36 protein-coding genes and 1 pseudogene are annotated in these 43,780 nt (G+C 36.5%); 29 read left to right on the top strand and 8 right to left on the bottom strand.

Features of this window, described 5'->3' with window-relative positions; translation table 11 throughout:
- The 17 genes and pseudogenes from BLQ56_RS24130 to BLQ56_RS16875 form a co-directional block, all read left to right on the top strand.
- A partial coding sequence (locus BLQ56_RS24130; protein WP_139163120.1) for an LPXTG cell wall anchor domain-containing protein occupies positions 1-171 on the top strand: 171 nt, incomplete at its 5' end.
- A 256-nt stretch (positions 172-427) separates the two neighbouring features.
- Complete coding sequence (locus tag BLQ56_RS16940; RefSeq protein WP_204381089.1) at positions 428-1,447, top strand: ABC transporter substrate-binding protein; 1,020 nt, start codon at positions 428-430, stop codon at positions 1,445-1,447.
- A gap of 97 nt (positions 1,448-1,544) precedes the next feature.
- Entirely contained in the window at positions 1,545-3,068 is a 1,524-nt protein-coding gene (locus tag BLQ56_RS16935) for a sugar ABC transporter ATP-binding protein (RefSeq protein ID WP_090857048.1), read from the top strand.
- Positions 3,065-4,090, top strand: a complete 1,026-nt coding sequence (locus BLQ56_RS16930; RefSeq protein ID WP_090857046.1) for an ABC transporter permease — start codon at positions 3,065-3,067, stop codon at positions 4,088-4,090. Before BLQ56_RS16935 ends, BLQ56_RS16930 begins: the two co-directional genes overlap by 4 nt.
- Positions 4,087-5,076: a galactofuranose ABC transporter, permease protein YjfF gene (gene yjfF, locus BLQ56_RS16925; RefSeq protein WP_090857043.1), complete on the top strand. Its 990-nt coding sequence runs from the start codon at positions 4,087-4,089 to the stop codon at positions 5,074-5,076. The genes BLQ56_RS16930 and yjfF overlap by 4 nt, the downstream gene beginning before the upstream one ends.
- Positions 5,077-5,361: 285 nt before the next feature.
- Entirely contained in the window at positions 5,362-11,895 is a 6,534-nt protein-coding gene (locus BLQ56_RS16920; protein ID WP_090857040.1) for an immunoglobulin-like domain-containing protein, read from the top strand.
- A gap of 230 nt (positions 11,896-12,125) precedes the next feature.
- Entirely contained in the window at positions 12,126-13,550 is a 1,425-nt protein-coding gene (locus BLQ56_RS16915) for a PTS mannitol transporter subunit IIBC (RefSeq protein ID WP_090857037.1), read from the top strand.
- Positions 13,551-14,000: 450 nt separating this feature from the next.
- On the top strand, positions 14,001-16,100 hold the full coding sequence (locus tag BLQ56_RS16910; protein ID WP_090857033.1) for a BglG family transcription antiterminator: 2,100 nt from the start codon (positions 14,001-14,003) through the stop codon (positions 16,098-16,100).
- A 13-nt stretch (positions 16,101-16,113) separates the two neighbouring features.
- The gene (locus BLQ56_RS16905; RefSeq protein WP_090857030.1) at positions 16,114-16,551 is read left to right on the top strand and encodes a PTS mannitol transporter subunit IIA; all 438 of its coding nucleotides are present in this window, start codon (positions 16,114-16,116) and stop codon (positions 16,549-16,551) included.
- The gene (locus BLQ56_RS16900; protein ID WP_090857028.1) at positions 16,552-17,697 is read left to right on the top strand and encodes a mannitol-1-phosphate 5-dehydrogenase; all 1,146 of its coding nucleotides are present in this window, start codon (positions 16,552-16,554) and stop codon (positions 17,695-17,697) included.
- Between the two features lie 369 nt (positions 17,698-18,066).
- Positions 18,067-18,405, top strand: a pseudogene (locus BLQ56_RS23230) (transposase); the annotation flags it as partial.
- A 503-nt stretch (positions 18,406-18,908) separates the two neighbouring features.
- Positions 18,909-20,006, top strand: coding sequence for a Fe(3+) ABC transporter substrate-binding protein (locus tag BLQ56_RS16895; RefSeq protein ID WP_090857025.1), 1,098 nt, complete (start codon positions 18,909-18,911; stop codon positions 20,004-20,006).
- A 144-nt stretch (positions 20,007-20,150) separates the two neighbouring features.
- Complete coding sequence (locus BLQ56_RS16890; protein WP_090857022.1) at positions 20,151-21,794, top strand: ABC transporter permease; 1,644 nt, start codon at positions 20,151-20,153, stop codon at positions 21,792-21,794.
- Positions 21,795-22,493, top strand: coding sequence for an ABC transporter ATP-binding protein (locus tag BLQ56_RS16885; RefSeq protein ID WP_090857019.1), 699 nt, complete (start codon positions 21,795-21,797; stop codon positions 22,491-22,493).
- Positions 22,494-22,611: 118 nt separating this feature from the next.
- A complete protein-coding gene (locus tag BLQ56_RS16880; protein WP_090857016.1) occupies positions 22,612-23,796 on the top strand; it encodes a trans-sulfuration enzyme family protein in 1,185 nt (394 codons plus the stop codon).
- Between the two features lie 34 nt (positions 23,797-23,830).
- Positions 23,831-23,977: a hypothetical protein gene (locus BLQ56_RS23640; protein ID WP_175490360.1), complete on the top strand. Its 147-nt coding sequence runs from the start codon at positions 23,831-23,833 to the stop codon at positions 23,975-23,977.
- A 149-nt stretch (positions 23,978-24,126) separates the two neighbouring features.
- Positions 24,127-24,726 carry a nuclease-related domain-containing protein gene (locus BLQ56_RS16875; RefSeq protein WP_090857012.1) on the top strand — a complete coding sequence of 200 codons (600 nt, stop codon included), beginning with the start codon at positions 24,127-24,129 and terminating at the stop codon, positions 24,724-24,726.
- A gap of 412 nt (positions 24,727-25,138) precedes the next feature.
- Here BLQ56_RS16875 and BLQ56_RS16870 read toward each other — a convergent pair whose 3' ends face one another.
- From BLQ56_RS16870 to BLQ56_RS16840, 7 genes are all read right to left on the bottom strand, one after another.
- A complete protein-coding gene (locus BLQ56_RS16870) occupies positions 25,139-26,425 on the bottom strand; it encodes a homocysteine synthase (protein ID WP_090857010.1) in 1,287 nt (428 codons plus the stop codon).
- Between the two features lie 204 nt (positions 26,426-26,629).
- Positions 26,630-26,836 (bottom strand): DUF1657 domain-containing protein, encoded by a 207-nt coding sequence (locus BLQ56_RS16865; RefSeq protein ID WP_090857006.1) that lies wholly within the window; start codon positions 26,834-26,836, stop codon positions 26,630-26,632.
- Positions 26,837-26,858: 22 nt separating this feature from the next.
- Positions 26,859-27,866, bottom strand: a complete 1,008-nt coding sequence (gene spoVAD / locus BLQ56_RS16860) for a stage V sporulation protein AD (protein ID WP_090857003.1) — start codon at positions 27,864-27,866, stop codon at positions 26,859-26,861.
- The gene (gene spoVAC / locus BLQ56_RS16855; protein ID WP_090857000.1) at positions 27,867-28,346 is read right to left on the bottom strand and encodes a stage V sporulation protein AC; all 480 of its coding nucleotides are present in this window, start codon (positions 28,344-28,346) and stop codon (positions 27,867-27,869) included.
- An 89-nt stretch (positions 28,347-28,435) separates the two neighbouring features.
- On the bottom strand, positions 28,436-28,642 hold the full coding sequence (locus tag BLQ56_RS16850; RefSeq protein ID WP_090856997.1) for a DUF1657 domain-containing protein: 207 nt from the start codon (positions 28,640-28,642) through the stop codon (positions 28,436-28,438).
- A gap of 93 nt (positions 28,643-28,735) precedes the next feature.
- A complete protein-coding gene (locus BLQ56_RS16845) occupies positions 28,736-29,596 on the bottom strand; it encodes a DUF421 domain-containing protein (protein WP_090856994.1) in 861 nt (286 codons plus the stop codon).
- 64 nt (positions 29,597-29,660) lie between these two features.
- Positions 29,661-29,960: a hypothetical protein gene (locus BLQ56_RS16840; RefSeq protein WP_090856991.1), complete on the bottom strand. Its 300-nt coding sequence runs from the start codon at positions 29,958-29,960 to the stop codon at positions 29,661-29,663.
- Between the two features lie 195 nt (positions 29,961-30,155).
- Between BLQ56_RS16840 and BLQ56_RS16835 the strand changes: the two genes are divergently transcribed.
- From BLQ56_RS16835 to BLQ56_RS16790, 10 genes are all read left to right on the top strand, one after another.
- Positions 30,156-31,265 carry a cysteine desulfurase family protein gene (locus tag BLQ56_RS16835; protein WP_090856988.1) on the top strand — a complete coding sequence of 370 codons (1,110 nt, stop codon included), beginning with the start codon at positions 30,156-30,158 and terminating at the stop codon, positions 31,263-31,265.
- A 127-nt stretch (positions 31,266-31,392) separates the two neighbouring features.
- On the top strand, positions 31,393-32,394 hold the full coding sequence (locus BLQ56_RS16830; RefSeq protein WP_090856985.1) for a glycosyltransferase family 4 protein: 1,002 nt from the start codon (positions 31,393-31,395) through the stop codon (positions 32,392-32,394).
- A gap of 66 nt (positions 32,395-32,460) precedes the next feature.
- Positions 32,461-33,510 carry a selenide, water dikinase SelD gene (selD, locus tag BLQ56_RS16825; RefSeq protein WP_090856982.1) on the top strand — a complete coding sequence of 350 codons (1,050 nt, stop codon included), beginning with the start codon at positions 32,461-32,463 and terminating at the stop codon, positions 33,508-33,510.
- A gap of 45 nt (positions 33,511-33,555) precedes the next feature.
- Positions 33,556-34,470, top strand: a complete 915-nt coding sequence (phnD, locus tag BLQ56_RS16820) for a phosphate/phosphite/phosphonate ABC transporter substrate-binding protein (RefSeq protein ID WP_090856979.1) — start codon at positions 33,556-33,558, stop codon at positions 34,468-34,470.
- Positions 34,471-34,481: 11 nt separating this feature from the next.
- A complete protein-coding gene (phnE, locus tag BLQ56_RS16815; RefSeq protein WP_238457305.1) occupies positions 34,482-35,237 on the top strand; it encodes a phosphonate ABC transporter, permease protein PhnE in 756 nt (251 codons plus the stop codon).
- A 40-nt stretch (positions 35,238-35,277) separates the two neighbouring features.
- On the top strand, positions 35,278-36,045 hold the full coding sequence (gene phnC / locus BLQ56_RS16810) for a phosphonate ABC transporter ATP-binding protein (RefSeq protein WP_090856972.1): 768 nt from the start codon (positions 35,278-35,280) through the stop codon (positions 36,043-36,045).
- Between the two features lie 107 nt (positions 36,046-36,152).
- A complete protein-coding gene (locus tag BLQ56_RS16805) occupies positions 36,153-36,707 on the top strand; it encodes a polysaccharide deacetylase family protein (protein WP_090856969.1) in 555 nt (184 codons plus the stop codon).
- Between the two features lie 112 nt (positions 36,708-36,819).
- Positions 36,820-37,806 carry an LLM class flavin-dependent oxidoreductase gene (locus tag BLQ56_RS16800; protein ID WP_090856967.1) on the top strand — a complete coding sequence of 329 codons (987 nt, stop codon included), beginning with the start codon at positions 36,820-36,822 and terminating at the stop codon, positions 37,804-37,806.
- Positions 37,807-37,828: 22 nt separating this feature from the next.
- Positions 37,829-38,593, top strand: coding sequence for a type I 3-dehydroquinate dehydratase (gene aroD, locus BLQ56_RS16795; RefSeq protein ID WP_090856964.1), 765 nt, complete (start codon positions 37,829-37,831; stop codon positions 38,591-38,593).
- A 438-nt stretch (positions 38,594-39,031) separates the two neighbouring features.
- Entirely contained in the window at positions 39,032-40,252 is a 1,221-nt protein-coding gene (locus BLQ56_RS16790; protein WP_238457304.1) for a coiled-coil domain-containing protein, read from the top strand.
- Between the two features lie 73 nt (positions 40,253-40,325).
- Here the strand turns inward: BLQ56_RS16790 and BLQ56_RS16785 are convergent, their stop codons facing one another.
- Positions 40,326-40,727 carry a secondary thiamine-phosphate synthase enzyme YjbQ gene (locus tag BLQ56_RS16785; RefSeq protein WP_090856962.1) on the bottom strand — a complete coding sequence of 134 codons (402 nt, stop codon included), beginning with the start codon at positions 40,725-40,727 and terminating at the stop codon, positions 40,326-40,328.
- Positions 40,728-41,003: 276 nt separating this feature from the next.
- Between BLQ56_RS16785 and BLQ56_RS16780 the strand changes: the two genes are divergently transcribed.
- Both BLQ56_RS16780 and BLQ56_RS16775 read left to right on the top strand, forming a co-directional pair.
- Positions 41,004-42,425 carry a DHA2 family efflux MFS transporter permease subunit gene (locus BLQ56_RS16780; RefSeq protein ID WP_386756475.1) on the top strand — a complete coding sequence of 474 codons (1,422 nt, stop codon included), beginning with the start codon at positions 41,004-41,006 and terminating at the stop codon, positions 42,423-42,425.
- A 111-nt stretch (positions 42,426-42,536) separates the two neighbouring features.
- The gene (locus tag BLQ56_RS16775) at positions 42,537-43,463 is read left to right on the top strand and encodes a dipeptidase (protein ID WP_090856957.1); all 927 of its coding nucleotides are present in this window, start codon (positions 42,537-42,539) and stop codon (positions 43,461-43,463) included.
- Positions 43,464-43,780 lie beyond the last annotated feature (317 nt).

The raw sequence follows: 43,780 nt of genomic DNA, 5'->3' as shown, positions 1-43,780 counted from the left end.
GGAGGAGACAATGGAACACCGGGAGGAGACAATAAATCCCCCGGCAAAGGGAATGAACTACCAGAAACAGCTACAAATCTATTTAACTATTTAATGGTCGGTCTGATGTTATTAGTAATAGGTGGAGTTTCTTTAACGGTCGGAAGGATGAGGAAGTTTAACTTGAAATAACAACCTTTAAGAGGATCTAGCTCCCAATTTTAAAATTGGGAGCTAGATTTTTAATTAATGTAAAGAGTTTAGAAGCGAAAAAGATTTCCACTTTTTTTTAGAAAAAAGTCTAGTTTTTGGAAATTGTTATATAATTGCAAAATATATTACATTTTTTTCGAAAGTTATTCCATTCACTCAAAACTGAAAACGCTTTAAAATAAAGATATACCAATTTATAGTAAAAATAGAATTGGAAAATAGGGAGGTTCATTTTATGCGAAAACTATTTAAAGGAAAAACAATCTTATTTCTGGTAATGTCACTTATGCTCTTATTAGCTGCATGTAGTTCGTCAGGCACTGGAGGGGAAACAAGCGAGCCTAAGGACTCTTCAGGAGATTCTAAATCAGGTGATAAGTTAGTCATCGGTTTCTCTCAAGTTGGTGCAGAAAGTGAATGGAGAACAGCAAATACAAAGTCTATGCAAGAAGCAATTAAGGCAGCAGGACATGAATTAAAATTTTCTGACGCACAACAAAAACAAGAAAATCAAATTAAAGCGATTCGTTCATTTATTGCACAAAAGGTAGATGCAATCGTATTCTCTCCAGTTGTTGAAACTGGTTTTGAAACCGTTTTGAAAGAAGCGAAAGATGCAGGGATTCCAGTATTCCTATCAGACAGAGCAGTTGATATTGAAGATGATTCACTTTGGGTAACATTCCTAGGATCAGACTTCGTTGAAGAAGGTAGAAAAGCAGCAAAGTGGTTAGTAGAGGAAACGGCGGATGTTGAAGGCGACATTAATATTGTTGAGCTACAAGGTACAGTAGGATCAGCTCCAGCGATAGACCGTAAAGAAGGATTCGAAGAAATCATTGCAGATCATCCAAACATGAAGATTGTTAAATCGCAAACAGGTGACTTTACTCGTGCAAAAGGAAAAGAAGTCATGGAAGCATTCCTAAAGTCAGATGGAGAAAACATTGATGTACTCTATGCACATAACGATGACATGGCAATCGGTGCCATCCAAGCAATTGAAGAGTATGGTTTAAAACCAGCTGAAGACATTACTATTATTGGGGTAGACGCTGTAAAAGGTGCATTTGAAGCAATGGCAGCAGGGAAGATGAATGTAACAGTTGAATGTAATCCAATGTTCGGTCCACAAATGGTCGATCTAATTGAAGCATATCTAGCTGGAGAAGAAATTCCTAAGCGTGTAGCTGTAGAGGAAAGCATGTATACAATGGATCAAGCTGAAGAGCTTCTTCCAACTCGTGAGTATTAATTATAGAAATATTAATAAAAATCACTAGTAATCAAGCTATATACTAGTGATTTTTCTCTAAGTATAGGGTGAAAAAAGCTCGCTAGGAGGAATCGATGTGCATAGTAATACTCCAATATTAGCCATGGATGGAATAACAAAGGAGTTCCCGGGAGTAAAGGCATTATCAGACGTTCATTTGAAATTATACCCAGGTGAGGTTCATGCGTTAATGGGTGAGAATGGAGCAGGAAAGTCGACATTAATTAAAGTGTTAACAGGAGTTTACTCTATTGACGAGGGAAATGTGACATTTGAAGGTAAAACAATTCGAGTGACAAGCCCCCAGGATGCTCAAGACTTAGGTATTAGTACAGTGTACCAAGAAGTCAATCTTTGTACGAATTTATCAGTGGTTGAAAATATATTTATTGGTCGAGAAATCATGAAACGTGGACGTATCGATTGGAAGGAAATGAATAGACAAGCAAAGGAACTACTTAAAACGAGATTGAATTTGGACATTGATGTGACAAAACAATTGTCCTCTTATTCTGTTGCAGTACAACAAATGATTGCTATTGCACGTGCATTAAATGTCTCGGCGAAAGTATTAATACTAGATGAACCTACGTCAAGTCTTGATCAAAATGAAGTTCAGCAATTATTTAATGTCATGCGTAATTTAAAGCAAGAGGGATTGGCGATTGTATTTGTTAGTCACTTTCTTGATCAAATCTATGAAATAACGGATCGTTTAACTGTTCTACGTAATGGAAAGTGGATTGGTGAATACATGACGAAGAACATTGAACGACTTGATCTAGTTTCTAAGATGATGGGGAAGGAATTAAATGAGCTAAAAAGTAACGCTAATAAAGAAGGAGTCAAAGTAAAAGAGGAAAAGGAAGTTTTTTTACAAGGGAAAAATGTATCTAAAAAAGGGAAAATTGAACCCTTTGATATTCAAATAAATAAGGGTGAAATTGTTGGTCTAGCAGGGCTACTCGGCTCAGGAAGAACAGAGTTAGCGAGATTGTTATTCGGTGCAGATAAGGCTGATACAGGTGAAATGATGATAAATGGGAGTAAGAAACAACTCCATTCACCACGACAAGCGATAGCTAATAAGATTGCATTCTGCTCTGAGAATAGAAAAACAGAAGGGATTATTGCTGACCTTACTATTCGCGAAAATATGATTCTAGCTATGCAAGGGGTACAAGGGTGGTTTAAGTATATCCCCAAGAAAAGACAAGTCGAATTAGCAGATGAGTATATTAAACTACTAAATATTAATCCTCCAAACCCAGAACAGTTAATAAAAAATCTAAGTGGTGGTAACCAACAAAAAGTAATGTTAGCAAGGTGGTTAATCACAAATCCTGATTTCCTCATTTTAGATGAACCAACAAGAGGAATTGATATAGGTGCAAAAACTGAAATACAGAAATTAATGATCAAATTGAGTGAAGAAGGAATGTCAATCTTATTCGTATCTTCCGAATTAGAAGAAGTACTGCGGACATGTCGAAAAATTGCTGTATTAAGAGACCACAAAAAGGTCTCAGAATTTGATAACGATTACCAAATTTCACAACAAGACATCATGAAAGTTATGGCTGGGGGAAATGTAGGATGATGAAATCAAAATTGTTTTGGCCGTTAATCGTTTTATTAATCATATTACTCATCAACCTAATCTTTGATAGCAGCTTCTTCAACATAGAGGTTAGGAATGGGCGTTTTACTGGAAGCCTTGTAGATATTCTTAATAGAGGAGCTCCATTGTTATTAGTTTCAATAGGGATGACACTTGTTATTGCAACAAAAGGAGTCGATCTTGGTGTAGGTTCTGTCATTGCAATGGCTGGAGCAGTTGGAGCTATGGCTGTAAGCGGTGCTAGTGGAGACGGTTTAACACCACTATTTCTGGCAATTGCTCTTGTATTAGGCGTTTCAGTCTTAACGGGTGTTTGGAACGGTGTTCTTGTTTCAAGGATTGGTGTCCAACCGATTGTTGCAACATTAATCCTTATGGTTGCAGGACGTGGGATTGCACAGTTAATTACTGACGGGCAGATCATGACCGTATACTATGATCCTTTTAAATTTATCGGTGGTGGATATCTATTAATGCTACCATTTTCGATTTTTATCGTAGCAGCAGTATTGGCTATCGCAGGATTTTTAACTAGAAAAACAGCCCTTGGTTTATTTATAGAATCTGTCGGAACAAATCCAGAGGCAAGTCGATTATCTGGTTTAAACTCAAAAAATATTATTTTAATGGTTTATATGTTTTCCGGGCTATGTGCTGGAATTGCTGGTTTAATTTTAAGTTCCAATGTGGCGAGTGCAGATGGTAATAATGCTGGTTTATGGTATGAACTCGATGCAATCTTAGCAGTTGTTATCGGGGGAACATCATTGAATGGTGGAAGGTTTTACTTGATGGGAACAGTAATAGGGGCGTTAATTATTCAAAGTTTAACAACTACAATCTATTCAATTGGTATTGCACCAGAAATTAACCTTGTCGTTAAAGCAATCGTTGTATTAATTGTTTGTCTCTTACAGTCTCCAGAATTCAGGAAGAGATTATTTGGTGGATTATCAGTGAAAAAGTCTGAAAAGAAAAGTGAGGGTGTGACGATATCATGAAAATCTTACAGATAGACTCTAAACGACTCCCTCTTATTGCAACAATCGCATTATTTATAACAATGTTTGTTTTTGGGTCATTAAGGTATACAGGATTTTTCTCCCCTCAAGTATTTTTAAACCTGTTTGTTGATAATGCATTTTTAATTGTAGTTGCGGTGGGGATGACGTTTGTTATTTTATCAGGAGGAATCGATCTCTCTGTTGGCTCTGTTATTGCATTAACAAGTATGGTAGCTGCTAGTTTAACAATGAACGCTGAACTTTCACCATGGCTTGTCATTCCAATCAGTTTACTTGTGGGAACAGTACTTGGATTTGGTATGGGTTGTCTTATACATTTCTTTAACTTACAGCCATTTATTGTGACGCTTGCTGGAATGTTTCTTGCTAGAGGCTTAAGTTATGTAATCAGTGTTGAGACCATCTCAATTAACAGTGATTTCTTTAACTTTATGGCTAGTACACGAATTCCAATTGGGGGAGGAAGTTTCATTTCAATAAGTGTTATTGTTGCATTAGTCGTAGTGTTAGCAGCTATATTCATTGCTCATTATAGCAAATTTGGCCGTAATGTGTATGCAATTGGTGGAAATGAACAATCAGCTATTCTCATGGGATTACCAGTTGGAAGAACCAAAATCATGATTTATACAATTAGTGGTTTTTGTGCATCTCTTGCTGGGTTAATTTTCACTTTTTATATGCTATCAGGCTATGGTTTACATGCGAATGGTTTAGAGCTTGATACGATCGCAGCAGTTGTAATTGGAGGTACTCTACTTACTGGAGGATCTGGGTATGTTGCTGGTAGTGTAGTTGGTGTACTAATTTTAGGAGTAATCCAAACGGTTATTGTCTTTGAAGGGACATTAAGTTCATGGTGGACAAAAATCGCTATAGGAGCTTTATTACTATTGTTTATCGTGTTACAAAGAGTAATTGTAACTAGGAGTAAAACAAATCAAGAGACGGTATCACATTAAAAATGATCCTACTAGAAAATAAGGTGTCTCAATCGAGTGATCTGACTAACTAAGAACAACACCCTAGTGCTAAGTTGTTGTGTTTTTTCGTCAGTCTCATTGTGACATCTTTTTTTTGGATTCTTTAATTGCTATGTTTCAGAGTTACTATTTTACTCAATCACTCTATCAAAACAATGTGCAATATATTCGAAACAATATCCATTTAATAAAGAATGGTAGCGCTTTATAATTTAAGTTGAAGAAAAATATGTTAAATCTGTTAAATTTAGTAAAGGGGGTTCAATGTTATTTAAGCGGTTACAAAAATTAGAAGATAGAATTTCAGTGAATGAAAAGGTAGGAGGAGAGTTGAAAGTGAAAAGGAAGAAAAAAATGTCGGTTTTCTTATTAACTCTATTATTCTTTAACACTCTTTCAGGATTCTTTCCACAATCTCTATTGGCGGAAGAACAACAGTCTTCAACTCCTGAATTGATTCTTCATTATGACATGAAATCAAATGTGGAAAATGGAGACAAAATCATGATGAAGGACGTATCTGGGAGTAATGTGACTTTTGATGGGGAATTTAAAAATCCAGAAAATGGCCAATTAATTCATAATGATGAAGTTGGGTATGTTTCTTTTAACGGAGGAAGTTCAACATCAAAAAGTGGCTATATAGAAATTCCTAAGAGCAATAGTGGTGACGATTTATTAAGTGGAGTTAAAGATGTTACTATATCAGCTCTTGTTAATTGGACTAATGATGGGCAAAATCGCTGGATCTTTGGACTTGGAACGGTGACTGATGATGCAGAGTATGGAAATAAATACTTCTTTATTACACCCCGCCATGGATCAGGAGATGTTGCAGCATCAGGGATTTCGCAAGAAGGTTGGAGGAATGAATCACTTGTAAAAAGTACAGCTGCAATGAGAGCCAATGAATGGGAAGTCGCAACCGTTGTATTTTCAGAAACATCAGATACGATTACGCTCTATGTGAATGGAAAAAAGGTGGCATCAGGTTCTGCTGGTGGAAAGAAATTAGAGCAAATTATTGACCCATCAGCAAGTTTTTCTGGTTTTATCGGTAAATCTATTTTTAAAAATGATCCTTTCTTTAAAGGGCTAGTAAGTGATTACCGTGTGTATAATGGAGCAATGTCAGATTCACAGGTTGGCGATTTATTTACTGAAACCTCTGGTAAAATTACTAAAATCAATCAACTTGTTATAAATGATTCTGTAGATTCATTAGACCTTATTCAGTATTTAGATAAAGCTGATAAGGATTTGGATCATGTAACCAAAAATATTGCACTACCAATGAAAGGTAAGCATGGAGTAGATATTTCATGGACATCAAGCAATCCGGTTGTTATCTCAAATGACGGAAAAGTAACACGTCCTAACTTATCAGAATCTGATGCTGAAGTGGAGTTAACAGCAACCTTATCGTATAAGGGATATACAGTGGAGAAAAAATTTAATGTAACTGTTTTAATGGAGTTTTCAGATCAGAATAAGGTAGAGTTTGATAAATCAAAATTAAGCTTAAGTAATATTAATAATGTGAAAGGTAATATAACTTTACCTGTAATAGGTGAGCATGGTAGCTCAATCACTTGGGAATCATCAAACACTGACATTATTAAAGGATCTAGCCAAGCAACAGAAGATGTTAACAAGCTTGGATGGGTGACGAGACCAAAAGTTGATACAAATGTAAAATTAACAGCAACTTTATCTAATGGAAGTGCTAAAACAACAAAAGAATTTAACTTAACTGTCAAAAAAGACCCAGGTAAATTAGATTATGAGGCCTATTTCTTTTCTTATTTCACGGGTGAATACGAAGGTGGAGAGGAAATATCTTTCGCTACAGCTGAAGATCCATTAAACTGGCGTGCTTTGAATAATGGTCAATCAGTTATTCAATCAAAAATGGGTGAAAAAGGACTAAGAGATCCATTTATCATTCGTGCTCCTGAAGGTGATAAATTTTATATGCTGGCTACAGATTTAAAAATGGGTGCTAGCACGAATTTTGACCAAGCTCAAATTACTGGAAGTCATTACATGATGATATGGGAGTCTGAAGATCTTGTTAACTGGAGTGAACAACGAATGGTGGAAGTAGCTCCTAAGACTGGTGGAAATACTTGGGCACCAGAAGCAATTTATGATAAAAATACAGGTCAATACGTTGTTTTTTGGGCTTCTTCAATGAAGAATTCTGAAACATACGGTAATTATCCTAATGGAAGACCTGCAGGACAGTACAATGTTATGTATTATGCTACAACTAGAGATTTCATTACATTTTCAGAACCTAAAGTGTTTATTGATGAGGGCTTCCCTACAATTGATACAAGCTTTGTTGAGGATAACGGTACATTTTATAGATTTACAAAGTCTGAAGTGAATTATCGAGTGTATTACGAAAAAGCAACAGATATTTTATTTGATAAAGATGGTATTAAGGAGAATGGTTTCCAATTTGATGTCATCTCTGGAACAAAAGATGGAAACAGAGGTTTGATTGGTCATCAAGGAAATAATGAAGGACAGACAATCTTTAAAGATATCCATGAGGAAAAGTGGTATATGTTCTTAGATTCATGGCCGTATCATGTGAGATGGTCAAGTGATTTAGAAGATGGAACACAATTTGTAAATAACTTATTGCCATCAACTGAATATGCATTACCACCTGGACCACGTCATGGTACTGTTATTCCAATTACTCGTGCAGAGTATGATGCCCTTCAAACAAAGTATGGCATGACTGCATCAGAAACTTCTGAGGAACCGGTCGTTCATTACTCATTTGACCCAGAGAATATTGATGGGACAACGGTAAAGGATCTTTCAGATAATGGATTTGATGCAAAATTAATTGGTGGATCTCAAATTAATACTGAAGATACAGTTGGCAAATCTACAGGAGCTGTAGAATTAGATGGAACTGGATATGTAGAGCTGCCTGAAAATCTGATTAAAGATCTTAACCTAGAAAGCATGACAATGTCTACATGGGTAAATGTTCAGCAAAACCAGGCTAATCAAAGAATATTTGACTTTTCTTCTAACACAGGAAGAATTACTAACCGAAATACGATGTACTTGAGTACACAAGGTGATTCAGGAAACCTAGAATTTGCAATCGTTACACCTTTCACTGAAAAGTTCGGAAATCAAAGTACATTATTAGCAAGTTCTTACAAATATGCACTGAGGGCTCCAGTCATTTCTACTGCTAAATGGCACCACGTTGCAATGACAATCGAAGGTTTTGATGCTGTTCTTTATGTAGATGGAAAAGAAGTGTCAAGAAGTTCAACTTATAATGTTGAGCCAAGAATGCTGTTAGAAACATCGATGAACTATTTAGGTAAGTCTAGTAATGAGAACCATAGCCTTTTTAAAGGGAAATTTGATGATTTTAGAATTTATAACCGTGCACTGGATGCAGAAGAGGTTGCAAGCTTAGCTGATGAGGATACAACAGTCCCTCCAGTTGATCAGCCAGAAGGTATTAAATTAATACTGGACTATGAAATGAATAACATAGACGGTACGAAAGTAGTCGATAATACTGGCAATTTTGAAGGAAAGCTTGTAAACCCCCAAAATGCTCAGGTTATTAATGGAGAAGAGGTGGGTGTTATAAACTTTAAGGGGGGTTCTTCAAGCTCTTATATTGAAATGCCTCAAGGTGTTTTAAATGGTTTAGAAAGTGTGACCGTTTCATCCTTAGTTAATTGGAATGGCAAAAATGAAGCTGAATGGATTTTTGGTCTAGGTCAGGACAATAATAAATATTTATATGCCACTCCAAAACGTAATTCAGGTGATCGCTCTGCTCGACTAGGCTTGGGAGTAACAAGTTGGAGAGATGAAGCGGGAGCAAATGCAACAACTGGTGCATTAAAGGCTAATGAATGGAAATTAGTTACATCAGTTGTATCTGCAAAGGATCAAACTTTAAGATTGTTTATTGATGGTGTTGAGGTTTCTAGTGTATCTACAAATGGATATACATTAGAACAAATAAACAATGTTAATGGCAGAAGTGGATTTATCGGTAAATCTTTCTATACTGAAGACCCATATTTCGGTGGAATGATTGCTGATTTTGAGGTTTATGATGGAGCATTAACAAGCTCGGAAATAACTAAATTGAAAGAAAAAGCTGACGAGAAAATCGCAAATATGGAGGATTTACTTCTTCAAAATGCAATGAAACAATTAAACTACGAAACAATTATTAAGCAGAATGAGAACAAAGACAATATACTGACAGATTTATCATTGCCTAAGACAGGAGCTTCTGGTACAACAATTTCTTGGGAATCAGATAATCAAGATATCATTACAAACGAAGGGAAAGTAATTAGACCTTCATATGAAGATGGTGACAAGGAAGTAACACTCACCGCTACTGTTTCTGACGGTAGAAACAATGCAACAAAGGAGTTTAAGGTTATCGTTCTAAAAAAGCCACATCATTTAGAAGCAGTAAAATTAGATGCACAAGATTTAAAGGTATATAACATAAATGATGTTCGTGGACATCTAACATTACCAGATAAAGGACTAAATGGCTCTAAGATTACATGGAAATCGAGTGACTCTTCCATCATTTCTATAACAGGAGAAGTTAACCGTCCTGCCCATGGTGAGGGTAATCAAAAGATTACTTTAACGGCCATAGTGTCTTTAGGTGATGAAACGGTTACCAAACCATTCCAAGCAAATGTTAAAGAAATGCCGAAGCAAGAAAAGTATGAAGGCTATGTATTTAGCTATTTTACTGGTGAAGGAACTTCAAATGGAGAACAAATCTACTTCTCATTAAGTGAAGGAAACGATCCATTAAAATGGCAAGAATTAAACAATGGTAACCCAGCAATTACTTCTACTTTAGGGGAGAAAGGGTTAAGAGATCCATTTATTATTCGTTCTCCTGAAGGGGATAAGTTCTACATGATCGCAACAGATTTAAAAATTAACGGAAGTTGGAATTGGGACCGGGCGCAAAGAAGTGGTAGCAGATCCATTATGGTCTGGGAATCAAATGACTTAGTTAATTGGTCTGAGCAAAGAATGGCAGAAGTTGCACCGCCGGAAGCAGGAAATACATGGGCACCTGAAATTTTCTATGATGACACAACAGGCGAATATATTGTTTTCTGGGCTTCTAAGCTATATGACAACGAGGAACATACAGGCTCAACCTATAACAAAATGATGTATAGTAAAACACGAGATTTTTATACATTTACAGAACCTAAAGTATATATAGATGCTGGATACTCAGTCATTGATACAACCATGATTCAAAATGATGGAAAAGTATATCGATTATCAAAGGATGAAAGAAATAATACAACTTCTTCACCAAATGGCAAATTTATTTTCCAAGAAGTCGGGGATTCAGTTCTAGATCCTAACTTCCAATTAATTAAAGAAGGAATTGGAAAAGGTTCTATAAGTGCAGGAGAAGGACCAACGATTTTTAAATCGAATACGGAAGAAAAATGGTATATGTTTATTGATGAATTTGGTGGTAGAGGTTATGTACCATTTGAAACAACTGATTTAGATTCAGGTGAGTGGGTAATGTCTGAAAACTACGATTTACCAGCACACCCTCGTCATGGAACCGTTATACCGGTTACAAAGTCTGAGCATGAGGCATTGCTTACAAACGTACCAGCTGTCAAAGTGCCAGTAACAGAACAAAAGGTAACAAGTGTCACTCTAGACAAAGAAACAATGGAGTTAATTGAAGGAAAAGAAGGTCAACTAAATGCGACAGTAACACCTGAAGATGCAGTTAATAAAGAAACTATCTGGTCTACTAGTAATGAAGAAGTAGTAAAAGTAGATAGGACAGGGAAATTAACAGCAATTAAAGAAGGCCGTGCAACAATTAGTGTTAGTACAGTTGATGGTGGGTATATGGCATTTAGTGAAGTTGTGGTTAAAAAGGCTACTGACAGCGAGACTCCAATTAAAGACATTGAAGTTACACTAGGAGAGAAAGTAGAAGTTTCTCCACTTTCAACTGTAATAATTAAAAATACAGGAACAAAAATCAAGTTACCTTCAGACTTACCTGTTGGAACAAAGTTATCTGTTGAAAAAGCAGAACCAGGTCATGCATCAAATCAGGGGCTTAAGGTTGCAGGTGATTTATATTCATTTACATTCACATTCCCTGCTGGTAGTGAGAATTATACAGGCAATTACCAGCTAATCATGGGGTTTGCTGGAAATGAATTTAGCAAAGATAAGGTAGCAATCTATTACCTTAATGAAAAAACTAACAAATGGGAGCACCGTGGTGGAGTGGTTAATGAACAAGATCAAACAATCACATTAAATGTTCCGCACTTCTCAACATATGGTGTATTTGTTCAAGGTGAAGTTCCAGGAGATGACAATGGAAATCCAGGAGACGGTAGTGGCACTCCAGGAGATGGCAATGGAAATCCAGGAAACGATAATGGCGCTCCAGGAGATGGAAATGGAAATCCAGGAAACGATAATGGTGCTCCAGGAGATGGAAATGGAAATCCAGGAAACGATAACGGTACACCAGGAGATAGCAACGGTAATCCAGGAAAAGGTAATGGCGCTCCAGGAAACGACAAAGACAAACCAGGTGAAGGTAAGAAAACTCCAGGTTCGAAACAAAATAAGGATAGAGAATTGCCAAATACAGCAACCAATCTATATAACTATCTAATATTAGGAACGATTTTATTGGCTATAGGTGGAGTGAGTTTGCAAATAATTAATAGAAAAAAGAAAAGAATATAGTATTCTAATTCATAAATAGCTTGTAGACTACTCATGTCTACAAGCTATTTGTGTTTGGTTATAGAACACCATTGTAAGTATGTATAATCTTCAATTCAATTATGACAACATAGTGAATGACAAAATACCCTTTTCTTTAAATTGAAAACGCTTTTACTGGAGCTTATGATTAAGTTGTAAGAAAGAGACATTCATACAAATTATTTTTTCATACTGAAAGGGGAATATATATGTCAAACACAACAGAGGGATCTAAGCCGGACTTCCGTGTAAAGATTCAAAGATTTGGTAGTTATTTAAGTGGTATGATCATGCCAAATATCGGAGCCTTCATTGCATGGGGACTTATTACAGCGTTATTCATTCCAACAGGTTGGTGGCCAAATGAGGAGTTAGCAAAACTTGTTGGCCCAATGATTACGTATCTTCTTCCATTATTAATCGGTTATACCGGTGGTAATATGATCTATGGTGGCCGTGGAGGAGTCGTTGGTGCGACTGCTACAATGGGGGTTATCGTTGGAACAGATATTCCTATGTTCCTCGGAGCGATGATTATGGGACCATTATCTGGTTACTTGATCAAGAAGGTTGATGCAGTAATTCAACCTAGAGTACGTCAAGGATTTGAGATGTTAGTAAATAACTTCTCAGCAGGTATTTTAGCGGGTATCTTAACGCTTATAGCTTTTTGGACGATTGGACCTGTAGTTGAAGGGTTGAACAATGTTTTAGCAGCTGGGGTAGAAGCGATCGTAAATGCTGGTTTACTTCCTTTAGCAAATATTTTCATCGAACCAGCCAAAGTACTATTCTTGAATAACGCAATTAACCATGGGATTTTAAGCCCACTTGGTGCAAAAGAAGCAGCAGACGCTGGGAAGTCAATTCTATTCTTATTAGAATCAAATCCTGGACCAGGTTTAGGAATCTTGTTAGCATTCATGGTTTTTGGAAAAGGGACAGCAAGACAAACTTCACCAGGGGCAGCTGTAATTCACTTCTTTGGTGGAATTCATGAAATCTACTTCCCGTATATCTTAATGAAACCACTATTAATTTTAGCAGCAATCGCAGGTGGAGTAAGTGGAGTATTCACATTCACAATCTTTAATGTTGGTCTAGTTGCACCACCATCACCAGGAAGTATCTTTGCTCTTATGGCAATGACACCTAAAGGTGGAGGTCATATCGGAGTATTATTAGGTGTTCTTGTGGCAGCAGCAGTATCATTTGCAGTTGCAGCGCTTATTTTAAAAACAGGTAAACAAGAAGAAGAAACAGATATCGCTGGTGCAGCAGCAAAAATGGAAGCAATGAAAGGGAAGAAAAGCTCTGTTGCTGGTTCATTTGAAGCAAGAGCAGCAGGATTTGATCCTAAATATGTAAACAAAATTATCTTTGCTTGTGACGCTGGTATGGGTTCCAGTGCAATGGGTGCTTCAATTCTTAAGAATAAAGCGAAAAAGGCAGGCTTAGAAATCGATATTACAAACACATCGATTAACAATATTCCTAGTGATGCTGACATTGTAATTACACACAAAGATTTAACATCACGTGCAAAAGAAAAGCTTCCAACTGCACATCATATTTCTGTTGATAATTTCTTAAACAGTCCAAAATATGATGAGCTAATCGATAGCTTACAATAATACTTCATGGTGGGCTGACTCTAGATGGGTCAGCCCATTTTGAGTATCTGCTTGAAAATGCGTAGTTTTTAAACTTCCATTCTCTACGAACTACTCCCGGGATGCCGCGGGGCGGTCCGGAAGCCTCCTCGTCGCTTTTAGCTCCTGCGGGGTCTCCCGTATACCGCATATCCCGCAGGAGTTGAGTAGTTCTCGGCTCATTTCAGTACTTAGTGAGCAAGATAGTTTTACGGAAAATGGCTTCCCATGATTGTCTTTTAAGGAAAGTATGAAACACGAAGTAATTAAATAATGGCAACAACCATCATGACGAAATTGTAACTTTCTTTTATTGAGATAGACTTTGTAAGGGTTTATCATAAATAGTGTAGAAAGACATTTTCATATTTGTCATCAACTTTGCTCATAATATGACTAGATGATGGAGCCATTAAAAGTGGAGTGGATATTATGTATATTTCTGCTAGGGAACGAAAGATATTAGAGCTTTTACTGGCAAGAGATGAAGAGTCAACAGTAAAGGATTTAGCTGACGAGTTACAGGTTAGTTCCCGGACAGTTCACCGTGATTTAAAAGGGGTAGAAGAAATACTAAAGGAATACGATCTTGGACTAAATAAAAAGTCCGGAATTGGTATTCAAATCGTAGGAAATAAAGAGGTTAAAGAAACCTTAAAACTTTTCTTATTTAACCTGTCTCATAATGAATACACACCAGAAGAAAGACAAACGATCATCTTATCAGAACTACTAGATTCGACTGAACCGGTAAAGTTAATGTCGTTAGCTAACGATTTAAATGTCACAATAGCTACCATTAGTAATGACTTAAATAAAGTTGAAGAACGTTTAGCTATGTTCGATCTTCACCTCTTAAGAAAACGAGGTTACGGGGTTGAAATAACTGGTTCTGAATCAGCGAAAAGAAAAGCAATGAGCAAACATATTATTGAAAATATTGACGAATTTGAATTAATCTCGATGATAAAAGAAACCATTCAAAAAAAGTCAACACAAGCAATCGATACGATTACAGATCGGCTACTAGGATTGGTTGACAAAAAGAAGCTTCTTATTATTGAGAGGCAGATTGATCACATAAAAAATGATCTCCCATATTCAATAGCTGATAGTGCCTATATTGGTCTTGTCGTTCATTTAGCACTAGCAATTGAACGGATTCAACAAGGCGAGGATATCAATTTTGATTCTGATTACTTAGAAACCTTAAAAGAAAGTAAGGAATTTAAAGTAGCCGAAAAAATTGTGGCTGGCTTGGAAGAAATCTTTAGAATTAAGATTTCACATGGTGAAATTGGTTATATTACGATGCATTTACTGGGTGCTAAACACCGGAACGATCATGATGATCTATTGGAGGATACAAGTCTTCAAATAGGGTTGGTGGCACAAAAGTTAATCCGATTTGTCAGCAGTGAGATTGATATAGACTTAACAGGAAACCTCTCTCTCTTCCAGGGACTAGTTGCACATTTAAGACCAGCTTTATATCGATTAAAGCAAAATATGGGGATTTCAAATCCACTTCTTTCTAGAATTGAACAAGATTATCAAGAAATGTTTTCTGTGATCGAAAAAGGCGTAGTAGAAATATTTCCTGAGTTTTCTGTGCCGAAAGAAGAAATTGGCTACTTAGTAATGCACTTTGCCTCAAGCCTATTAAATAGAGAAGAGGTAAAAGAACTAAAAACCTTGGTTGTATGTTCAAGTGGAATTGGTTCTTCTAAAATGCTTTCAACAAAACTCGAACAAGAAATCTCTGGAATCAAGACTGTTAACGCTTCATTATTTGATCTAGATAGTATTGATGTAGATAAATTTGACGCAATTATTTCTACGATTCCACTTAGAAATTTTAGAAAAGAACATCTAGTTGTGAGTCCATTGTTATCGGGGACGGAAGTTGATAAAGTTAAGCGCTTTTTGTTAGATAAACAGCATAAGGTGGACAAATCCACCACAAAAGTTAAAAGCCATAAGGGGCAAATTGAGAGTGGAGAATTCATTCAAAAGATGTCCATAGTGAAAAACTATTCATCAGCTATCTATCAAATCTTAAGTGGTTTCACTTTCTCAATCGAGCAAGAACGTTCTCAAATCCAGGGAATCTTAGAAAAAGCTTGCGAATCTTTACTATCTCAAAATGTAATTTATGACGCAAAAAAAGTGTTGGCAGACCTACTAAAGAGGGAAGAAGTTGGTGGGTTAGGTATCCCCGGTACTTCACTTGCTTTATACCATACTAGAAGCGAAAGTGTTCAAGCACCAAGCTTCACAGTGACTAGAATGAAAAATCCACTTGAATTAAAGGGGATGGATGGATCAAACGTAGAGATTAGTACGATTCTTCTGATGCTTTCACCGATGAATACGAATGAGGAAACATTAGAGATTTTAAGTGGAATTAGTTCTCTTATCATTAGAGATGAAAACTGTACTGAACAATTCCAGTCAGGTGATGAGCAATCTATTTTAAATATAATCACAAAAGAACTGAAGTCCATTTATGAAAATTCAACAACAAATTAAGGAGTGTTCTAAAATGTCAAAAGAAATTTTATCAACAAAAAATATTGTATTAAATGCAAGTTTTAACACGAAAGAGGAAGCAATCAGAAGTACGGGTCAAATATTGGTAGACAATGGTTATGTAGAGCCAGCGTACATTGAGAAAATGCTAGAGCGTGAAGAATTAACATCAACATTCATGGGTAATTTTGTCGCGATTCCTCATGGAACAGAGGATGCAAAAAAAGAAGTTCTTTCATCAGGTTTATCTGTTATTCAAGTACCAGGTGGTGTTGACTTTGGTGGGGGAAACGTTGCAAAAGTACTAATTGGTATTGCGGGTAAGGATGGAGAACATTTGGATATTCTATCACAAATTGCAATTGTTTGTTCAGAAGAAGAAAATATCGAAAAGATCGTTCAAGCTAAAACAGCTGAAGAGATTTTAAGTCTGTTTGAAGAGGTGAATTAAATGTTAGCTGTTCATTTTGGGGCTGGAAATATTGGAAGAGGGTTTATTGGTAGCTTATTATCAAAAGCAGGCTATGAAGTGTGCTTTGTTGACGTAAATGCGGAAGTCGTCAACTTATTAAATGAGAAGAAAGAGTATCGGGTAGTTTTGGCAGATGAAAACAGTCAGGAAGAAACAGTTAAAAATGTAAGAGCGATCAATAGTATCCAACAACCAGAAGAGGTTTTAGATGCAATTGCCTCTGCTGACCTAGTCACAACTGCGGTCGGACCAAACATTCTACCTATTATTGCTGATTCAATTGCAAAAGGATTAAGAAGAAGAGTCGAACAAACAGATCAGCCATTAAATATTATTGCTTGTGAAAATATGATTGGTGGAAGTGCATTTTTAAAGGAAAAGGTTTATGAAAAGCTTTCTGAAGCTGAAAAAAAGCAATTTGATGATCAGTTTGCATTCCCAAATGCAGCGGTGGATCGTATTGTACCAAATCAAACAAATGAAGATAAATTGATGGTATCTGTTGAACCCTTCTATGAGTGGGTGGTGGATCGTTCAAAGCTAATAGGCGAAGTTCCAACGATTAATGGTGTAACGTTCGTAGAAGATTTAGCACCATTTATTGAAAGAAAGTTATTCACAGTAAATACTGGGCATGCTGCTGCTGCTTATTTAGGCTACCAAGCTGGTCTAGAAACAATTAAAGATGCAATGGAGCATGAGGAAGTATTACAAGCTGTCAAGGATACACTTAGGGAAACTGGAACAGTATTAGTGCGTAAATATAGCTTTGATTATGATGAGCATATGAAATATGTTAATAAAATCATAGGACGTTTTACCAATCCTTTTATTAATGATGAAATCCCTAGAGTTGCTAGAGGTCCACTTCGTAAATTAGGTCAAAAGGATCGATTGATAAGCCCTGCGTCACAGTATTATGAGTTTGTTGAAGGTCAACCTGTCAATCTAGCAAAAGTGATTGCCGCTGCGCTTAAATATGATTTCCCACAAGATGATGAGGCAGTTGCATTACAAGCTAAAATAACCGAATTAGGGTTTGAGAAAACAATTTATGATGTTTGTGGACTAGAAGAATGTCATCCGTTGGTTTCGTTGATTATGGAGAAATTAAATAAGCGTTGATTCCATACTAAAAAAGATGACGACATTATCCCATTTAATGGGTAAAAGTCGTCTTTTTTTTTAGGCTGTTTTAGTATAGATTGTTGCATTTAAAGCCGCAGGCTGAATACACTCCGTCCGGCGGGTGACCAGTGAGCCTCCTCGTCGCTGATGCTCCTGTGGGGTCTCACTTTGGCTCCTGGTCCCGCAGGAGTCTACGTGTATTCAGCTTCCTTGTAACTATCATTTCAATGTTTTTATGTCTAAAACAACAAACTTTGAGAAGAAAGCCTTTTTTGATTATGGCTCTGTTAAATAACTCTGTTGATATTTGACTACTACGGAACACCCGTTCTATGATGTAAGAAAAAGGAAGCAGGTTGGCAGGAAATGAAGCTTAGAGAAATCATTAAAGACATTCAAAACTTAGATGAAACGGAACAATATCGGTTAAAAGAATTCTTTAACCAATCGCTTGCTTCTTTTTCTGCCAGTGAACCTGTTTTCAAGGAAATTTCCGACCAGAAACACAAAAAGGGATATACCTGCACCTATTGCAAATTAGCCAACGCTGTCCGCTTCGGCAAATATAAAGTGAAGGTTGGCTTAAAGTTAATGGAGCGCCAGCGTTACCGCTGTAAAGATTGCCAAAAAACCTTTACGGACACCTCCAACACTCCTATCTATCGCACGCATAAGCCACACAAGTGGCTGGATTTCATTCAATGTTATCGGATGTAATACCTGGTATGGCAAGGGCATTTTGGTTTTTGACAATTGTTTCTATCTGACTAAATATAGCACCCATATTTTTAGAGCGAAAACGCAAGAAATAATGACTTATTACCACATCATTTATTTAATATCCAACTAATGTATAGGTCTTTATGTATAACTAATGGATGGCTTTAGTTGCACAAGTAAAGAAGTTAAATATTCAGAACAGCCCTGAAAAATTAGGGCTGTTTTTTTACAGTGTACTTCCCGTCTTTGTTCCTTTAAAAATCAACACTATTGTTTAACATAGCCTTGATTATAGATGAGTAGTATGCACCTCTTACTACTTTCAAGGAACCATGCTGTCCAGTAACTTCGAAAAAAAGAGATAAATAATTCTAAATATATGAACAAGTGAAAAATATTGTGATTGACAATGATTATCACTTGCAATATAATTCATTTAGTTGAGAATGAAATTCATTCTCTTATTAAAATGTACATAGGGGGAAAACATGAAGAAATTAAAGGGAGCGTTATATGCCGTATTATTTTCTATCTTAGTTCTAGCGTTAGTGGGGTGCAGCGAGACTTCAACAGAAGAAACAACAGAGAAACAAGCAGAAAAAACACAAGAACAAGTAGCTGATCAAAAAGAAGAAGCAGGAGTAGTAAATCTTTATACAACAAGGCACTATGATACAGATGAGGAGCTTTACAAAAAGTTCACTGAAGAAACAGGTATTGAAGTAAATGTGATCTCAGGGAAAGACGAGCTAGTACAACGTCTTAAAGATGAAGGTGAAGCAACAGAGGCTGATTTATTTATAACTGCTGATGCAGGGAATTTAGCTCGCTTGAAAGCTGATGGCTTAACACAAGCTATTGAAAGTGATGTGTTATCATCTAATATTCCAGAGAAACTACGAGATACTGAAAACCATTGGTTCGGATTAACGAAAAGAGCACGTGTTATTGTTTATGCAAAGGATCGTGTAGATCCATCTGAACTTTCAACATATGAAGCTTTAACTGAAGATACATGGAAAGGTCGTGTATTGATTCGTTCTTCTGAAAATATCTATAACCAATCGTTATTAGCTTCATTTATTGAGCTAAATGGTGAAGAGGCTGCAAAGGAATGGGCTGCTGGAATTGTTGCTAATATGGCGAGAACTCCAGAAGGAGGAGATACAGATCAAATAAAAGCTGTTGTAGCTGGTGAAGGTGATATAGCTATTTCTAATACGTACTATGTTGGTAGATTGTTAAATTCAACTGATTCAGAAGAAGTAAAAGTAGCAGAACAAGTGGGAGTTTTCTTCCCTAACCAAGATACAAATGGTACACATATTAACATTAGTGGGGCTACTGTCGTAAAACATGCGAAAAATGTAGATAATGCTGTTAAATTTATCGAGTTTTTAACAAGTGTAGAGGCGCAAGAGTTATTTGCTGAAGGAAACAATGAATATCCTGTTAATCCTGAAGCGGCTGTAACAGAAACGTTAACATCTTGGGGAGAATTTAAAGAGCAAGATATTAACTTAACCATTCTTGGAGATAACAATACTCGTGCCATTCAAATCTTTAACGAAGTTGGTTGGAAATAATATGATAAAAATTAAGCTGCACCGAACGGTTCTTCGGTTGCAGCTTTTTGTTTGAGAATGATATTCACTTGCGGTTAGGTTTTCTGTATACTAAAGATAGAAAGTAGAACTTATGATATCGCTCTAATTTAAGGATGTGGTTGTATGAGGTTAATTCAACAAATAAAAACTCAATTTAATATATGGGCGTTACTAAGCTTTATTTTTATTACCATTATTTTATTACCAACTACCTTAATAGCCATTCAGTTTTTTGGAGAGGCAAATGAGAATTGGTACCACATAAGAGAGTACTTATTAATTGATATTATTAGTAACACGGTTATTTTATTAGTGTTTACTGCACTAACTACAACAATTATTGGTACTAGTTTAGCCTGGATTGTGACAGTCTATAAGTTTCCTTTTCGTAGTTTCTTTAAGTGGGGGCTAATCTTGCCTTTAGCAATCCCCCCATTTATTGGTGCATACACTTATCATGGGATTGTAAATTATACAGGGTTTATCCAATCGACCCTTCGAAACTCTTTTGGAATTCAAATGGACCAAAAGTTCTTTAGTATAATGTCTTTGGAGGGCACTATATTTATCTTTACGATGTTTCTCTTTCCATATGTTTTCGTTATAACCAAAAGCTTTTTTGAAAACCAATCCTCTTCTATTATTGAAAATGCTCGTTTATTAGGAAGTAGTTCTTTTGGGATTTTCTTTAGAATTGTTCTACCTATCTCTAGAGCAGCTATTATCGGTAGTATAACAATTGTCATGTTAGAAGTAATAAATGATTATGGTGTTGTTAAATATTATGGAATCCAGACATTTATCACATCTATTTTTCAAACCTGGTTTGCAATGGGAGACAAGGATTCTGCATTTAAATTAGCTGGTACTTTAATGGTTGTCGTTATTATGATTTTATTATTGGAAAAGATAGTACGTGGAAGAAAACAGTTTAGTTTCTCTTCAACAAAAATAAGACCAATCCAGCCGACACAATTAAAAGGTTTAAAGGCTTGGATCGCGTTTAGTTACTGCTTTTTTATCTTTAGTTTTGGATTCATGATTCCTTTTATTCAATTAATTTCTTGGATGTTGATGACTTATGAAAGAATCTTATCAAAAGAGTTTTATATTTTAGTAGGAAATTCTTTTTTTACTGCTGCAATAGCTTCAATGTTTATTGTTGTTATTGGACTAATTATCGCAAATTACTCACGTATACATCGTGGCTTATTTCCTAAATTCCTCTCAAGGGTTACTGTATTAGGGTATTCAGTGCCTGGGGCAGTTATTGCAATTGGTGTCATCACGATATTTTTAGCTTTAGATAGATATCTATCTTCACTTTTCACGATGTTTTCTATAGATACAACCTTTGTATTAAGAACGAGCTTAGTTATGTTAATTTCAGCTTATATCATTCGATTTTTAGCAGTTGGATATAATTCGATTGAAGCAGGTTTTGAAAAGGTAGGCATAAGATTTACAGAGGCATCGAGAACTCTTGGGTCTTCAACAATAAAAACATTTTTTAAAGTAGATATTCCGATGGTAAAGGGAGCCATATTTGGTGGTTTCATTCTCGTCTTTGTTGATATTTTAAAAGAACTACCATTAACTATGCTCCTCCAACCATTTAACTTTCAAACATTAGCTACTAGAGCCTTTCGATATGCAAATGATGAGATGATAAGTGAGGCAGCAAGCGCATCTTTGTTAATTATTTTAGTAAGCGCTGTTTGTATATTTTTCTTTCATAGAATTCTAGATAGAGGGGAGCAACGTTAAGTGTTTGTGCAAATTGAAAATCTACAATACCAATACAAGAATACAAGCGAACTAACAATAAAAGATTTTTCATTAAACATTGAAAAAGGAGAGACGATTGCTATTCTAGGTGAAAGTGGTAGTGGTAAGAGTACGCTATTACGTTTAATTGCCGGATTGGAAATCCCACAGTCTGGTCTTATTTCAATCAATGGAATTAAATTTGTAGACGATCGAACTTTTGTTGCTCCGGAAAAAAGAGGGATTGGAATGGTGTTTCAAGATTACGCTCTTTTTCCTCACATGACTGTAGAAAAAAATATTAAATTTGGTCTCCGAAGCATGACTAGGAGGAAAAAACAGGAAAGAATCGAAGAAATGCTGACACTGGTTAACTTAGCTGATTATAAAAAGCGGTATCCCTATGAATTAAGTGGAGGTCAGCAACAACGTGTTGCACTTGCAAGAGCGTTAGCACCAGCTCCTTCTCTACTAATATTTGATGAGCCTTTTAGTAATCTTGACGCAAGTCTGCAGGTGAAAATTAGAGATGACTTACGAGCCATTCTTAAGCAGACAGGAATTACCTCGATTTTTGTAACACACGATCAAGCTGATGCAAAAGCTCTTGCTGATCGAATTGTCTATATTGAAAAGGGAGTCGTTCAACATATAATGTCTCTTAACTCTGGTGTAAAGTCTCCCAAAGTCTACTGTTAAATAGGGTGTATCTTATAGAAGTTTTAGAGATATATCTTATTTAGCAGGTATTTTTGAAATTATATCGAATATTTATTCAAAACGATTAAAATTTTCAGAAAATAGAAAGGGTTAAAAAATGAAAAATAATGAAAAATACAATAGAGAAACATTAGTCTTACACGCAGATCATGAATGGGGAGAAAAAGAGGGAACTGTAGCACCTGCTATTTATTATACCTCCACTTTTCCCGCAAAAGATTCAGCTGAATTTGCTGAAATGGCAAGCACCCCTCAACATCCACAATATTACACTCGATACGGAAATCCTGTACATGAGAGAGTTAAAATGATCATGGCTGATCTTGAGGGAACTGAAACTGCCCTTGTCACTGGATCAGGTATGGGGGCGATTACAACCGTCCTTCTTTCAATGGTTGCGACAGGTGATCATGTGATTGCCCAAAAGAGTCATTATATGAGTACCGCAAAAATCATGGATGAAATGCTGCCGAGATTTGGTGTGGAAGTGACGATTGTTGATCAAACTGACCTATCGGCTTTTGGAGATGCAATCAAACCAAATACAAAGCTAATCTTACTTGAAACACCAGTAAATCCTACGTTGCTATTAACAGATTTGGCTGCTGTTACAACACTCGCAAAGGAACGAGGAATCCTCGTAGTAGCTGATAATACATTTGCATCTCCAATTAATCAGCGTCCTCATGATTTAGGAGTTGATGTTATCGTACATAGCGCGACTAAATATTTGGGGGGGCATAGTGATATTACAGCTGGTGTGATTTGTACGAGTCATGAATTGGCAGAAGTAATTTGGGATACACATACATCGATTGGTTCTGTGTTATCACCGATGGATGCATGGTTACTATTACGTGGTTTGAGGACATTACCTGTTCGTATGGAGCGTATTAATTATAACGCATTAGCTCTAGCGGAATTCCTGGAAAATCAGCCAGAAATTGAAAGTGTGTCTTACCCAGGACTTGTTAGCCATCCACAGCATGATTTGGCAAAGCAACAAATGAAAGGATTCGGTGCTGTCATCGCGTTTGCGATTAAAGGGGATTATGCAGCTACCCAACGATTTGTGTCAGCATTAAATCTATCATTAAATGCGGTTAGTTTGGGCGGTGTGGAATCATTGGTTATTCATTCTGCTGCCATGTGGGAAGGTCATCTGAATGAAGAGCAAATGAAGGTAGCTGGCATTCCACCAAACTATGTGCGTTATTCTGTTGGGCTGGAGCACATTGAAGACTTGAAGGCGGACGTGTTGCAAGCTTTGGCGAAGATCTAGTATTGTGGGGCCACTCTATTTGGGAGTGGCTATTTTGGATTTTTCTACGAAGTTTTGTCGGAAAATCGATATTCTGTTAAATGTGGCAGATAAATGCAAGGAAGTGACAGATAAAATAAGCAAAGTGACGGATATTCGACAAAAAGTAGCAGATAAACTTTTCCCAACAAGCTTAAACTAAAGGAATTACCTCAAGAATACGAATGAATCAATCTAGTTGCCTATATATTTATGTTTTTCAGTCTATATTTCTATCAAAATCATAATTTTAGCAACTTGCAAATCAAATATGTCATACTATAATAAAATTTAATTGAAAGGAGTGATAAAATGATCCTAAAAGAAAGAGATTTCCCCTTAATTTTAAAGAAACAACAGGCTTTACTCCGTAGACTATCTCCTCAGCATAAAATGTATCCAATTATAATGGAAGATCTCAAAAAACGCGAAGCTGGTTTTAAAGGTGAGACTTCAATAGATTATCACTTAGGCTTCCTGGATAAGGATAATTATTGGATATTACATGATATTCGTCTGTCTGACCAACAAAACCGTTTTTTTCAAATTGATACATTAATTGTTACAAAAACAATACTTATACCCATTGAAATAAAGAACATAGCAGGTACACTATATTTCGATCCAATCTTTAAGCAGCTTATTCGTACAAAAGATGGTATAGAAAGTGGTTTTCGCTATCCACTCTCCCAAATTGAAAAACAATCCTCACAATTAAGTGCATGGCTTAAAAGATCTAATTTCCCTGAAGTCCCAATCTACCCCATAATCGTAATTAGTAGCCCACAAACGGTCATCCGAACAACCTCTGAAAATAGAAAAATTGCTCAGAAAGTAATACATAATGAAAATCTTCCTGAAAAGATCAAAGAACTAACCAGCTTCCATAACTTAGATATTTTAACAGAATAGGAGATAAGAAAATTATCTCGTCTACTAATTAGACAACATGTTCCTTTAGATCAATCAATCTTAGCCCAATATCGGCTAAACTACACAGACCTAAATAAAGGAGTGATATGTCCAAAGTGCAATCATCTCCCTTTAGTTAGAACCTATGGAAATTGGTATTGTCCTAAATGCAGAATTAAAAATCATGATGCACATATACAAACACTTATTGATTACTCCTTGCTCATATCACCAATGATTACAAATAGCCAGTTTAGGAACTTTGTCTTAATTAATTCTACCAATGTAGCAAATAAATTACTAAAATCTCTAAATCTCCCATATAGCGGTCAAAACAAATCTAGACTCTATCACTTAGTTTTCCCAAACTAAAAAACCCGCAGCAATCCCCACGGGTCCTCACAATCTATCATTACTCCTGACTAGCCTTCAATGCCTGATCCAAATCCCATACTATATCATCAATTGACTCCAGACCAATTGATAAGCGGATCATATCTGCTGTGACTCCAGCTTTCGTTTGACTTTCTTCATCTAGTTGTTGATGTGTGGTGCTTGCCGGATGAATGACAAGAGATTTTGCGTCACCGACATTGGCAAGGTGAGAGAATAGCTTCAAACTATTAATGAATTTTTTCCCTTCTTCCACTCCGCCTTTGATGCCAAAAGTAAAGATGGAGCCAGCGCCTTTTGGAAGATACTTCTTTGCTAAAGAAAAATAAGAGTTTGTCTCTAGCCCGGGATAGTTAACCCAAGAAACAAGTTCGTGCTCTTCAAGGTATTGGGCAACTGCTTTGGCATTTTCAACATGACGTTCCATGCGTAGATGAAGCGTTTCCAACCCTTGTAAAAATAAGAATGAGTTGAAAGGTGATAAACAAGCCCCAGTATCACGAAGTAAAGTAACACGAGCTTTTACAATATAAGCAACTGGGCCCAATGCATCTGAATAAACTAATCCATGATAACTTGGATCAGGGTTCGTAAATCCAGGAAACTTGCCACTACTCCAATCAAACTTTCCAGAATCAACAATGACGCCACCAATAGAGGTCCCGTGCCCACCAATAAACTTTGTTGCTGAATGAACAACGATATCCGCACCATGTTCAATTGGACGACATAAGTAAGGTGAAGCAAACGTATTATCAACAATTAATGGAATTCCATTTCCATGTGCAATTCCACTTAAGCTATTAATGTCAGCAACATTAATACTTGGATTCCCAATTGTTTCAATGAAAACAGCTTTCGTTTTATCAGTAATCTTTGCTTTACAATCTTCAAGGTTATCTACATCAAAAAACGTAACTTGAATTCCCATTTTAGGAAGGGTATGTGCAAATAGTGCATAAGTTCCTCCATATAAACTACTAGAAGCAATAATTTCGTCACCAGCTTCAGCAATATTTAAAATGGAATATGTAATCGCAGCTTGACCTGAAGAAGTAGCAAGAGCAGCAACTCCGCCTTCTAACTGAGCAATTCTTTGTTCAAAGGCATCTTGGGTTGGATTCATAATTCGTGTATAGATATTTCCAGGTTCTGCTAACGAGAAAAGATTTGCTGCATGATCTGAATCATTAAACACAAAGGACGACGTTTGATAAATAGGTACTGCTCGAGCGTTGGTCGCTGAATCGGGCTCTTGACCACCGTGTAATGCAACTGTTTCAAAGCCATACTTTCTTTCTGTCATTTTGTTTCCCCTCTCTAGTAAAAAAAAGTTGTTTAATTTTTCTAAATATTTTGGTCACAGTAAAAATTTAACATACAGGATGAAGTAGTTCAAGCGTCATTTCTATGACATGGACAAAAGAAAAAGAGCATTACTTAAAGTAAGCTCTTTACAGAGTGTAGACAAGGTATATATAGAAAAACAAGGATTGAAAATAGCCTTGAGTTAGAAGCCTTTATATTGCGGTTCTTCTCGTTCTAGTTCTCCCACTCTTTTTTTGATGTCATCGATAATTTCTTCGGTAACAATCATGGTTTCATGATACATTTGTTGTGATTGTTCATTTACTGATTTTAAAGCTAGACCTTGTAATGAAGCCTGTATACTCTTTAAACTAGCCAAGTTTTGTTTAACCTGTGATCCTACAGTCATGCCGATTCCTCCATTAAATTAATTATTCATCACTTTCGATAGAAACTGCATGGGCAATACACGGAATTGTTTCTTTTTGTTGATATGAAATTGGGGATAATAATGCACCAGTAGCTACAACCAGGATTCGTTTGAATTCGCCTTTTTTCATGCGGTTTAGTAAATGTCCATAAGTAACGGTTGCCGAGCATCCAGCGCCACTGCCGCCAGCTAACACGGGTTGGTCTTCTCTGTAGATTAGTAAACCACAATCCTGATATTTTTCTTCATTTATATTTAGTCCATGCTTTTTCATTAAGTCATAGGAAACCTCTCGACCAATATGACCCAAGTCTCCTGTAACAATTAAATCATAGTATGATTCGTCTATTTGACGGTCACGAAGATGTGCCATAATGGTATCAACAGCCGCAGGAGCCATGGCACCGCCCATATTAAATGGGTCAGACATACCCAAATCGACTACTCGTCCGATTGTTGCAGAGGTAACACGAGGACCATTCCCTTTGTTACTTAATAGAGCGACACCTGCACCAGTTACCGTCCATTGAGCCGTTGGTGGTTTTTGTCCACCATATTCTGTAGGATATCTAAATTGCTTCTCTACAGCAGCATTATGACTAGCCGCTCCAGTTAACAAATACTCAGCACTTCCATAATTCACTAGATGGGCACCAAGTGCTAAGCCTTCCATAGAAGTAGAGCAAGCCCCAAATAGTCCAAGATATGGTTTATCCATGGTCCTAGCAGCAAAGCTGGATGGTGTAATTTGATTAATAAGGTCACCTGCAAGAATAAACTGTAGTTGATCCTTTGACACATCAGCTTTTTCTAACGCCTTGTAGAAAGCCTCTTCAAACAGTACTTTATGGGCTTTTTCATATGAATCCTCACCTAGCCACAAGTCTTCGTGTAATAGGTCAAAATCATTTGCTAATAACCCATTTGCTTCAAAAGGACCACCGACAGTACCAGTTGAAAGAATGACAGGTTTATTTTTATAAATCCATGTTTGATGTCCTTGTAGCATTTAAATACCACCCCATTGAACTAGTATCGTCTTAATGAGGGCCACAACAAATGCGGAAAAAGTTCCGAATAGAACAACTGAACCTGCTAATTTAAACATATTCCCACCAACACCAAGGACAAAACCTTCAGTTCGGTGTTCAATGCATGCAGAAATAACCGCATTTCCAAAGCCTGAAACGGGAACTGCACTACCAGCACCAGCAAACTGCGCAATGCGGTCATACACACCAAATCCCGTTAAGAGCATTGTTATGAATATAATTGTAGCAACTGTTGGGTTACCTGCTGTTTGTTGTGTAAAGTTGAAATTATAAATATAAAATAGTTGAATGGCTTGCCCGATGCTACATATGATTCCACCAATTATGAATGCTTTAATACAGTTTGCAAAAACAGGGCGTTTTGTTTCACGTTCTTTTTCAAATTGGTAATACTCTTGTTTTGTCGGAGTTAAGTTTTTGCGCTTTTTATTTGCCATAAAATCTCTCAGCTCACTTTTTATAAATTATAGAAAAGGTTGGCATACATCCAACCTTTTCGTTTAGTACTTATAACAGGATAGTTATTTTATGATTGATTGTATTGAGGTTCTTCATTTTGCATATCTTGAACACGATTATTCACCATATCAACTAGTGATTGAGTTTGTTGTGCAGCTTGCTGATACATTTGCTTCGCTTCCTGGTTTTGAGTTTGAAGAGCAAATGTCTCAAAGCTTGCTTGTGCACTTTTTAATCCTGCTAAAGTTTGTTGTACTTGGGCTATAACTGTCATTTTTGTTTCCTCCTCATAGTGTGAATCAAATTTTAATATCACCAATTCGTTCAATTTAAAACAATGTAAAAATTGGTAATCATTAACATCTGTTTAATTTTTGAGAACAGGTGTCATTTTATCAATCGCCTGTTGTAACTTTTCACTATTTCTTACATACATAGCCTTTGCCTGTTGATTGGTTGTACCTAAAGCAAAAATCTCTAAATCAGCTTGACATTTTTTCATGGTTGCGAGTAATAATGGTTTTTCTTGTGGAGCAGGGATTTCAATCTTATCATCAAATAAATCTAACGTTAATTGACCATCAGAGTCTACTTGAGCAAGAAAGACATTTTCTATCGCAACCCCTTGTTTATCAAGCTCTTCCTTCAACCAGCCGCGACTTAATCCAATGGTAGATAAAGGCTCATTTAACATAACGCCGTCCATAATGACTGTTTGAGGTTCTTTCGTTTGTGGTAAAACAAGATCCAAATCCTTAGGTGTTAAGGGCTGATTTTCCTTTTTTAGTAAAATGCTTAAATCACCGGTCGGTTCTAATAAAGCAAATTCAACATCGGCAACTTGGAAGACATTTTTGTTTCTTAGTTGTGCCAATAATTGGTCTGAAGTATACTTTTCCTTTTTTAAGTTATCTTCCATGATTTTTCCATTCTTAATAAAAACGGTAGCTTTTCCTTCAACGACATCTCTAACTCTTTTACTTTTTAGTGAAAGAAAAGTAAGGAATGCTAAAGTAATTCCAAAAAGTAATATTCCTATAATTCCATGAAATAGCGTTTCTTCAAGTCCTAGTACGACAATCGCTGTCATCGTCCCAATAGAAATTCCGAATATGAATTCAAAAAATGATAAGTCTGAGACTGACTTTTTACCTATTATCTTTGTAATAGCAAATAATATAACAATGAAGATTAGTGACCTAACCACTACCTCTAACCAGGCAGGCATAAATTCACTCCTTTTTTCTTATATAATCAAAGAAAGAAATGTCCATCAGAGGACATTTCATCTATTATTCGACAGTCTTGTCACGATCAAGATTAGGTTGTATTTCTTTAGCAAACTCTGCGAATGCAGGGCTACTTTGGAATACATTTCCTGATTGATTCGATCTTTTTTCTTTCAAGTCACCGACCATGTCTTGAATGGGTTGCATCATTTCTGGCTTTCTTTTCATTCCAACTGCCACAAGGCTAATAATTAAACCCAGGATTGAAGCCCAGATCACACCACTGTTGCTCTTCTTTTTTCGACCGAAGTTGCTGAAGTTAACATTATTTAAAATCGAAGTAATTAATTGGACATAATTCAATTTAGGCACTTCCTTTGGGAAATAGATTTTAACAATCTTATTTTGACTCATCATGGCTTGTTTATGCTTACAATCTTTGGAAGTGGGTATATTGAAAAATAATCATAAATCCAAGTATTAATTTAAGAAAAGTAGAAGTGATTATAGTAAAATATCCAATATAATTAAAAATACTCAGATTAGAGGGGATCTTGGATGAATCGAATATATTTAGACTACAATGCAAGCACACCGATTGATCAAGCGGTTATAGATGCAATGGTTCCATATTTAAAAAGTGGGTATGGAAACCCATCTTCGAGTCACTGGGCAGGTCAAGAGGCAAAGGAAGCCATTTTAAATGCTCGAAAACAAGTTGCTCGGCTATTAGGGTGTGAATCAGAAGAAATCATTTTTACGAGTGGTGGAAGTGAGTCGAACAATCAAGCTCTGAAGGGTGTGTTCTTCGCACAGAAAAACAAAGGAAACCATATTATCACAACAAAAGTTGAACACCCAGCTATTATGAATCCATGTAAATTTCTAGAAGGATTAGGTGCTGAAATAACGTATATTGATGTCGATTGTAATGGCAAGGTCAATCCAACAGACATCGAGAGAGCTATTACAGATCAAACAATCTTGATTAGTGTCATGCATGCTAACAATGAGGTAGGGACAATCCAACCGATTGAAGAGATATCAACAATTGCAAGGAATCAAGGTATCACCTTTCACACAGATGCTGCACAATCTATTGGAAAGATTCCAACGAAGGTCGACCAATTAGGCGTTGACTTGTTAACAATTGCTGGACATAAGCTCTATGCACCAAAGGGAATTGGGGCACTCTATATTAGAAAAGGGACGAAAGTAGACTCGTTTATCCATGGAGCAGGACATGAAGACGGAAGAAGAGCGGGAACTGAAAACATTTTGCAAATCGTTGCACTAGGTAAGGCCTGTGAATTGGCGATGGACACTACTAGTGAAGTATCTCAACTTCGAGATTATTTTTGGGAGGAACTTCAGCAGCATTTTGGTGACCAAATAGTCCTTAATGGACAGATCGAGGAAATTCTACCTAACACCTTAAACATAAGCTTTATTGGGAAAATAGGACAAGAGCTTTTAGCATCTGTACCTGAAATCGCAGCATCAACAGGAGCTGCTTGTCATTCTGGTAATGTGCAACTTTCTCCTGTTCTTAAGGAGATGCAGGTTAGCGAAAACGTTGGTAAGGGGACAATCCGTTTTAGTTTAGGACGTTTTACTACAAAAGAAGAAATTGATATGGCAATTGAGTTATTAAAAAAGTCCTTATGAATGAAGTTCGGTCGTATTACTAGAGCAAAAAGTGTGACAAATAGAAATAGTTTAGTGATAATTGATGCAGACTTATAAGGTAGAAATTATCTTTAGTTATATATTAAGTTAATAAAGGATGGAACCAATGAAAGTTGTATTAGCCACCCCAAATTTTCACCAACCACGTGGAAATACAGTAACTGTGAAAAGAATCTCAGATAGCCTTCAGAAAAAGGGTGTGGAAACAGAGATTGTGTCAATGACTGAAGACTCTTCAATCACTTCACTTCCTAGAGCAGATATTGTGCATGGTTTCAACGCGTATAAGTTCTACAAGTTCAAGGAGAAGCTTGTACATAAGATTGATCCGTATATCTTGTCAATTACAGGAACAGATTTAAATCATGATTTGTTTGATCAAAATAAGCGATCGGACATGATAAAATCTTTAACAGAGGCAAAGGCAATTCATGTTTTTGATGATGAAGCAAAGCAGGTTTTAGTTAATGAAGTAAATGGAATTCAAGATAAAATCATCACCATCGCTCAAGGTACTAGCGATTTTCCTGTAATGGACCTTCATCTAAGAAAAGATAAGGACACTTTCTTATTTTTACTTCCAGCTGGAATTCGCAAGGTAAAAAACATCCCTTTTGCCATTAACATGTTGAAGAAATTACACGATAAAATCCCTAATATCCGACTTTGGATTATTGGTCCAATAATTGAAGAAGATGAGGGGGATTTAGTTAATGAATTAGTAAAGCAGAACAAAGAGTGGATTAGCTATTTAGGGCAATATCCACACTCTAGTATGGGATCGATTTATAGAGAGTGTGATGCTGTATTAAATACATCTCATTCTGAAGGTCAGTCTGCCGCGATCCTTGAGGCGATGGAGAATGGTCTTCCTGTTTTAGTATCAAATAATCAAGGAAATATAAATTTGGTTTCGCATGAAGAGAATGGGCTAGTTTATAATGACCAAAGTCAATTTCTTGATTTTGCGGAGAGACTAGTGAATAATAACGAATTGAGGGCGAAGCTTGGTGAACGTGCTAAAGCGTATATTTCTAGAAACCATTCTGGTAAATATGAGGTAGAAGCATTTCTCAAGATTTACAAAAACGTTCTTAACTTAGCTTAACTTGTAATCAAAGTGAATCTATAGAGCCTTATGGATGAACTTATTATATTTAGAGGAGTGAACATAATGTCAAAAGAAGAAATCGTTAAATTAACTTCTTTATCGTCAAAAGGTGGTTGAGGATGCAAAATTGGTCCTGAGGACCTGGCGCAGGTTCTGCGTCATTTACCAAAATCCGTTCCTGATCCAAATTTATTAGTAGGTCTAGATACATCAGATGATGCTGGAGTCTACAAGATTAATGAAGAAACTGCACTAGTTCAAACATTGGATTTCTTTACACCAATCGTTGATGATCCATATATGTTTGGCCAAATTGCTGCAGCAAATTCGTTAAGTGATGTTTACGCAATGGGTGGAAAGCCAATTACCGTAATGAACATTGTTGGATTTCCAATCAATACATTAGATAAAAGCATACTAGCTGATATTTTATGTGGAGCAGCAGATAAAGTTAGAGAATCTGGTGCTGTGTTAGTAGGTGGTCATTCGATTGATGATAACGAACCGAAATTTGGTTTGTCTGTTACAGGTATTGTCCATCCAGATCGAATTCGAGCAAATGCAGGGGTAAAGCCTGGTGACCGTCTCATTTTAACTAAACCAATCGGTGTAGGCATTTTGACGACTGCAATTAAGAGAGATCTTTTATCAAAAGAAAGCTTAGAAGAAGTAATGAACGTAATGGCAACTTTAAATAAAGATGCAGCCGAAGCAATGGAAGCTTATGATGTTAGTGCTTGTACAGATATAACTGGCTTTGGTTTACTAGGTCACACGTTAGAGATGGCTGAAGGTAGTAATGTTGGAATTACCATTCATAGTAAGGATGTACCTGTTTTATCTGGAACAAGAGAGCTAGCTGAACAGAATATTATCCCTGGTGGAACCAGAAAGAATCATAAATGGATTGCAGATCGAGTTCATTATGCGGCAAGTGTGAGTGAAATTGACCAACTTATACTTTGTGATGCCGTCACATCTGGTGGTTTGTTGATTTCCGTATCAGAAGAAAGTGCAGAAGCACTCCAAAAATCTCTTTTAGAGAGAAATGTTCAGTCCGCAATTATTGGTGTTGCAACTGAAGATTCACCAGGTAAAATTAAAGTCATTTAAGGGCTCGAGTTTGAGTCCTTTTTTACAATAGGGGGATATAAGGTGATGAAAAAATATTTAATGCTACTAATAACTAGTTGTTTTATTTTTGTGTTAGCTGCATGTGGAGCAACAGGCGAAGGAACAGAGTCGACTGGTGAAGATGCTAAGCAAACTGAACAAGTTGAAGATTTTACAATTGGGGTCATTCCTTCTCAAACAGAAGGCTCAATGGAAGAAGGAATGGAAAAGTTACAAGCGATTTTAACAGAAGAACTGGATCGTCCAGTCAAAGTAGATATTTATCCAGATTATAACGGTGTGGTTGAGGCGATGAATTACGACAAAATTGATATGGCCTATTTCGGCCCGTTAACATATGTTGTCGCACATGCCAACAGTGGAGCTAAAGCAATCATTACTCAATTAATCGATGGAGAACCATTTTACCATTCTTATATCATTACACATGTAGATAACCCATGGAATTCATTAGAGGATTTATTAGCTCAAAAGGAAGAGGTTGACTTTGCGTTTGGTGATATCAACTCTACATCAGGTTCATTAATACCAGGGATTGAACTTCAAGATCGTGGTGTGTTTGTGTCTGAGGATGAGCATCAATTTAAAACGGTACGTTACACAGGTTCACATGATGCAACAGCATTAGCGATTCAAAACAAGCAAGTGACTGCTGGAGCTATTGATAGTGCGATTTACAATCAGTTGGTTGAAGCAGGTAAGGTCGATGGCGAACAAATTAAGACGATTTGGGAGTCAGATCCATTGTTCCAATATCCATGGGCAGTGCACGCAGATACAGATGAAGAAACAATCGGCAAACTACAAGCTGCATTCTTAGCAATTGAAGATCCAGTCGTATTAGATGCTTTTGGTGCAACAGGCTTCACAGAAGCAAAGGATGAGGATTATGAGAGTATCCGACAAGCTGCAATTAAAGAAGGAATTATCAACGAATAGAGCTGATGATAGTGTGGTTTAAAAAGCGTCAAATTTTCACGATTATTCTTTTAGTCGTTTTTATTAGCTATAGTATGAAGCTGACAGAATTTGATTTATCAAAATTCAGGGATTTTCATAACATGATTGATTTTCTGTCACATTGGTTTCCGATGAATCTAGAAAATCTACCAAGAGTAATCGCAGTTAGTTTAGAAACGTTGGCAATGGCGTTTCTAGGTAGTTTTTTTGGGTTACTTATAGCAATACCGATTAGTTTTATCGCTGCTAAAAATACAGCACCTTCAGGAATTTTATATCATATTTCAAGAACGGTCCTAAGCTTTGTACGATCAATACCGGAAATTGTGTTTGGGCTTATTTTATTAACTGCTCTCGGACTTGGCCCTTTCCCGGCTGTCCTAGCCATTATGTTTCATAATGTCGGTGTATTAGGGAAATTGATTTCAGAGCTAATTGAAGCAGCAGAACCAGGTCCTCAAGAGGCGATGAAAGCAGTTGGAGCAAAAAATTGGTTTGGTGCGTTGTTTAGCATCCTGCCACAAATTTGGCCAAATGTCCTTTCTAGTTATTTTTACCGGTTTGAAGTAGCAATCAGAACCTCTCTCATTCTTGGATTTATTGGGGGTGGAGGGATTGGACAACGATTGTTTAATGATTTCAAAACCTTCCAATACTCATCCGTTTCCCTTGATGTACTAGTGATCATGATTATTGTCATCCTAGTTGACTTATTAGGAAGCTATGTGAGGAACAAAGTGATATAATGACTTATTTTAAATAGAGAAATCGAGAGAAGGTGACCTCATGATTGAGATTAAGAATTTATCTGTTCGCTATCACAATAGTACAAATGATGCTTTAAAGAACATCAATCTGACTGTTGAAAAAGGGGACTTTATCTGTGTACTTGGTAAGAGTGGGGCTGGAAAATCAACCTTGATACGTTGCTTGAATGGCTTACAAAAACCAACAAACGGTGAAGTTTACTGGAATGGTGAACCAATGTCTACGAAAAATGAGGAACAAATAAGGGTGGTTAGAAGAGAAATGGGAATGATTTTTCAACATTTCAATCTGATCCCACGTCTCTCGGTTTTTCAAAATGTGTTAACAGGTCTTTTTGGCTATCGAAATTCCTTTAAAAACTTGATTGGTTGGTATAATTCTGAAGAGCTAAAAGAAGCAAAACAAGTGATTTCTGACGTTGGACTAAGTGAATTTCTCGATCGTAGAGTAGAACACTTGAGTGGAGGGCAAAAGCAACGAGTGGGTATTGCACGTGCAATTCTACAACAGCCTAAGGTACTTCTTGGAGATGAACCGGTTGCAAGTCTTGACCCTGGTACTTCAAATCATGTCTTCAAACTTTTGAAAGAGATGCATCTTCGTCTCCAACTGTTAACAGTCATTAATGTCCATGATGTTACATTAGCCAAACGTTATGCGACAAGAATTATCGCCTTAAAAAATGGTGAACTGCTATTTGATGGGACACCGGACGAATTTACAGATCGAATCTATCACGAAGTATACGAATCAGAGGTAGAGAAAAGCTTGTCCTATATCACATAATCTAAGACTTTTGTGAAAAGAGGTGTGATTGTATGATCAAAACACCATGAGTATGTGACCAAACACAGGTCGTGTACGACTCTGAAGATAAGAATGTTTTAATTAAAATGAAACATGATGGTCAAAAGAAGGTTTACTTAACCATAGATGATGGACCAAGCAAGGTACTGCCACAAATATTGGATATATTAAAGGATGAAAATGTACCTGCCATCTTCTTTTGGCAATCTCGCTTGATTTATGATGAGCGTCCCTGGAAAAGAGTACTTGATGAAGGGCATTTGATCGGAACTCACTCAACAAAGCATAAGAATTTAGTCAAACTTTCTTATGCTGAACAATACCATGATATTGATCAAAGTGTAAAAAAACTTGAGCAAGTAATAGGGACAAAAGTGAAGTATTTCCGTCCACCATATGGACAGTATAATCAAGATACAATTGATGTAGCAAATAAGCTACAACTCACTACTGTAATGTGGAGAATTGCATCAATGGATTGGGAGCATAAGAAAGATCCACAACAAATCATTTCACATGTTATCAACCATTTAGAAGATGGAGCCATCATACTTATCCATGAACTAAGTCAAACACTAGAAATTCTCCCACAATTAATTAAGGAAGTAAAAGACAAAGGATACAGTTTTTCTAAATTTTAGACTGTTCGTCTTTTAATCACCCTAAATCATGCCTAGTTTCACTCTTGTTTCGAACTTTGTTTGTTTCGAAAAAAAGTGGCACTAGGCAATTTTATTATCGGAGGGGAAAAGCATGAACTTGAGTGTACTGGACCAATCAGTTATTCGTAAAGGATCGAATGCAACTGAGACCTTCAAAGAAACCGTTCAATTAGCAAAAAGAGCAGAACAGTTAGGATATACTCGGTTTTGGGTGGCAGAGCATCATAATACAAATGGGATTGCAGGCTCATCACCTGAAGTGCTCATTTCTCATATCGCATCACAGACTAATCGTATTCGAGTAGGGTCTGGAGGAGTCCTACTACCACAGTATAGTCCATATAAGGTAGCGGAAAACTTTAAGGTGCTTGAAGCACTTTTTCCTGGTCGAATTGACCTTGGTATAGGGCGGTCACCAGGTGGATCACCCAATACTAGGTTAGCATTAACAGATGGTGTAACGAAAAGTTTAAATGAGTTCCCCAGACAAATTAAACAGCTCCAAACTTATCTCGACCATAACATAAAGGATGCAGACGAAGTATTGGCCACCCCATTTATTGATACAGCAGCTGAGGTTTGGATTTTAGGAATAACACATCGAGGTGCAAGAGTGGCTGCAGAGCATGGGACTGCCTTTACATATGGTCAGTTTATCAATCCTGAGAATGGGAAAAGATCACTGGATTATTATCATACTCATTTTCAACCATCCTCTACGTTAAAAAAACCAACGACCAATGTCTGCGTTTTTGTGGTTTGTGCTCCTACAGATGAACAAGCAGAAGAATTGGCTTTGAGTCAACACCTATGGCTTCTTGCAGTTGGGGGAAGTAGGAAAGATATTCGTATTCCTTCGATTGAAGAAGCGAAAAAAAGGTTCTTATCGAGGGAAGAACAAGCTATAATCAAAGAAAATAGAAAACGAATGATCATAGGCTCCCCTACAAAGGTAAGAGAAGAGTTACTTAGACTTAGTGATCATTACCAAAATGATGAATTTATGGTGATTACCAATATCTATGACTTTCAAGCGAAAGTGCGGTCTTATGAGTTGCTAGCAGAAATGTTTTTATAACTGGTGGAAGGCGGTATCTAAAATGAATAAAACAATCGAGATAAAAGGGGTTATGATTGGAGAAGGAGCACCTAAGATCTGTGTTTCAATGATTGGCAGGACACTTCAAGAATTAAGAGACGAAGCAACTGAACTCCAAAACCTAGATGTAGATATTGTGGAATGGAGGGTAGATTTCTTTGCAAATGTTGAGAATTTGGACTGTGTCAATGAAGCACTTCAGGAAATTCGAAAAATCCTACATAACAAACCACTTGTTTTTACATTCAGAAGTGCAAAAGAGGGCGGAGAAAAAGAGGTTAGCTCTGCTTTTTATTTTGAGTTGAAAAAGATGGTTGCAGAATCAGGATTAGTTGATCTCATTGATGTTGAATTATTTAACGAGGAACAAGAGATAAGAGAAATCATAGAACTTGCACAAGAGAAAAAGATGTATGTGATTCTATCTAATCATGATTTTGAAAAAACACCAGCTAAAGAAGAAATTGTATCTAGATTAAAGAGGGCTCAGAAATTGGGTGCAGATATACCTAAAATTGCTGTGATGCCACAAACTACGTCAGATGTACTTACATTATTAGATGCTACATTAACGATGAGTGAGCAATTTGCAGATCGTCCAATCATTACCATGTCGATGGCAGGAAAGGGCGTTATTAGTCGCTTAGCAGGAGAAGTTTTTGGCTCAAGCGTAACTTTTGGTGCAGTAAAGAAAGCATCTGCACCTGGACAGGTAGAGATAGCGAAATTAAGACAGACCTTAACACTATTAAACCAAAGTTTGTAATGTAAGGAGTACGCCGACAGTGGTGTACTCTTTTTGTATGCTAATTATTACAAATAATTACAAATACTGCATCGTTACTTTTAAATGAAACATTTTTTTAAAATATCAATACTGTTCATAAAGAGTAATAACAGAGAATTAGCTAGTTTTTTATCATATATTTTGAATAATATTTGAACAGAATCACTTTTTTTACAACTGTATTATAACTGTAATATTTTGATAACAATTTTGTCTTTTTATGATGATATACTACTAATTGTGGATATTCTTAGCTTATTGTTGAAAAATATGCAATAATAGATTTTGGAAAGATTATTTTTACTAGATTTCCTTTTTTTAGTCTTCGTTCATAGATTAATAGATTTCTAATTTTTACTATATCCATTAATGAAATTCCTTTAATAAATTTATTCATTTTAGAAAGTAGGGGAAAGTGTGTTCAGGAAGAAACTCGTAGTAATAAACACAGCAATCGTTATAGGATTAAGTTCTTTTGCAATGCCAACAGTATTTGCCGAAACACCAACTCAAATCAATGAAGAAAGAAGTGCGATTCAATCAGAACTGAATGAAGCGGTTGAACATCTAATGACAATCCAGGTAGAGCTGGATGCAATGAGTGAACAGTTTAATAGAGTCGATAAAGCAGTGGCAGATAATGAAAAGATGATAGCGGATACAAAAAAAGAAATTGAAACGGTAGAACTTGAAATCAAAGCATTAGAAGAAGAAATGGCAGTTCTACAAGAAACAATTGACCAACGATTTAACATTTTGAAAGAGCGTGCCATTACATTACAACAATCAGGTGGAAGTGCTAGTTATTTAGAGGTGATCGTTGGTTCAACAAGTTTTAATGATTTTGTTGACCGCGTTTTTGCAGTATTAACGATTGCACAAGCTGATACAGATCTATTAAAGCAACAAAAAGCAGATCAAAAGGAACTTGAAGAGAAACAAGGATCTGTTGAAAAAAAATTAGAAGATTTAACGAGCAAGAAAGTTGAACTTGAAGGAATGCAGGCTCAAATTCTTGAACAGAAAAAACAAAATGATCTGCTTAAAAATGAACTTGAAGGAAAAAGAAGAGAAAGTCAAAGTTTTTTAGCAGACTTACAGAAGAAGGATCGTGACCTAGCAGCAAAAGCAGCAAGCATGCAACAAAGTAAGAGTAAATCGGAAAATAGCTCATCCACATCACAAGTTACTAATATTGAGACAACTCAAGAAGTGAGTGGTGTGATTTCTGAGAGTAGTTCTAGTGGAAATAAAAGTTTAAATGAAGCAATTTCTAGTTCTTATAGGTACATAGGTAATTCAGTGTATGTATTTGGTGGAGGACGAAATTCATATGACATAACCAATGGTAGATTTGATTGTTCAGGATTTGTATCATATGTATTTTCGCAAGCTGGTATTAGAGTTGGTGCAAGTACAAGCTCATTAAGATATGCAGGACAACAAATTCCTACAAATCAAATGCAATATGGAGATCTAGTTTTCTTTGATACATATAAGAAAGATGGTCATGTTGGTATTTATGTTGGCGGTGGGAAATTTATTGGTTCACAAAATAGTACAGGTGTAGCTGTGGCAGATATGACGTCAGGTTATTGGAAGCAAAAGTTTAATGGAAGAGTTGTTCGTGTAAACTAATTTTTCCTTAGTATTTCTTCCCATAAGAAAGTGTCCGATAGATACTAGATCTAGTATCTATCGGACACTTTTTTTATGATAAAGCCTTTACGACGAATGTTCGATCTCTTCGTGGACCATCAAATTCGCAAAAATATACACCCTGCCAAGTTCCGAGTAAAAGTCTACCCCCAGAAATAATAAGAGTTTGAGAATGTCCTACAGTACTTGTTTTAAGATGGGAAGCTGTATTTCCCTCCATATGAAGATCCTTAGGATGATTCCAAGGATACACTTCATCTAACCTCATTAACATATCTGTTTTCACATCAGGATCAGCATTTTCATTAACAGTGATCCCTGCAGTAGTATGTAACGATGTAACCACAAGAATTCCTTCTTTAAGCCCCTGTTCCCTAATCCATTCGTTAATGGTTGATGTAATCTCTATCATTTGATCTCTCATTTTCGTATTTAATTTAAATCGTTTTTCCATTAATTTGCCCTCCTAGTTTAACTCGACTAACTCTATTATAAGATCTTTCAGCAACTGTTCATAGACTCTAACATACTGGTTAATAGTTTATCTTCTTCCACTTACTGGTAAGCAAAATACTTTAAACTTTTACGAAAATGAAATATATTAAAACTTATGCTTTATATAAAAAGGGTATAATGTAATATGTTTCAAAAACAAGGAGGGGTATTTGTGAGTGGATCAAATAGTACTAGTATACATAATGAAATCACTGAAATAAAAAGAGCACCCATTATGATTTCGTTAATTATGGGAGCTTTTTTTGCGATATTAAACGAAACGTTGTTAAATGTAGCGTTTACTGATTTAATTGTTGAATTTAATGTTTCGGCTCCGACCATTCAATGGCTTGCAACTGGCTTCATGTTAGTTGTCGGGATACTTGTCCCAATCACAGCACTATTAACAGGCTGGTTTACAACAAGACAGATGTTTATCGGTGCAATGATCCTATTCACAATAGGAACAATTATTTGTGGCTTTGCACCTAATTTTTCATTCTTATTACTAGGTCGTCTCATTCAAGCAGGTGGAACTGGATTATTGATGCCAGTTATGATGAATACAATTCTGCTAATCTATCCACCTCATAAGCGTGGTGGGGCTATGGGAACAATAGGGTTAGTCATCATGTTTGCCCCAGCCATAGGACCAACGCTTTCAGGAATCATTCTTGAAGCTCTAAATTGGCGCTGGCTCTTCTTTATTGTTCTACCGTTTGCCGTGTTTTCAATTGTATTTGCATCGATTTACTTGAAAAATGTTTCAGAAGTCACTAAACCTAAAGTTGATTTCATTTCAGTTATTCTATCTACTTTAGGCTTTGGTGGAATTGTGTTTGGTTTTAGTAGTGCTGGTGAAGGGAGTGGAGGCTGGACTCATCCAGAAGTTTATATTTCTGTCATCGTAGGTATCGTTTCACTCATTCTTTTTGTAATTAGACAATTACGCTTAGAAGAACCAATGCTAGATGTCAGGGTTTTTAAATATCCGATGTTTGCTTTAACTGCGGTTTTACTCATCATTACAATGATGACTCTATTCTCGACGATTATACTACTTCCTATGCTTTTAAGAGGAGGATTGGCGTTTACTGCATTTATGACAGGAATTGCCTTATTACCAGGAGGATTAATCAATGGATTGATATCTCCGATTACAGGTAAACTTTTTGATAAGTTTGGTCCTCGTAAATTAGTGATCCCAGGAACCATTATTTTAGTGGTGATCATGTATTTATTCTCGAATGTGACAAAAGAGACATCAATTATTACATTCATCGTTTTACACACTTTATTATCAATCGGAATTGCGATGATTATGATGCCAACTCAAACGAATGGATTAAATGAGCTAACTAGAAATCACTATTCACATGGTACGGCCATACTTAATACACTACAACAGGTTGCTGCAGCAATCGGGGTTGCATTTTTTATTAGCATCATGTCGACTGGTCAATCTAGATATTTAAGTGGCGTGGATGATCCAACATCAGCTAATGAAATTGCCAACTCAATGATATCAGGAGTACAGATGGCCTTTACTGTTGGACTGGTTTTTGCAATCATTGGATTAATCTTATCTTTCTTTATAAAAAGAACCGTTGCTCCAGACTATGTAGAAAACGAGCCAGTACAGAAACCGTTACACTAAAGAACAAGCCTCTAAAAGATGATGCAGAGTTATCTATTAGGGGCTTATTTTAATATATCAAACCTGTATACGATATAATATGGATAATACATCCAAAAATGAGGTGACTAGATGAATATTATCGATTTACACTGTGATGCACTTCTTAAGTTATACGAAGGGAGAGGCATGGTATCTTTTGTTGACTCTACTCGATTAGAAACAAATAAACAAAGATTAAAAGTAGGAAAAGTAAAGGTTCAGTGTTTTGCTATTTTTATCGAGCCTGATATGAAATCAGACGAAAAGTTCCAAGCCGCTCTCGATCAAATCGAATATTTTTATTCTGAAGTATTAGGGAAGAACCCAGAGATGAAGCATATCAAAAATTGGGAGGATTTTGATACATTAGAAGATCATGAAATTGGAGCAATGCTCACACTTGAGGGTGTTGATGCGATAGGAAATGATCTTCAAAAGCTCAGTCTTTTATTCCAATTAGGTGTTCGTTCTGTTGGACTAACTTGGAACAACGCAAACCTAGCAGCAGATGGTGCGGGTGAACCTAGAGGAGGAGGACTCACAATCCTAGGTCGTGAAATTGTCCAGTTTAATAATAAACATAAGGTCTTAACAGATGTGTCTCATTTGAGTGAAAGAGCATTTTGGGATGTAATGGAAATGGCAGATTATCCAATTGCGAGTCACTCTAATGCTAGAGAACTATGTGATCATCCTCGAAATTTAACAGATCAGCAGGCAAGAGAGATGTTTTTAAAAGGTGGTTTAATTCATGTAGTTTATAACCCACCATTTATTAAACAAGAAGGAGAAGCCACGATCGTAGATTTAATCAAGCATATTGACCATTTTTGTAGCTTAGGTGGTATGAACCAAATTGGGTTAGGGTCTGACTTTGATGGAATCAGCACATTTGTTACTGACTTAGAAGATGCCTCTAAAAGTCAAAACCTAGTGAACGAACTTCTGAAATATTACTCTGAAGATCAAGTAAAAGGATTTGCATATCAAAACTTTCTAAACAACCGCCCCCTATAATAATAAAATGCTGTTTTCTCAAAGTTTAATTAGTGTTAGTTATACAACATTGAAATGATAGTTATAAGCAGGCTGAATACACGTAGACTCCTGCGGGACCAGTGGCCAAAGTGAGACCCCACAGGAGCAAGCGACGAGGAGGCTCACTGGTCACCCGCCGGACGCGGAGTGTATTCAGACTGCGGATTTAAAAGCAGCTAGTCAGGGTCCTCCAGCCACTTTTCGGGGCTGATCAAGGCGCTTCCGCTTTTCTTGGTGTCTAGCTCCAGCGCCTAGCCCCTCGGGGTCATAAGTCAAATCACTTCAGAAATCAAGAT

The sequence above is a fragment of the Litchfieldia salsa genome (assembly GCF_900104555.1).
In the GTDB taxonomy this organism is placed as follows: domain Bacteria; phylum Bacillota; class Bacilli; order Bacillales; family Bacillaceae_L; genus Litchfieldia; species Litchfieldia salsa.
This window is presented reverse-complemented; position numbering and strand designations above follow the sequence as displayed.

What these genes read in the sequence shown, in the direction of transcription:
- BLQ56_RS16920 (WP_090857040.1), top strand. Translation starts at nt 5,362, where the DNA reads ATGTTATTTAAGCGGTTACAAAAATTAGAAGATAGAATTTCAGTGAAT.
- BLQ56_RS16900 (WP_090857028.1), top strand. Translation starts at nt 16,552, where the DNA reads ATGTTAGCTGTTCATTTTGGGGCTGGAAATATTGGAAGAGGGTTTATT.
- BLQ56_RS16940 (WP_204381089.1), top strand. Translation starts at nt 428, where the DNA reads ATGCGAAAACTATTTAAAGGAAAAACAATCTTATTTCTGGTAATGTCA.
- BLQ56_RS16915 (WP_090857037.1), top strand. Translation starts at nt 12,126, where the DNA reads ATGTCAAACACAACAGAGGGATCTAAGCCGGACTTCCGTGTAAAGATT.
- BLQ56_RS16865 (WP_090857006.1), bottom strand. Translation starts at nt 26,836, where the DNA reads ATGACTGTAGGATCACAGGTTAAACAAAACTTGGCTAGTTTAAAGAGT.
- aroD (WP_090856964.1), top strand. Translation starts at nt 37,829, where the DNA reads ATGAATAAAACAATCGAGATAAAAGGGGTTATGATTGGAGAAGGAGCA.
- spoVAC (WP_090857000.1), bottom strand. Translation starts at nt 28,346, where the DNA reads ATGGCAAATAAAAAGCGCAAAAACTTAACTCCGACAAAACAAGAGTAT.
- BLQ56_RS16910 (WP_090857033.1), top strand. Translation starts at nt 14,001, where the DNA reads ATGTATATTTCTGCTAGGGAACGAAAGATATTAGAGCTTTTACTGGCA.
- BLQ56_RS16830 (WP_090856985.1), top strand. Translation starts at nt 31,393, where the DNA reads ATGAAAGTTGTATTAGCCACCCCAAATTTTCACCAACCACGTGGAAAT.
- yjfF (WP_090857043.1), top strand. Translation starts at nt 4,087, where the DNA reads ATGAAAATCTTACAGATAGACTCTAAACGACTCCCTCTTATTGCAACA.
- BLQ56_RS16905 (WP_090857030.1), top strand. Translation starts at nt 16,114, where the DNA reads ATGTCAAAAGAAATTTTATCAACAAAAAATATTGTATTAAATGCAAGT.
- BLQ56_RS16895 (WP_090857025.1), top strand. Translation starts at nt 18,909, where the DNA reads ATGAAGAAATTAAAGGGAGCGTTATATGCCGTATTATTTTCTATCTTA.
- BLQ56_RS16930 (WP_090857046.1), top strand. Translation starts at nt 3,065, where the DNA reads ATGATGAAATCAAAATTGTTTTGGCCGTTAATCGTTTTATTAATCATA.
- BLQ56_RS16880 (WP_090857016.1), top strand. Translation starts at nt 22,612, where the DNA reads ATGAAAAATAATGAAAAATACAATAGAGAAACATTAGTCTTACACGCA.
- BLQ56_RS16890 (WP_090857022.1), top strand. Translation starts at nt 20,151, where the DNA reads ATGAGGTTAATTCAACAAATAAAAACTCAATTTAATATATGGGCGTTA.
- BLQ56_RS16805 (WP_090856969.1), top strand. Translation starts at nt 36,153, where the DNA reads ATGAAACATGATGGTCAAAAGAAGGTTTACTTAACCATAGATGATGGA.
- BLQ56_RS16775 (WP_090856957.1), top strand. Translation starts at nt 42,537, where the DNA reads ATGAATATTATCGATTTACACTGTGATGCACTTCTTAAGTTATACGAA.
- BLQ56_RS16800 (WP_090856967.1), top strand. Translation starts at nt 36,820, where the DNA reads ATGAACTTGAGTGTACTGGACCAATCAGTTATTCGTAAAGGATCGAAT.
- phnD (WP_090856979.1), top strand. Translation starts at nt 33,556, where the DNA reads ATGAAAAAATATTTAATGCTACTAATAACTAGTTGTTTTATTTTTGTG.
- BLQ56_RS16845 (WP_090856994.1), bottom strand. Translation starts at nt 29,596, where the DNA reads ATGCCTGCCTGGTTAGAGGTAGTGGTTAGGTCACTAATCTTCATTGTT.
- BLQ56_RS16850 (WP_090856997.1), bottom strand. Translation starts at nt 28,642, where the DNA reads ATGACAGTTATAGCCCAAGTACAACAAACTTTAGCAGGATTAAAAAGT.
- phnC (WP_090856972.1), top strand. Translation starts at nt 35,278, where the DNA reads ATGATTGAGATTAAGAATTTATCTGTTCGCTATCACAATAGTACAAAT.
- BLQ56_RS16875 (WP_090857012.1), top strand. Translation starts at nt 24,127, where the DNA reads ATGATCCTAAAAGAAAGAGATTTCCCCTTAATTTTAAAGAAACAACAG.
- BLQ56_RS16835 (WP_090856988.1), top strand. Translation starts at nt 30,156, where the DNA reads ATGAATCGAATATATTTAGACTACAATGCAAGCACACCGATTGATCAA.
- BLQ56_RS16870 (WP_090857010.1), bottom strand. Translation starts at nt 26,425, where the DNA reads ATGACAGAAAGAAAGTATGGCTTTGAAACAGTTGCATTACACGGTGGT.
- BLQ56_RS16780 (WP_386756475.1), top strand. Translation starts at nt 41,004, where the DNA reads ATGATTTCGTTAATTATGGGAGCTTTTTTTGCGATATTAAACGAAACG.
- BLQ56_RS16785 (WP_090856962.1), bottom strand. Translation starts at nt 40,727, where the DNA reads ATGGAAAAACGATTTAAATTAAATACGAAAATGAGAGATCAAATGATA.
- spoVAD (WP_090857003.1), bottom strand. Translation starts at nt 27,866, where the DNA reads ATGCTACAAGGACATCAAACATGGATTTATAAAAATAAACCTGTCATT.